The sequence below is a fragment of the Acidimicrobiales bacterium genome, from assembly GCA_040219515.1.
GTDB lineage: Bacteria > Actinomycetota > Acidimicrobiia > Acidimicrobiales > Aldehydirespiratoraceae > JAJRXC01.
On sequence record JAVJSI010000009.1, the window covers coordinates 284730 to 340470 of the forward strand.

Sequence of the window (55741 nt, forward strand, 5' to 3'; positions counted from 1 at the left end):
GACACGGAGACCGCTGCCGTAGAGCAGTTCGACCACCGCACGATCACGCAATTCGATTTCGGGTCGATCGTCGGAGCGGGGTCCACCGTCGACGAGCCCGTCGAGCTCGGCGGCGGTCAGCACCCGGGGCAGCGTGGCCGTTCCGCGTGGCGCGGACAGCGATGCGCTGGGGTCGTGCTCGATCCGTCCGCTGCGCTGGGCCCAGTGGAAGTAGCGGCGGAGAACTGAGGCCTTGCGAGCGATCGTGCGGCGGGCGTATCCCTCGCGGTCGAGTTGTGCGAGATAGCCGCGTAGGTCTCGTCGGGAAACCGACGCCGGATCGGCCCGTCCGAGATCGGCAAGCCATACCGCGGCGTCTCGCAGGTCCCGCCGATAGACCGCACGGGTCGACGTCGCGACGCGGGTGAGCGAACCCAACCACTCGTCGAGGTCCCAGCGTTCCATGGGATCGACCCTACCGACCGCGGCCGCCGGGCATCCACCGCCACCGATCACCGGCCCGCTCACGATCGCCGAACCCGTGCGCCGTCGTGCATGATCAACCCCGCCAACTCCAGTTCGGCCAACACGGCGAAGATCTCGCCGGCACCGACGCCGGCTCGAGACGCCAACTGGTCGATCGACGTGGGCCCGTCGTCGACGGCGCCGAGCACCGTCGCCGCGGCATCGCTCAGTGACGGGGCCGTTCGCGTGCCGGACCGCCGAATCGACGCCCCGCAACGGTCGAGCCCGAGCGCGTCGGTGACATCGTCGACATCGAGCACCGGCGCACATCCGTCGGACAGCAGACGGTTGGTGCCCGCCGCTGCGCCGTTGCGCAGCGAACCGGGCACCGCCATGACGTCGACCCCGCGCCGGATGGCCTGGTCGACCGTGAGCAATGATCCGCCGGCCGAACGCGACTCGACGACCACGACCAGATCGGCCATCGCCACGATGAGTCGGTTGCGGGCGGGAAACCGCCACGGCTCGGGCCGGGCGCCCATCGGTGCTTCGCTGAGCAGGGCACCCGAATGACCGACCTCGGCCCAGAGTTCGCGATTGGCCGGCGGGTACGGCACATCACATCCACTCCCGACGACCGCCACCGGCGCAACGCCGGCCGCCGCGAGCGCGCCCCGATGGGCCGCCCCGTCGATGCCCAACGCCAAGCCGGAAACGACCACCACTCCGGCGGTTGCGAGGCCGAAGCCCAGGTCACGGGCTATCTCCCGACCGATCGCCGACGCCCGTCGAGTGCCCACGATGGCCACGTGGGGCAATGCCGGATCAGGCAGCGCACCGCGCCGGAAGGCAATCGGTGCCGGGTCGATGTCGCGGGTGAACTGGGCGGGATGCTCGCCGTCGTGCCAGGTGGTGGCCATGACACCGGCCGACTGCAACGACGCCCGGACCGAGGCCAGGTCGACCGCGACCGCCGCGGCCCGCCACTCGGCCCGAACCGCAGCCGGCGCGATCTCGACCGGCACACGACCCGACTGCACCTTCGCCCATGCCGCCGATGCCGACGACGATTCGAGCAGGCGGCCGAGCCGCGCCGATCCGGCGCCGGGCAGCGATGCCAACGCCGCTGCGTGCTCACCGGCCGACGACATCGTCGCCTCCCATCGGCGGGCGAGCTCGCATGCCGATCGCACCGGCGATGTCGCAGGCACGGATCTCGGTGCCGCCGCCGTCGAGGTCGGCGATGGTGCGGGCGACGGCGCGCACTCGCATCGCGCCGCGACCGCTGAGCGCACCGCCCTTGATCGCCGCGTGCAGCATCTCGAGCGCCTGTGGGGCCAGCGGCGCACACTCGTCGAGCTGGTCCCGGCTGAGTTCGGCGTTGCACTCGGCCCCCCGCTCGTGGGCGAGGCGTCGCACCTCGGCAACCCGAGCGGCAACGGCGGCGGTCGACTCGCCGGGTTCGGCGTCGAGCAACGCGAACGGTGAGGGCCGATCGACGTGGACCATGATGTCGAGTCGATCGAGCAGCGGGCCCGAGACCCGCGAGGCGTAGCGGGAGCGCGATGCCGGATTGCAGCGGCAGTTGACGCTGCCTCCTTCGCCGCAAGGACACGGGTTCATGGCGGCGACCAGCAGGAGCCGGGCCGGGTGTTCGCGCGTGCCACCGGAACGAGCGATCCGGACGACTCCCTCCTCGAGGGGCTGGCGAAGCGCGTCGAGCACACTCGGCGCGAACTCGCCCAGCTCATCGAGGAACAGCACACCCTCGCTGGCCACGCTCACCTCCCCGGGTCGGGCGTGACCGGACCCGCCACCGACGAGGGCCGGCATCGATGCGGAGTGATGGGGTGCCCGAAACGGTGGCCGCCGGACCAGCCCTGACGGTGGCAACGGAAGACCGGCTGCGCTGTGGACCCGCGTGACCTGGCGGGCCGCACCGGCCCGCAGGTCGGGCAGGAGACCCGTGATACGACGGGCCAGCATGGTCTTGCCGGCGCCCGGCGGTCCCACCAGCAGGAGGTGGTGTCCCCCGGCGGCGGCCACCGTGAGCGCACGGCGAGCCGCGTCCTGACCGCGCACGTCGGCGAGATCGGGTTCGAGCGGCGGGAGGTCGAGATCGCAGGCCAGTTCGACGTGGGGCCACGGCAGCCCTTCGTTCAGTGCGTCGACCGCGTCGCGCAACCGACGAATGGGGCGGCATCGCTCGGCGAGTCCCAGCGCCGCTACCCGGGCATCGGCTGCCGCAACCACCACACGGGCCTCGTCGAGCACGTCGACCATCGGGAGCACACCCCGGACCGGCCGCACGCTGCCGTCGAGCCCGAGCTCGCCGACCGCGGCAAGGCCAGCCAGTTGCCCGATGGGAATCTGATCGGTGGCACCCAGGATGCCGAGCGCGATCGCGAGGTCGAGCCCGGCACCGACCTTCCGGAACCCGCCGGGCGCCAGATTGACCGTCACCCGCTGGAGCGGCCACGTGAGCTCGCTCGACTCGATGGCCGCGCGCACGCGGTCGCGTGCCTCGCGGCACGAGGTGTCGGGCAGACCCACGATCGTGAAGCCGGGCAGACCGTTGGCGACATGGACTTCGACCGAGACGCGTGCCCCATCGAGCCCATCGAGGGTCGATGACGGAATCGTGGCAAGCAAGGGGACCTCCGATGGATGAATCCGGAGATCGCCTTGGCGCAGACGATGAGCGTGAAACCGACCCTAGCGCCGGCGTGTGACACCGCTACTCCCGCACCCCTACTTCAAGACCTCGCGGGTGTAGCGAACAACGGCCTCGATCTCGGCCTCGGTGAGTGTCCCGCCGAAACTCGGCATGCCCTGCCGACCGTCGCGTACGACGGCGACCTGGTCCGCCGGATCCGGGAATTTCTCGACGACCTCGCCCGCGAGCCGCGCACCCGTACCCCCGCCACCCGACGAACCATGGCAACTGCTGCAACGCGACCCGAAGACGTCACGACCGAGGGCGAGGACGTCGTCGGGCTCGCCGTCGGGGCCCAGCGGCACGGCCGGCGGGTCTTCGGCACACCCGCCGAGGAACAGCACCAGGGTGAGACCGGCGGCGAGAAGTCCCCGGAGGGGGGTGGGGGTCCGCATGAGGCCGACGATACTGACCCGATGGGAATGGACCCCACCCGGCCGCATCGGCGCCGACCGAGCGATTATCTGTTCGTCGGTGCCGCGATCCTGGTCGCCGTGCTGCTCGTGCTCTGGGCGTTCCTCGGCTGATGGACGATCCAGAGGCCTACGGCGACGTCGACGTTCGATTCCTCCAGCCCTATCAGGCGACCAAGACCTACCTCTGCCCGAACTGCAATAGGGACATTCCGCCCGGGACGGGGCACTATGCGGTGGTCCCGAGCGAGGCCCCCGACCTTCGCCGTCACTGGCATCGGGGCTGCTGGGACGGACGCAAGACCCGCAAGAAACCGCGCTGACGAGGAGACGACGATGGCCAGCGAACAACTCGAGGCAACGATCGAGGTGCTCCGCACCCTGTCGATCACCAGCGGCGACATCGACGCCGACCGCGCGGCAATGGGCGCGTCCAGCGAGGTCCCGGCCGACCTCGTCCACGAGATGGTGGTGGTCGATGCCCGACCGGCGGCCTGGATCACCGAGGGAGCCACCGGCGACGGCGCCATCCTCTACCTCCACGGCGGCGGTTATGTGATGGGCGGGCTGAGCACCCACAGCGCCTTCGGTGCCCGACTCGGGGCCGAGACCGGTCTGCCCGTCCTCGTTCTCGACTATCGACTCGCGCCCGAACACGTCTACCCCGCCGCGCTCGACGATGCGCTCGCCGCCTTCGACTGGCTCGTCGACAAGGGCATCGACGCCGACCGCATCGTCGTTGCCGGCGATTCCGCCGGCGGTGGCCTGACCCTGACCGTGCTCACCCGCCTACGCGACCGCGGGACCCGATGCGCGGCCGGTGTGATGTTGTCGCCGTGGACCGATCTCACCGGCCGCAACGGCTCGCACCGGACCCAGGCCGATGCCGATCCGCTCGTGGATTCCGACGCGCTGGCCGTCTACGCCAGGGCGTACGCCGGCGACACGGCGCTCACCGACCCCGGGGTGTCACCCGGCCTGGGCGATGTGTCGGGACTGCCACCCGTGCTCATCCAGGTCGGCGGACGCGAAGTGCTGCTCGACGACAGTCTCGAGACCGCCGCCGCGATCCAACGCGCCGGCGGCGACGTGACCCTGCAACGCTGGGACGAGGCCATTCACGTGTTCCAGATACTCGGCGCGCCAGAGTCGGACGAGGCAATCAGCGCCATCGCCGAGTTCCTGGCCGCACACTGACCACCCTCAGAAGGCCGCCTCGACCACGTCGATCCGATTGCCGGTGACAGCCGCGACGTCGAAGCGCAGCCGACCCCGTCGGTCGTGGGCATCGAGCCACGACACCGCCGTGCGGCGCAGGAACTGTTGTTTGCGCACACCGACGGCTTCCACCCCGGCGCCGAACCGGTCCGACGATCGGGTCTTCACCTCGCAGAACACGATCTCGTCGTCGCGGCCGAGTACGAGGTCGAGTTCACCGCCGCGTACGCGCCAGTTCCGGTCGAGCACCTCGTAGCCGGCACGTTCGTAGTGCCGCGCCACTCTGGTCTCGCCCCACTGCCCCAGTGCCACTCGTGATCGGTCCATGGGGCCGACGCTACGAACGGGGTGTGACATCGACGGATGTCGGCGGCACCTGCGTCGGCGCCGCAGCGACTCACCAGTCGCGCTTTTCCTTGACCTTGGCAGCCTTGCCGATGCGATCGCGCAGGTAGTAGAGCTTCGCACGACGCACGTCGCCGCGGCTCACGCGCTCGATCGTCTCGACGATCGGCGAGTGCAGCGGGAACGTGCGCTCGACACCGACGCCGAAGCTGAGCTTGCGGACGGTGTAGGACTCGCGGATACCGGCGCCCTGTCGACGAATGACCACGCCTTCGAACACCTGGGTGCGCTGGCGGTTGCCTTCGATGACCTTCACGTGGACCTTGAGGGTGTCACCCGCAGCGAAGTCGGGAATGTCGTCCCGAAGGCTCAGGTTGTCGATGAGATCGGTGGGCTGCATCGCAGGCTCCGCATGAAGAGAGGGTGAGAGTGGTCGCGGCGGGTCGAGGGACCCGGGCCGACGGTCGAGTTTAGAGGCACCGATGGCAGACGCCACCCTGCCGACCCACACAGACGGTCGGACCTACAGATCGAATTCGTCGAGCAGCTTCTGGTCGGCCGGGCCGATGCCACCGCGCGCCTCGATCATGTCGGGACGTCGCGCCATCGTGCGGCGCAGGGCCTGGGCCCGCCGCCAACGCGCCACCTTCGCGTGATCGCCACTGCGCAGCACATCGGGAACCGACCAGCCCCGGAAGTCGGCCGGCCGTGTGTAGTGCGGGTATTCGAGCAGTCCGTCGGCGAACGACTCGTCGTCGGTCGACGTGGCGTTGCCGAGCACGCCGGGCACGAGTCGGCCCACGGCCTCGATGATCAGCAGCGCGCCGACCTCCCCGCCGGCCAGCACGACATCGCCGACCGAGACCTCGCCGTCGACGAGGTGTTCGCGCACTCGCTCGTCGATGCCCTCGTAGCGTCCGCACAGGAGCGAGAACCCACCCGATTCGGCCAGCTCGTGGGCCATCGGCTGGTCGAAGGTTCGTCCCGCGGGCGACAGATAGAACAACGGTCGTGGTGGCTCCACCGCCTCAACCGCACCGAAGAGTGGCTCGGGCATCATGACCATGCCGGCGCCACCCCCGAACGGCGCGTCGTCGACCGTGCCGTGTACATCGGTGGTCGTCGACCGCAGGTCGTGGACCCGCAGGTCGAGGTGACCGTCGCGTCGGCCCCGGCCGATGACGGACTCCCGGGCGCCGGCATCGACCATCTCGGGGAAGATCGTGAAGACGTCGATCCGCAGGCTCACGCCGGGGTCTCGTCAGGGTCGTCGTCGGGATCGTCGTCAGGGTCGTCGTCAGGGTCGTCGAGGGTGAACAGGCCCGCCGGTACGTCGACGTCGATGCGCACACCGGGGTCGAGCGACGTCACGAACTGCACCGGCACCAGCGCACCCGAATCGAGCTCGAGGATGTCGCTGGCCGGATTGTCGAGCACCTGCACGACGCGGCCCCGCTCGACGCCGCCCTCGTCGATCACCACGGCACCGATCAGCTCGTGGACCCACAACTCGTCGGGATCATCGATCGGCTCACCGAGCAGCACCGTGTCACGCAGCTGTTCGGCCCGCTCCCGGTCGCCGCACTCGGCGAACGTGACGATGTAGCCGGACTTGTGCGGGCGCGACGAACGGACGGTCAGCGGACCGTCCGTCGTGTGGAGCACGGCGCCCACCGCGACGCGCTCGGTTCGGTTTGAGGTGAGCAACACGTTCACATCGCCGCGCACGCCGTGCGGGCGGGTGATGCGTCCGACCTCGAGCATCGGACGGTGCTCGTGACTCAGTCGACGAACTCGACGTCGATGGAGATGTCGTCTTCGTGGCCGGCGGCTCGCACCACGGTGCGGATCGCGCTGGCGACCCGTCCGCGCTTGCCGATGACCCGGCCCATGTCGCCGTCGCCGACGGTGACGTCGAGACGGTAACCGCCGTCACGATCGGACAGCTCGACGCTCACCGCATCGGGATTGTCGACGATCTGCTTGACGACGTATTCACAAACGGCCTGTGCGGCTTCGCTCGACATCAGGAGTCCTTGTTCTCGCCGGCATCCGCCGGAGCGGCAGCGTCATCGGTATCCGCGGTATCCGCGGGATCCGCGTCAGCGGAGGCGGCGGCCTCGGCGGCCGGTGCCTCGTCCGCAGGAGCCTCTTCGGCAGGGGCCGCGGCAGCCTCGGCGGCCTCGGCTTCCTTCTCGACCTGCTTCTTGCTCTTCTTAGGAGCGGCCGTGGGCACGGCGGCGTCGACGGTCTCGCCGGTCGCCTCGGTCCATGCACCGGAGATCTTCAGGAGCTTCGCCACGCGCTCGGTGGGCTGCGCGCCATGGCTCAGCCAGTGCACGGCCCGCTCGTTGTCGATCTTGATGACCGAGGGATCCTGACGCGGCTCGTAGGTGCCGATGATCTCGATGAACCGCCCGTTGCGGGGCGAGCGGGAGTCGGCGGCGACGACGCGGTAGGTGGGCTGCTTCTTCTTGCCCATCCGCATGAGGCGGAGCTTGACGGCCATGTGTGGTGTTTCTTTCTGAAGAGAGGAGATCTGCGCGGCGAGTCGGGGCCGGGCAACCCGACAATTCAATCTGGGCACGGGTTTGTTCACAACCCGGCGGGTCTAGTTGAGCTTGGGAAACTCGCCGTCGTCGAGACCCTGGAGCGCATCCTCGAGGCCCGGAAGCGACAGCGGCGACTTGCCGACCTTGGCCGGGCCCTTCTCGGTCACCCGGCCGCCGCGCTTCTTCTTGCCCTTCTTGCCCTTGCCGCCGCGTGCCTTCGGGTTCGACTTCTTGGTGCCGAAGCCGGCGAACTGCTTCATCATCTTGCGCATCTGGCCGAACTGGTCGAGCAGGGCCTTGACCTCGTTCGGCTGCACACCCGAACCCTGGGCGATGCGCTGGCGCCGGGCGCCGTCGATCACGTCGGGATCGATTCGCTCGCCGGGCGTCATGGAGTGGATGATCCCTTCGATGCGGGCGATCTGGCGGTCGTCGATCTCGACGTCGCGCGCCTCCTTCGGCAGCCCGGGCATCATGCCCATGAGGTTGCCGAGCGGGCCCATCTTCTTGACCTGCTGCATCTGCTCGAGGAAGTCCTCGAGCGTGAAGGTTCCCTCGAGGAGCCGCGCGGCCGCCTCTTCGGCCTCCTCGGCCTCGAACGCTTCCTCGGCCTTCTCGATGAGCGTTTCCATGTCGCCCATGCCGAGGATGCGACTGGCGAGGCGGTCGGGGTGGAAGGTCTCGAAGTCCTCGAGCTTCTCGCCCGTTGACTGGAAGGCGATCGGCTTGCCGACGATCTCCTTGACCGAGAGGGCGGCGCCACCGCGGGCGTCGCCGTCGATCTTGGTGAGGATGACGCCGTCGAGGGCGAGTGTCTCGTTGAAGGCGCGAGCGACGGTGACGGCGTCCTGGCCGGTCATGGCGTCGACCACGAGGAACGTGTAGTCCGGGTTGACGGCGTCGGAGATCTGGCCGACCTGGGCCATGAGTTCGGCGTCGATGGCCAGACGGCCGGCGGTGTCGACGATCACCACGTCGCGACCGGTGCGGTTGGCTTCGGCGATGGCCTTGCTCGCCACGTCGACCGGGTCTGTGGCCTCGGAGAACACCGGCACACCGACCTGACCGCCGAGGGTGCGGAGCTGTTCGACCGCGGCCGGGCGCTGGAGGTCGGCGCCGACGAGCAAGGGGTTGCGCCCCTGCTTCTTGAACCACATCGCGAGCTTGCCGGTGTTCGTGGTCTTGCCTGCGCCCTGAAGACCGGCCATCAGCACGACCGTGGGCGGCTTCGATGCGTAGGTGAGCTTCATCGCCTCGCCGCCGAGGCTCTCGGTCAGCTCCTCGAGGACGATCTTGACGATCTGCTGCCCGGGATTGAGGGCCTTGGAGAGCTCTTCGCCCACGGCCCGGTCGCGGATGCGGCCGGTGAGGTTCTTGGCGACGTCGAGGTTGACATCGGCCTCGAGCAGGGCCCGGCGGATCTCCCGCAACGCCTCGTCGACGTCGTCGGCGGAGAGTTTGCCGCGGCCCCGCAGGCCTTTGAAGATGTTGTCGAATCGATCGGTGAGCGTCTCGAACATGAGCGGTCAGACTACCCACCGAGTCGCCGGTAGCGTGCGGGGCCATGACCCTCACGCCCCGACAGATGCTCATCCTGCTGGTTCTCGTGGTGGGTTTCGGTGTCACCGCGTTCCTCGTGAGTCGCGATGGCGGCGACGCGCCGACCATCGACGAGGCCGCCTGGTGCGAAGGGGCCCGCGGTCTCGTCGGAGTGGGGCCGATCCTCACCGGTGACGCCGCCGAGGTCGATGCCGCCGATCTCGACGCCGCGCTCGAGGCCTTCTACGCCGTCGAAACGATCGCCCCCTTCGAGCTGCGGCCCGAGATCGGGCGCATGGCCGACTTCACCCTCATCGCCGGCCAGGAACTCGAGCGGGCCCCCTGGCCCGAGGCGTACATCGCGGCGCGAGCGAACAAGGAAGCCGAGCTCGATGGCGCGATCGATGCACTCGAGACCGAGATGAACCTCTGCGGGCTCCAGTTGGGCTGAGCCGACGCTGCGACTCGGGCGGGGATTCGATGGAACCGGCCTGCTCAGGGGCGACTCGGACCCGTTCGCCGACCGGGTGATGGAGCGCGTCGACGAAGCGGAAGACGGCCGCCTCGTGCACGTCCTCCGGTGGCGGGAGGCCCTCGCCAAGATCGATGTCTTCACCGACGAGAGCCAGCTCAGCGAAGGCTTCTCGGTCTGGACATCCCAGCACTGCCGACTTGCGATCGAGGGCGTCAGCCTCGCGGCGCCCATCACGTTGACCGACTGCGGGCCCGACGAGTCGGACGACCCGCTGCAACGAGGGAGCAGAACTGGCTGCGACCGATCGTGAGATCTACGACGACTTCGTCGCCATCACCCAGCCGCTGGCCGTGGTGTCCGGTGGCCTGTCCCGAGGCGAGCTCGACCTGACCGTCCTCACCGTCGACGAGGCCACGACCGATGCCATCTGCGCGATGGGCTATGACACCACGCTCACCACGATCATGCGGCCGATCGGGTAGCCACTCGAACAGGCCCTACTCGCACCCTGCCTATTCGAAGAGCGCGTCGACGAACTCGGTGGCGTCGAAGTCGACGAGGTCGTTGATGCCCTCGCCGAGACCCACGAGTTTCACCGGCACACCGAGCTCGGAGTGGATCGCGATCACGATGCCGCCTTTGGCCGAGCCGTCGAGCTTGGTGAGCACCACACCGGTGACGTCGACCGCCTCGGCGAACGTGGCGGCCTGCGACATGCCGTTCTGGCCGGTGGTGGCGTCGATCACGAGCAAGGTCTCGGTGACGGTGCCGGCGCCCTTCTCGGCGACGCGGCGGACCTTGGTGAGCTCCTCCATCAGGTTCGTCTTGTTCTGGAGACGACCGGCGGTGTCGGCCATGACGATGTCGGCGCCGCGGGCGTTGGCTCGCTCGACGGCGTCGAAGACGACGCTGCTGGGGTCGGCGCCCTCGGCGCCGCGCACGATGTCGACCTCGCTGCGTTCGGCCCACATGGTGAGCTGCTCGGCGGCCGCGGCCCGGAACGTGTCGCCGGCCGCGAGTACGAGCTTCTTGCCCGCCGCCGACTCCCGCGACGCGAGCTTGCCGATGGTCGTGGTCTTGCCGACGCCGTTGACGCCGACGAACAGCCACACGGCCGGTCCGGGTTCGCCGCCGGCTGCCACCACATCGGTGGACAGGGTGCGGTCGAAGCCGCCGAGGCGTTCGACGATCTCGGCCTTGACCAGCGCCGGGAGCTCCGAGGTGTCCTCGATGTCGCCGGCCGCGACCTTCTCCCGCACTGCATCGATGATGGACGTGGATGTCGCAACACCGACATCGGCGCGGATCAGCGCCTCCTCCAGGTCGTCCCAGGTCTGGCCGCTGATCTTGCCGCCGGAGAAGACCGAGCCGAGATAGCCACCGAGGGCCGACCGGGCGGTGGCGAGCCGGTCACGGAAGCTCGGGCGGGGCGCATCCTCGACGAACGGCCGCTCGTCGACGAGCGGCTCATCGACCAGCGTGGTGCCATCGGCGCGCTCCACCTCGGTCGGTGGGCGGTCCTCGATGAGCAGACCGTCGTTGCGGTCACGGAGAAGAACGAACGCCGACGCACCAATGATGACGACGGCGGCGACGGCAATGAGAACGGCGAACAACATCGCCGCAAACCCTACCGTCCCCCTCCCCCGCTACTTCCCGACCACGCCAACACCGATGCTTCTGTGACCTGGCGTGGCGACCTGTTCGCCACGCCAGGTCACAGAACGAGGAATCGACGGATGCGGGCGGCGACCTCGTGGGGTCGGTCACGCAGGTCCGCCCAGACGAACCGGATCACGGTCCACCCCGTCTCCTGCAGGTCGTTCTGTCGAACTCGATCAGCATCGAACTTCTCGGGTCGAGTGTGCTCGCCGAACTCGTCGTACTCGACCGCAAGCCGCGCCTCGGGATAGGCGAAGTCGATCACATACCGACGACCGCGAGCGATCACCGGGTGTTGCCAGACGGGTGATGGCAGGCCGGCCTCCTGGCAGAGTCTCGCCATCTCGACTTCCGGCCCGGAATCGGCCTTCACCACCTCACCGGGTAGTCGTCGAAGCGCCCGGTCGAGCGCACCCACGCCATTGCGACCCTTGCGGCCCACCCGTTGGCGATACCGCCAGAGTTCCTCGACGGTCACAATCTCCTTCGCGACCGCATGGTGCACGAGCCGTTCGACTTCGTTCTCGGGAAAGACGAGCCCGGCGTCACACAACGTACGTGCAGGAATGGTGACCGGCACACCCTCGATGTAGGTGAATTCGTGCTGCGTCAGGTCTCGAATCCGCCGGATCTTGGCATCCGGGGCATTGATCCGCCCCGGGTATCGAATGCTCACATCGATGTCGTCATCGACAGACCGCATTCCCCAGAGGCGCAGCGCGCTTCGGTGGCTGGCGACCGCGAGACGGGGTGTGGCGAGGAGCACCGTCATCACATCCGCCTCCCAGCTCGGTGCGGAACCTGCCAGCTCGTAGACACCGAGCCTCCGACGTCGCACGACGCCGCCATCGACGAGCGCGCGGAGCCCATGACGAGTGCCGAGAAGTTGTTCGATCTGTCGTGAGGTGAGGAGGCCGTGTTGGCTCGCAGCCGTCCGAGCGAGGACCGAGACGTCCTGCATGCCCCCACTCTGTCGACCGGGTACGACAATCATCCCACCGACCCGCTTCTGTGACCTGGCGTGGCGACCAGGTCGCCATCTCAGGTCACAGAACGGAGAGAGGGTCAGCTGGCGCCGAGGGTGACCGCGGTTTCGAGGCGTTCGCCGTCGCGGATGAACTCGATGTTGACGACTTCCTCCGGGCGGAAGAGCTTCACGTCGGCGGAGAGCTCCTGCATCGAGCTGACGAGCTTCCCGTCGAGGGAGACGATGAGGTCGCCGGCGACCAGTCCGGCACGAGCCGCGGGAGCCCCCTCGACCACGGCGGTGACCAATGCCCCGACGGTGCCGTCGGCGGGGGTCTCGCCGCTCACACCGAGGTGCGCGAGTTCGAGCGACTCGCCGGCGACGATGCGCTCGGCGATCAACAGGATCGTGTCGGACGGGACCGCGAAGCCGACGCCGACGTTGCCGGTGCTGATGCCGTCGGTGCGGATCTGGGTGTTCATGCCGATGACCAGGCCGTTGCGGTCGACCAGCGCGCCGCCGGAGTTGCCGGGGTTGATCGGGGCATCGGTCTGGATCATCTCGACGTCGACGGGATCGGTGGGGTCCGAGCCGCCGTACTGGTTGATGCGGTTCACGGCCGACACGATGCCCGCAGTGACTGATTGGTCGAGTCCGAAGGGACTGCCGATCGCCACCGCGAGCTGGCCGACCTCGACCGAGGCCGTCGGCGCGAACTGGGCGGCGACGAGCGCCTCGTCTGACGGCTCGACCTGGACGACCGCGATGTCCCGAGCAGGGTCGCCGCCCACCACGGTGCCCGGAACTCGGTTGCCGTTGGCGAACTGCACCACCACAGAGGTGGCCCCGCCCGTCACGTGATCGTTGGTCACGATGTAGCCGTTGTCGGCATCCCACACGATGCCAGAGCCCTGGCCGACGTTGGTCTGGATCAGCACGACCGATGGGGCGACCGCGCGAGCGACGTCGGCGACCGGCTCGGTCGAGTCGTCGGGCACCAGCGGCACCACCGGCTGGGAGGGCGTGCCGTCGTCGGTGCCGGAGGTCGGCTGGCTGCCGTTGCCGACGGCCACCGGTACCGCGACCGTCTGGTCATCGGTCAGCGCCGAGCCGATCACGATGCCACCCGAGACGAGCGACAAGGGGACGAGCAGAGAGGCCAGCACACCTAACGCCACCCGCCAGCGTCGGCGCCGGGGACCGAGAGGCGTTGATCCTCCGGCGAACGCTGGGGGTGGCGAGTTCGGGGGCACGCCGTCGCCGGGCCGCGGCGGGTTGGCCGCGGTCGGGGGGTGCGTGAGTAGCGGCATCGGGGGCGAGGTCGGCGCCGGGGGACGAACCACCTGCGGCGACGGCCGGTTCGCGGGAGACGGGGGTGGAGGAGGCGGCGGCGGGGTCGAGGGCGTCGCGGCTTCGATCGGAGCGACGGTCGACGGCGGCGCAGCAACCGGGGGCATCGGCTCGGGCTCGAACCGCAGCGGGTTGGGCGCGACGTCGCCGGGGTGACGCGAAGGAGGTGGCGGCGGGACTTCGCCGCGTGTGGGGTCGACGGGGTTTCGATCCATGGGAAGAAGGTACGGGGTCGAGGTGAAAGGTTTCGTAAGGACGGCGAAGAATCAGGTGGGGAGTTCACTCATCGTCGGCCGGTTCAACCAAGACCATGACCTCTTTCATCCTCAACACCAGTTTCGAGTGCGACGACCCGCTGTCGCTCGGTCGGTTCCGGGGCCGAAGGCAACGAGTTCTGCGTCGGCTGACTCAGCGACGGGGAAGCCGCAGGGTGAAGCGGGAGCCCCCGCCGGCCGACGACTCGAGTTCGACGCGCCCCCCGTGCGCCTCCGCGATCTGTCGAACGATCGTGAGACCGAGACCGGACCGACCGGCGACACGGGCCGACGCCTCGTCACCGCGCCAGAAACGTTGGAAGACCCGCAGTTGGTCCTCGGCGTCGATGCCCGGGCCCTCGTCGGCGACGGCCAGCGTGACCCAACGACCCTCGTCGCACGCCACGACGGTGACCGTGGTGTCGGCCGGCGCCAGGCGAACCGCATTGGCCACCAGGTTCGTGGCGGCGCGATGAATGGCCTGCCCGTCGCCGAGCACCGTCAGCGCCTGCCCCGGTGTTTCGGCGACCAGCGTGAGGCCGTTGTTCTCTGCCGCCGCGGCGAACTCCTCGACGACGTCGCTCACCACGTCGACCACGTCCACGTCCTCGCGTCGCGTCGCTCGTGTGCCGTGGCGGGCGTAGAGGAGGAGATCGTCGACCAACGTCGACATCCGCTCGGCCGAGCGGCCCACGACCTCACCGACCGACCGCAGTTCCTCGGCGGTGGCATCGGGATCATCGAGGGCGACATCGATGTTGGTCCGGATGACCGCCAGCGGGTTGCGGAGCTCGTGGCTCGCCTCGTGGATGAACTCCCGCTGCGATTCGAACGCGTCGTCGATACGTCCGAGCATGCCGTCGAAGGTGTCCGCCAGCTCCTTGAGTTCGTCGTCCGGACCGTCGAGTTCGATGCGTCGCGAGAGGTCGGTCGCCTCGATCTCCTTCGCCACGCCCGTGATACGACCCACCGGGCGCAACACGAGGCCGGCGACGAACCAGCCGACGAAGAGACTGCCCACGAACAGCAGACCGAGCGCCGCGAATGCGTAGTTGCGCAACTGGTCGAGCGCCTGCTCGTTGACCGCCCGCTCGAAGAGCAACAGATAGTCCTGCACCTCCACCTCGACGGTGGCGACGCTGGGTTGACCCTGGCGGTCACGGAAGAACGTGAGCCACTCCTCGGTGCGAGACACCTCCTGGCGCTCGAGCCCCCGCGCCACACCGGCGTAGATACCGCCGACCACGACCGTGGCCAAGGCGAAGAGAAGCACGGAATACAGGACCGTGAGCCGAAACCGGATCGAGCCGGCCCACCCGTGGAGCCGCGGGCCGGCTTCGGTCATCCCGGCGCCTCGATCATGCGATAGCCCGAGCCGATCACCGTTTCGATCAGCTGGGGCTCGTCGCCCTCGGCGAGTTTGCGGCGCAGGGTGCCGACGGTGACCCGCACCGTGTTCGTGAACGGGTCGGCGTGTTCGTCCCACACGTGCTCGAGCAGCCGTTCCTGCGACAGGACCACGTCGACATGGGACATGAAGTAGCGAAGCAGCGCGAACTCCTTCGCGGTCAGCTCCAGATCGCGCTCGCCACGGCGGACGCGGTGGCGGCTGTCGTCGAGTTCCACATCGGCCACGGTCAGGAGCGAACCAGTCGTGGCCGCATCTCGCCGGAGCAGTGATCGCACCCGTGCCGTCAGCTCGCCGAACGCGAACGGCTTGACGAGATAGTCGTCGGCACCGTGGTCGAGCCCGTCGATGCGGTCCTCGACCGAGTCGCGGGCGGTCAGCATGAGGACCCGGGGGGCGACGCCCTCGGGGGGATCGTCGCGAAGCCGACGGCAGACCTCGAGCCCGTCGATGCCGGGCATCGTGAGGTCGAGACAGACCAGGTCGTAGGGGACGAGCTCGGCTTTTTCGAGGGCGGTGACGCCATCGTTGGCCACGTCGACGGCATACCCTTCGCGGCGCAGCCCGCGGGCAACGGCGTCGGCCAGCTCGGTTTCGTCATCGACCACCAGAATCCGCATCCCGGGCACGCTAGCTGTGGGCGGCTTTCGGTCGCGCTTATCGTGCGCCTGGTTCACTGCCGCGTCTGTCACGCTCTCTACCGCACCACAATCGGGTGAAAGCCTGTGTGAAGGAGTCCCCTTGTCCGAGAATCCCGGAGCGCTCGAACGCACCCTCGTCGAACTGCGCCGTGTCATCGTCGGCCAGGAACGGCTCATGGAACGGCTTCTCGTCGCGCTGGTGGCGGGCGGTCACTGCCTGCTCGAGGGCCCACCCGGCCTCGCCAAGACGCTGGCGGTCCGCACACTCGCCGACACCACCGGCGGGTCGTTCGCCCGGGTGCAGTTCACGCCCGACCTGCTCCCTGCCGACATCGTCGGCACCCGGATCTATCGCTCGTCGTCGGAGACGTTCGACGTCGAACTCGGCCCCGTCTTCGCCAACTTCGTCCTGGCCGACGAGATCAATCGGGCCCCGGCGAAAGTGCAGTCCGCTCTGCTCGAGGTGATGGCGGAGCACCAGGTGACGATCGGCGGCCAGACCCACAAGGTGCCCACGCCGTTCCTCGTGCTGGCCACCCAGAACCCGATCGAGAACGAGGGTGTCTACGCGCTCCCCGAGGCGCAACGCGACCGGTTCCTGATGAAGGTCGTCATCGACTACCCCACTCCGCAGGAGGAACTCGAGATCGTCCGTCGGATGGGAGTCAACCCGCCGACAGCGTCGCAGGTGCTGACCCCGGAGCGAATCCTCGAGCTCCAGCGCGAGAGCGACGAGATCCTCATCGACCAGGGCACCCTCGACTACGCCGTGAACCTCGTCATCGCCACCCGCGACCCGGGCAACCACGGACTGCCCGATCTCGTCGGGATGATCGAGTACGGGGCCAGCCCGCGTGCCACACTCGGCCTGGTCGCCGCCGGGCGGGCGATGGCGCTGCTGCGGGGCCGCGACTATGTCGTGCCCCAGGACATCTTCGACATCGCCCCCGATGTGCTCCGGCACCGTCTGGTGCTGTCCTACGAAGCACTGGCTGCCGAGCTGAGCATCGACCAGGTGCTGATTCGGTTGTTGTCGACCATTCCGGCGCCGATGGTGTCCCCGACCACCCAGGACCCGGGGCGCACCGGCGACGCCGACTACCGGCCGGCATGAGCACGCTGCGCCGATCGGGCCCCTCCCCCACGACGACCGACACCGACGCGGCGCGCACCCGGGCGATTCTGCGCCGCCTCGAACTCGACGTCACCCGACGGCTCGACGGCCTCCTACAGGGCGACTATCGCGGCCTCGTGCCCGGACTCGGGTCCGAACCCGGCGAGACGCGGGCCTACTCGGCCGGCGATGACGTGCGGCGAATGGACTGGAACGTCACCGCCCGCATGAACGAGCCCCACGTGCGCGAGTCGATCGCCGATCGGGAGCTCGAGACGACCGTGCTCGTGGACCTCTCGCCCAGCCTCGACTTCGGCACCGTCCGTCAGACCAAGGCCGAGCTGGCGACCGCCGCAGTCGCGGCCATCGGGCTACTCACCGACCGTGCCGGCAACCGGCTCGGCGCAATCGTCAACGACGGGGCCCGTCTCCACGACATCCGACCCGGTTCAGGGCGACGCCACCTCATGTCGGTGCTGCACCGCCTGGCGACCACCGTTCCCCAACCGGGCGACTCGGCGCTGGTCGAGGGACTCCATCGGCTGGCCGGGCCCGGTCATCGTGGCGGCCTCGCTGTCGTCGTGTCCGATCTCCTGCGTCCCGGCTGGAGCAGCGCGCTCCGTACCGTGACGCTGCGCCACGAGACGCTGGTCATCGAGATCGTGGACCCACGCGAGCTCGAACTCCCCGACGTGGGGCTGGTCGACCTCGTCGATGCCCGCACCGGACGGCTGGTCGAGGTCGACACCCGCAGCGCGAAGGTCCGCGCCCGGTTCGCCGAGGCCGGTCGAGCGAGGCTCGACGAGCATGCCCACGACGTCCGCGCCGCTCGCGCCGACCATCTCGTGTTGCGCACGGACCGGGACTGGGTGCTCGACCTGGCGAAGTTCGTCGACCGGCGCCGTCGTCGCCGACACCTCATCGCGGGGGCCGTCGCATGAGCTGGTTCGGCGAGATCGAGTTCGATTCGGCGTCGCGCCTCTGGCTTCTCACGGTGGTCGGCGTCCTGCTCATCGCCTACGTCGTCGTCCAACGCCGGCGCGGCACCTACGCCCTGCGGTTCTCCGACACCTCGCTCCTGGACAACATCGCGCCGAAGCGGCCCGGGTGGCGTCGCCATGTCGTGGCGGTGCTCTTCCTGGCCTCCGCGTCGATGATGGTCGTGTCGTTCGCCGGCCCGTACCGCTTCGAGGTGCCGTTCCGGGCCACGGTGGTGCTCACGATCGACACCTCGTTGTCGATGGGCGCCACCGATGTCGCACCCACCCGCTTCGATGCAGCGAAGCAGGCGGCCAAGGACTTCCTCACCGACGTGCCCGACTCGGTCGACGTCGCTCTCATCTCCTTCGACGAGTTCCCCGTCGTGCAGGTGGCACCCACCGACAACCGCGCCGCGGTCGCCGCCGCGGTCGATGCCCTCGAGCTCGGACCCTTCACCGGCACGGGCGATGCCATCGTCGCATCGGTCGGCACGATCGTCGACACGGGTCGCGCCGTGCGAGACGAGAACGGCGATCCCACGGCGGTCGTGGTCCTGCTGTCCGACGGTGAGCCCACCATCGGCCGATCCATCGACGAAGCGATCGCCGCCGCGGTCGATGCCGACATCGAGATCAGCACGGTGGCGCTCGGCACCCCTTTCGGTGAGGTCGAGATCGAGGACCCCGAGGTGCCGGGCACGTTCTTCAGCCAGCCGGTTCCGGTCGACGAGGTCACCATGGAGACCGTGGCGCTGGGGACCGGCGGCGAGTTCTTCACCACCGACTCGTTCACCGATCTCGCCGAGGTCTATCGCGACATCGGGACGGCGTTGGGCGAGGAGCCGGTCCGCAAGGACGAGGACGACTGGTTCGTCGGGTTCGCCCTGGCGGGCGTGGCGGTCACGGCATTGTTGAGTCTCACCTGGTTCCAGCGCCTGCCCTGAGTGTCCGCTGTCGTCTCAGGAACTGCCGATAGCGCAGTTTCGGTGCGATGAAGTCTGCCGAATCTGCCCTGGAACTGCGGATGTTGCCGGAGCATGATCTCTCCATGGCTGCGACCCTCACCCCCGACAGCAATCACCATGTCCCCGCGACGACCACCACGCCGGCCGTCACTCGGCCGACGTCACACCATGTGTTGATCATCCTCCACGCCGAATTCGACAGCGACGACACCCTCGTCGAGTTCGCACAGCGTCTTGGGCCGGACGATCGCGTCACCCTGGCCAACATCCGCCCGGCCGGTGCCGCACCGATCCCCCCGAGCGGCGTCATGAGTGATCTCGGCATGATGATCTACCTCGACACTCGCGACACGTACAACGAAGAGAGTTCGCTCTTGGACATGCGGGTGTCGGCCCGGTCCCGACTCCTGCGCGAGCTCGGCGTCGACCACGAGGTCGTCACCGAGATCTACCACCGGTCGGTGCTCGACCGAGTCACGCAACGCGGGCTCCGCAAGGCGATCGGCCGGGCCGCACGTCATGCCCGGGCCGACGAGATCATGGTCGGCCCGGGCGCCATTCTCCAGTCGCAGAAGCTCGGCTGACGCCTCAGCGAACTCGGGGCCGGTGACGGCCGAGATCCCCTCCAGGAAAGCCGCCCGCGGCAGTTGCCGGCCCCGAAGACCTCCCACACACCCCCCGTCGGCGGGGTCGACTCACCCGCCGGGGTCGACCAGCGGACGGCAGCGCAACGCCAGCTCGAGGGTGAGCCGACCGTCCGGGTCGCGAAGCGAGTAGCCGGTGAGTTCGGCGATGCGGTCGAGGCGATAGGCCACTGACCGGGAGCCGAGCGACAGGTCCCGGGCGACGGCGGCCATGTTGCCACCGTGAGCCACGAACGATGCGAGCGTCTCGAGGAGGTCCCCGCGCCGGGACTGCACCAGCGGCGACAGGACCGAATCGACGAGGGCCGCCGCGACCACCGGGTCGGCGGCGAGCATGCGATGAGCCAGCAGCGAATCGAAGACGGCGAACTCGTCGAGTCCGAAGATGCGGCTCAGGCGCAGCGCCTCACGGGCGTCGTCGTATGACCGGTGGATCTCGGCCAGACTCGTGCTGGGACGTCCGACACCACACCGCCACGCCCCGGTGTCGAGGGCGGCGAGCGACAGTTCCACGACTCGTAGCTCCGCCGGCGACGCCGTGGGGGCGATGACCACCAGCTGTCCGGCGGTGACGAACGTGGTCATCTCCCGGCCCGGGGCCCGAGACCGGATCTCGACCTGCACTCGCTCGTGGACCGGCCCCAGTTCGGACAGGGCCGTGGCGCTCTCGGCGACGAGCACGAGCTGCACCGGCTCGGCCGGAATGGCGGCCAGCCGGGCCCGCTCCTCGAGGTGCGTCACGTCGCCGCGCCCGGTCAGCAGCTCGTGGATGACCTCCCGGCGCAGCGCCTCCTCCGCCTGGATCGAACGGCGTTGGGCGGCCTCGAAGCCGGAGGCGAGCCCGGCCACGGCGTTCTCCGACACCCGCCGCAGGGTGCGGCCGACCTCGACCGCCATGCCCGGCTCGGTTGCTCCGAAGACGTTCTCCCACAGTTCGGCCGCGCCGGCGAGATAGGCCTCGATCAGCTGACTGAGCGAACCGCCGGTCCCGTGGGCCGCTTCGCCGGTCGCGAAGATCTCCTCACGCTCCCCGATGGTGAGATCGCGTTGATCGTCCGCCGCGTCGAGCACGAGCTCGAATACCTGCGCCAGTCCCGGCGCAATCCACTCCGAACGCGTCGTCACAGTGGTTCACGACGCATGCGGATCTCGTCCTTGCACGGGTCCGACGGCGGTGGCTGGAAGTCGCCTGTCGTCACGAAGCCGCATCGTTCGTAGAGCCGAACGGCGGCGTCGTTGCCCTGCGTCACCCACAGCTCGACCCGCGCATCGCCCGCCCAGGCGACAACCGCGCCGACCAGTGCCGCGCCGACGCCTCGCCCCCGAGCAGAAGCGTCGGTCCACATCGACACGAGCTCGATGGTCGCGTCGTCGGTCCGGTGACCGCCGACGAGTCCGACCACATCGCGGCCATCAGTGGCGAAGAAGGTCGCGTGATCCGGCCCTTCCGACCGCTCGACGGCCCATTCGTCCCACCGCCTCGACGGCAGTTCGGCCTCGGCGGCATGGGTGCTGCCGAATGCCGTCGGTTCATCGGCCAGCGCGCCCAGCCGGACCTCGCGCAAGAGCGCACCCTCGTCGGGCCGAACCCGTCGCGTCGTCACCGTCATCGCCCCATGCTTGCGCACCCACCGCCGCCCTGCCGGGCTTTCACCGTTGCATCCGGGAGTTCGGCCCCAGCCGAACTCCGAGCAACGCGCCGCGTTGCCGGGGTCAGACCCCCGTTGCAGTTCACGTCGGACCAACGGCTCCGGTGCCCGGATCGTCAGAAGAGAATCGGAATCTGGTCCCTTGGCGAGTAGCCCTCGTCGTTGGGCCGCATCATCTCGACATAGGTCGACGGGCTGAGGAGCCATGTCTCGATCGCGTGGCGATCCTCGGTCATCTCCGGATCGATCGCGGTGCGGTGCAGGTTCATCTGATCGAAGAAGAGCGCGTCACCCGGCTCGAAGATCGGCCGTACCAGCGCCCCCTCTGCCACCTTCTCGGCTTCGGCCGGACTGGTGGCCCAGGGCGAGAACGCGCCGTCGCCCGTCGGCACGATGTAGTCGAGCCGCTTTGCGACCAGGTCCATGCCCGGCGCCGTATCGCCGCAGTGGGTCAACGGAATCCAGATGTTGAGCGAACGGATGCCCGAACCCATGAACGCGCCGTCCTGATGCCATCCTCCGGTGTTGCCACCGTGGGCGATGCGGCGAAGCGTTCCCTTTCTCCCGAGCAGTAGTGGCTCTTCGCCGAAGTACTCGCAGACGAGTCGATCGAGCCCCGTTTCCCGAAAGGTCTCGACGAGGTCGAACATGGTGGCGGGCGACTCGACCGTCAGGATCGACCCCCGGGAACGCTTTCGTTCGCGGTCACTGGCCTTGTCGCGGGAGAACGGCGTGTACCAGCGCCGGGTATCCGCATCCTCATCGCCGGAGGCCACCACGTCGAACGACGAGAGCGCCCGGTCGATGTCATCGCGGAGCTCAGCGACGCGGCTCGAGCCGACGACGCCCCGAACGTGCAGCGAACCCTGATGGGTCATCGCGCTGCGAAGGACATCGAGATCGAGATCGCTCGCGTCGATTTCGGGAAATGGCGTGCCCTCGAATCGGTTCGGCACGTGCTCGGGCCAGGGCGGCCGGGACTCGGGCCAGACGAACGCTTCGGCCGCCGCCGACCGCAACTCGATCAGGCGTCGCTCCAGACGGTCGTCACGGGCCGCCCGGTTCGCAGCCGTCAAGGTGTCGATCGCGCCGCGGAAGTCGCCATCCTCGGCCATTCGGTTCGCGTCACGAAGGATCGACTGCGCATCGCCCGTGCTCTCAGGCTTCTGATCGGGTCGTTGTCGACGCCACAAGCGCATGGGTCCCTCCACGTCGGACAACGGCGAGGGTACCGAACACCACCGGTGCCGTCGACAGGTCGACCTGCCCGAACTGCAACGGGGGTCTGACCCCGGCAACGCTCCGCGTTGCTTGGAGTTCGGCTGCGCCGAACTCCCCGAATGCAATGGTTACTTGGTGGCGCCGACGATCCACATGGCGAAGTACTGGGCGCCGCCGCCGTAGGCGTGGCCGAAGGCGGTGCGGCAGCCGTCGACCTGATGCTCGCCGGCCTCGCCCATCACCTGCATGGCCGACTCGGCGAAGCGGACCATGCCCGACGCGCCGATGGCATTGGTCGACAGCACCCCGCCCGAGGTGTTGACCGGCAGGTCCCCGCCCTCGAGATTGGTGGAGCCGTCCTCGACCATCCGCCAACCCTGGCCCTTCTCGGCGAAGCCGAGCGACTCGAGCCACATGGGCTCGTACCAGGAGAACGGCACGTACATCTCGACCGCGTCGATCTCCTTGCGGCGGTCGTGGATGCCGGCCTGGGCGAACACGTCGTCGGCGCACTGCTCCGACGCAGCGGGCGACACCATGTTGCGACCGCCGTAGGAGTTCGACTCCGAACGCATCGCGGTGCCCTTGATCCAGGCGACCGGACCATCGTGGGCGTCGCCCCCGGCCTCGTTCGTGAAGACCATCGCGCACGCACCGTCGGACGACGGGCAGGTCTCGGAGTAGCGGATCGGGTCCCACAGCATCGGCGACTCGACGACCTGCTCGAAGGTCAGGTCGTGCTGCTGGAGATGGGCGTACGGGTTCTTCAGCGCATGCTGACGGTCCTTGAACGCCACCATGCAACCGATCAGATCCGGCGCGCCGGACATCGCCATGTAGCGACGCATGATCGGCGAGAAGTAGCCGCCGGCACCGGCGTTGACCGAGGTCGTGAACGGCTGCGGGAGCGACAGCGCCCACATCGCATTGGATTCCGACTGCTTCTCCCAGGCGATCGTGAGGACGGTCTCGTGAACCCGACTCTGCACCATCGACGCGGCCACGTTGGCGGTCGACCCGCCGACCGAGCCGGCCGTATGGACACGCATGATCGGCTTGCCGACGCACCCGAGCGCCTCGGCCAGGTAGATCTCGGGCATCATCACGCCCTCGAAGAAGTCGGGCGCCTTGCCCATCACGACGGCGTCGATCTCGTCCCAGGTCTTCCCGGCCATCTCGAGGGCCCGATAGGCGGCCTCACGCAGGAGCCCGGCCATCGAGACATCGCCCCGGGTCGAGGCGTACTTGGTCTGTCCGACCCCGATGACGGCAGTTCTCTCTTTCCCCATCACTCCCCCTCCAGCACGGCGACCATGTTCTGTTGCAACACCGGTCCGGCCGTGGCGTGGACGACGGCACGATCGCCGTCGCCACGGGCGATGCGTTCGAAGGCCTCGCCGAATCGGATGTGACCGGCGGCCATCATCGTGTGGGCGGCCAGCGGGCCGCCCGACGGATTGATGTTCACCTCTTCACCCAGGCCCAACGCGTCGGTGAGTACGGCGTGGCTGGTCGTGAACGGCGCGTGGATCTCGGCGAAGTCGATCTTGTCGTCGTTGACGCCGACCTTGTCGGCCGCGATCGACGCCGACATCGCGGTCGTGAGATCCCGGGCGCCGAGAGTGTGGGCGTCGATGCGGTGATCGATGCCCCGGATCCACACGGGGCGGTCGCAGAGCTCGCGGGCCCGATCGCCGGCCGCCAGGACCATGGCGCAGCCGCCATCGGCGGAGGCCGGGATGTCGGACGGCCGTAGCGGGTCGGCCAGGTACTCCTCGGCCAGGATCTCGTCGACCGTCTTCAGTTCGCTGCGCACCGCGTGGGGGTTCGACACCGCGTTGGCCCGCGAGCGTGACGCGATCTCGGCGAGCTGACGCTCGGAGACCTTGCCCGACTCGAGCAGCATGCGGGCGGCGATGCCCTCGATGGCGAAGGCATCGGGCCACAGCGGTGCCACGTAGTACGGGTCCATCTGGGTGGCGAGCACATCGCGCAGCGAGCCGGGCGACGACTTGCCGTAGGAGTAGATGAACGCCGTGTCGACGTCGCCGCACTGGAGCTTCACCCACGCCTCGTAGAGCGCCCAGGCACCGTCCTGTTCGACGTGCGACTCGCTGATCGGCGGAACCGGCCCGGTGCCGTCGATCGTGGCGACGAACGAGAACGCCTGGCCGGCGAGGAAGTCCGACGAGCCGGAGCACGTGAACCCCATGTCCTGCTGGGTGAGTCCGACGGCGTCCTTGGCCGCCGCCATCAGCGGCACCATGAACTCGACCTCGGACTCGGTGGGAATCGCCGCTTGCTGACGTTGGGCGAAGGAGACGATGGCGATGTCTCTCATACCGTTGTCGCTCATTCGAGATCTCCCTTCTGCCCGATGGTCTCGATGTCGACGATGTCGACATCGGGCTCGCCGGTCGGCTCCCAACCGAGGATGTTCGTGGCCGCCATCTCGAGCTCGTCGTCGGGTTTCCAGACGGCCCGCACCCGCGTGCCGAGCTTCACGTCCTCGGGTTGGCAGTTGATGACGAGGCCCATGAGGCCGACGGACGCACCGTCGAGCAGGACCCAGGCCGAGACGTAGGGCGGCTCGAGTTCGGGCCGGCTCGCGATCGGCACCCGGGTGATGTTGAACGACTCGACATAGCCGGTGTCGGGCAACTCCACCGGACCCTCGGTGAGGATTCCGGCGACGGGGCTGACCCCGCGGGGCGGCACGAAGACCTGACCCGTCTTCGGGCAGCGCTCGGCCAGGATCTTCTTGTCCTTCATGCCGCGCAGATAGGCCGACAGAGCCTCGCCCGGCGTGTACGTGTATTCGATGCGGATCGGGGTGCGCACGCTCTGCACCCGCTCCACGCCGGCGATCGAGTCGGGCACCGTCACCTCGACGTCGAGGCCGGCGGGGCGACTCGAGGGGTCCTGGCTCTTCGAGTAGGTCATCAGGACTCCTCGGACGGGACGAAGCCGGCGATGTCGGCGATGTGGCCGTGTCGCTCGTCTCGCCACTGGACGGTGACCCGCATGCCGGAGGACATGTCGGCGGGGCCATCGACGAACACCGCGTGCAACATCGGCGTGTCGGCGCCGTCGAGGGTGATCAGCGCCCATGCGACATCGCGGTCGAACGGCTGTTGGGGCCGAGGCGGACCGCCCCAGCTCCAGGACACGACAGTGCCGGTCTGGCCGACCTCGACCATCTCACCGAGCGGCGAGGCGTCGAGAGGGTCGTACTCGAGGGGCGGACACATCACCGTGCCGTCGGTTCTCTTGACCCCGAGCACCACGCCCTCACGTAGCCCGGTGAGGAACGCCCCCACGACAGGCCCGGTGGTGCGGGTGAAGGGGTACTCGAGCACGAGAGGTGCTTGCAGTACGTCATCGGCCATGGCCGCCGAACCTAGTGGTGCCCGGCCGCCGTCCCCCAACCCGGAGAAGGGACGCTGGGGTCAGACCCCCGCTGCAACTTTGCGCCCGCCGCAGTTGGGACGGGGGTCTGACCCCAGCGCTGCAACTAGTGGGAGAAGGAGCGGAGGACGCGGCCGGGGCGGGTGCCGGTGTGGGTGCCGTCCTCGGCGATGACCTGGCCGTTGACGAGCGTTGCCGCGTAGCCCTCGGACTGCACGATGAACCGGCCCTTCTCACCGGGAAAGTCGTGGACGTAGTCGGGGTAGCAGGCGGCGAGCCGGTCGTAGTCGAACACGTTGACGTCGGCGAACCATCCCGGTTGCAGGCGACCGCGCTCCTTCAGCCGAATCACCGAGGCCGGCAACGACGTGAGCCGGCGAATGGCCTCGGGAAGGGTGAACGCCTTGCGTTCGCGGGCCCAGTGGGTGAGGAAGAACGTGGACGTGTCGGCGTCGCAGATCTGTCCGACGTGGGCACCGGCATCGCCGAGACCCGGTGTCACATGGTCGAGTTGGAGGTAGTCGGCGAGGCTGTCGGCGGCCCGGTTGAAGAACCAGACGTTGTAGAGCTCGCGTCCCTCGCTCTCGAGCAGCCGATCGACGACGAGCTCGACCGGATGGACCCCGGCCGCGGCCGCCAGGGCGGCGAGCGAACCCTCCGCGCTCCCCTCGACCTGATAGTCGGGGTATTCGCCCAACCCGAGCGGATGGATGTGGGCCGGGTCGTACCAGGTGCCGGCGGCCACCCCTTCCTCCAACAGCAACGCCCGTTCGTCGGCGTCCTTCAACACCGCGAGCCGTGCCTCCATCGTCGGCAACTCCGACAGCCGCTTCCACGCCGGCGTGGCCACCGGCATCATCTGGCGAAGGCCGACGAGCACGCCGCCGGGCCGGGTCTGGCTGAGCGCCGACACCCGACGACCCCTCGCGGCCTGATCCTGGAAGTAGGCGTCCTGGCGCGGCACGACCTTGGGCGGCGCATCGCCCACGCCGCCGCTGAAGAGCACGTCGGTGCCGGTGTCGGCCACCGCATCGAGCAGCCGGTACTCCTCGTCGCGACGCGTCGCCATGTCGAGTACGGCTTGGAACAACCCGCCACCGGCAGCCTGCATGGCCTCACCCACGGCCACGTACTCCTCGATCGGCGCCCAGGTGCCGGGCACGTGGCGGCCATCGGGCACCTTGTGCAAGAGGATGCGTGACGTCGAGAAGCCGACCGCACCATCGGCCACGGCCTGACCCGCGATCTCGCCCAGTTCCGCGAGCTCCGCCGCCGTCGGTGTCTCGTCCGACAGCGAGCGCTCGCCCATGACGTGGTAGCGAGCCGCGCAGTGGCCGACGAGCCCGACCACGTTGAGCGCCGGCGACAGCCCCTCGACCGCGTCCAGGTACTCGCCGTAGGTCGACCAGTTCCAGGGAAGACCCCCGAGGATGGCGTCCTTGGGGATGTCCTCGACCGACTCCATCATCTCGGCCAGGTACTCGCGGTTCTCCGGCTTCACCGGCGCGAACGTCACACCACAATTGCCGATCATGGCCGTGGTGACACCGTGCCAACTGGCCGAGGTCATCATCGGGTCCCAGCCGATCTGGGCGTCGAGATGGGTGTGGAGATCGACGAATCCCGGACTCACGATCTTGCCGGTGGCATCGATCTCACGCGCCGCAGCGGTGTCGGCGAGATCGCCGACCGCCGAGATGCGGTCACCATCGATCGCCACGTCGGCCCGGAGCGGTTCGGCACCGGTGCCATCGACGACCGTGCCGCCACGGATGATCAGTTCATGCGACATGAAACCCTCCCGGACCAGACGTTAGGCCCGGAAGGGTTCCACGATCGAATGTGGATCAGCCGAGTTCGATCCCGCAGCCGGCGACCTCACCCATCAGGGCGAAGATGCCGGCGCCGGCTTCGTCGTCACCGGTGAGGGAGCTGACGAAGAAGCCCTTCAACACGTCCTCGGTGAAGATGCCACGAATGCAGGCCTCCTGCTCGGAGTCGAGCTCGCCGAAGTCCATGTCGTCGACGAAGGACTCACCCATGTCGATACAGGAGAACATGCCGTCGACGATGGTCTCGGCCTCACTCTGGGTCCATGCGACGCCGTCGATGTCACCGACGTCGGCCGCGGTCACGCCCAGTTCGTTGAGGCGATCCTCGCCCACCGTGCCGACAACATTGCTGGCGAAGCACTCGGCTTCGCTTCGATCGGCGGTGAGGGAGCCTTCGTCGTCCATCATGTCGTCGGCGATGGCCTGCACCAATGGACTGTCGGATGGCGCGGCGTTGCCGCCGCCGCCGTCGTCGTCGCCGCACGCGCCGGCAAGGAGGACCACGCTCAGCAGCGCGGTTGCGATCTTCAAGAGATTTGTCATTTCAGGGGTGTTCCTTTTCGCCGTGGATCCCGGATGACCGGGTGGATACGTCAACCGTCGGCATCGAGGAGAAAAAGTTCAGCCGCGTCCTCGAGCTCACGGGCTCCCTGATCGTAGGGGTTCCACCCGTTCTTCCAGGCGATCAGCTCGGAGAACCAGATGTGTTCGAGTGAGCGGATGATCTTCTCGCGCCGCTCGGCCGGGTAATCCGCGGTGAACGCGCTGCGCAACATGGCGCTGAACATCACGTGGAGCGTCTCCTGACTCGGCGCGCCGTGGGGACCCTCGGCGATGAGACCGCCGATCACCGCCGCGGACACCTTGGGATTCTCGGCCATCGCGCGCGTGGTGCGGCCCAGGATGTCGAGCACCCGTTCGAGGGTGGTGGCACCGCCGGCCGGGCGGCGAGCGACCGACGCTTCGAGGCCCGACAGCCACTCGGTCATGGATGCGGCCAGCAGGTGATCCTTGGACGAGAAGTAGTGGTACACCGTGCCGAGGGCGACGTCGGCCCGTTCGGCGACGGCTCGCATCTGCACTCCGTCGTAGCCGCCCTCTGCCGCGAGCTCGATGGCTGCCAGCAGGACCCGCCGTCGACGTTGCTCCTGTTTTTCCGTGAGCGACCGCTGCTCTGCCATCCTTCGATGGTAGTTGTACGTGCCCCCGAGGAAGACAGGCCGAGAATGACCGACCACCGAATGAGAATCGATGCAGGGCTCATGGGTGACCTCACGGTCGCGCCGGAACGAGCCCGGGAACTCGCGGCCACCGGCCTCGACGGACTCTTCACCTTCGAGGGGAACAGCGATGTCTTCTTTCCCCTCGTCCACGCCACCGGCCTCGACGTGGATCTGTACACCAACGTCGCCATCGCCTTCCCGCGTTCGCCCATGCACCTCGCCTACCAGGCGTGGGATCTCCACCGGGCCAGCGGCGGGCGGTTCACCCTGGGCCTCGGCACCCAGATCAAGCCCCACATCGAGCGCCGGTACTCCGCCACCTGGGGCAAGCCCGTTGCCCGGATGGTCGAACTCATCGAAGTACTGCGGGAGATCTGGGGAAACTGGATCGACGGCAGTCCGCTCCGACACGACGGCGAGTTCTACCGGGTCGACCTGATGACGCCGATGTTCGTTCCGAAGGAACTCGGACACCCTCGACCGCAGATCTGGGCCGGCGCGCTCGGACCCCGGATGACCGAGGCGATGGCACAACACGCCGATGGCATCGTCATCCACCCGTTCAACACCGGCGCCTTCCTGGCCGAGCGAACCGTGCCGATGATCGACGCGGGACTCGAGGCCGGTGGCCGACGCCGGGAGGACTTCACGCTCAACGTGGGCTGCATCGCCAATCCCTGTCTGACCGACGAGGAGTACGAGCGCGCCTCGACGGCGATGCGGTTCAACCTGGCGTTCTACGGTTCGACCCCCGCGTACCGGGTGACACTCGACCACCACGGCCTCGGCGATCTCCAGCCGAAGCTGCGCGAGGTCACGAAGTCGGGCGACTGGTCGACCCTCGGCGATCTCATCGACGACGACGTGCTCGACCTGCTGGCCGTGCGTGGCACCCCCCAGGACTGTGCGGCCCGCCTCACCGAGGAGTACGGGGGCGTCGCCGACCGCCTGTCGCTGACGGTGTCGACCGCGACCGACGAAGCCCTCCGCCAGATGATCGCGGCGATGGAACCGGATCGGTCAGCGGCGCATCGCTAGGGTGAATGTCATGAAAACACGATTGGTGGCAACGGCAGTCCTGATGCTCACACTGGTGGCCGCAGGGTGTGGTGACGACAGCGGACCGAGTGGCGCGTTCGGACCCGGCGCGGTCGGCAATGACGCATCTCCGAGCGGCGGCGTCGACGGCCCCGAGGACCTGGGCGAGCTCGGCGACCTCGGGGCGGCCGGCGACATCCTCGAGGACCTCTCCGACGGCTCGTTCGATCCGGGCGATCTCGAGGACCTCATGGAGAACGCCGAGGACATGGCCGAGAGCTTCGGCGGCTCCGGCTCGGGGACCGTGTCCATCAACGACGAAACGATCTCGTTCGCATCGGAGATCTGCTTCGCCGGCCAGGGCGACTTCACCATCGAGGGGGCGGGCGAGACCGCCGACGGCACGCCGGTGTGGGTGTCGATCGATCAGTCGACCGATTCCCGCGAGGACATGGAGGACTTCATGAGCGAGGAGATGCTCGACACCATGTTCGGTGATGCCGACACCATGACGAACGCCAGCTTCGACGTCGAGTACGGCCGCGCTGAGTTGTTCGGGAGCGGAGACGACACCATGCCGAATTTCAGTGCCTTCAGCGGGGTCGGCAGCGAGGATCAACTCACCATGGAATTGAGCGGCAACGGCGCGTCGGGTTCGGGCGAGGCCACCGACTTCAACTTCGTCTCCGGCGACTTCGAGGAGAGGTACCCCTTCACGTTCGAGGCGAGCTGCTCCTGATCCGCACCCCGGAATCGACGCCGGTGAGGCGGTCGAGGTTGCGATGCAGGTTGATGATCCGGCACTCCTCGCCTGACAAGGTGAGGTGGGTGAGCCCGGGCGAGTGGAGCCCGCGGTGGGAGCGTTCGACGTTCGCGATGTCCTGGTCGACGACCAGACCCATCGAATAGGACCCGGCCTCGATCTCGGCGGTGATCGGGTCACGACGGGGCGCGTCGGGGTCGACCCGATCGAATGCCATCACGTCGAGATACCCGTCATCGGCCGTGTCCCCGGGCCGGGCCCGGACGACCTGGAGCATGTCGCCGAAGACGAGCACGGTGATGTTGGGGAACAGGTTGTACTGCTCCATCGTCATGATCTGCGTGGTGTCGAACCGGGCGAGGTCGACGCCCTCCTTGGCGAGGAAGTGGGCACGGACCATTCCGGCCAGCACGTCGCGCAGGGTGGAGCCCTCGGGAATCGGCGGGCACGCGCCGGCATCGTTGCCCTCGCCGATGCCGATACGGCCACCCATCACCTCGACGAAACCCTCCCAGATCTCCTGGTCGGTGGCACCGCCTCGAAGACGCGGCGACGCCACGCCGTAGGGCTGGGTGAGGCGTCCGTGCCGTTCCCAGATCACCTGGGGGCTGTTGACGTCGTCCACCATGCGCAACATCTCGGGGTGGATCCCCTGAACGTGGTAGGTCTCGCTGAAACCGTCGATGATCGTCTTCCAGTTGGCCTTCACCGGGATCGACAGCAACGCCTTGCAACGGAAATCGTCGAGGTCGGCCCAGGCCACCTCGGCCGGCACCGGCGCGAGGAACGCGTCGAGCGGTTCGGCATCGGCGGACGGGTTGACGAACACCATCGGTCCCCAGGTGCCCACCGAGCCGGCGATGAGAGGGAGGGCGTCGTTGCGCAGCGCGCCGAAGCCCTTGCGGGACGGCACCTCGCGGAGCTGTCCCTCGAGGTTCCACGACCAGCGATGGAACGGGCACCGCAGCTCGGCCAGTCCCTGCTCGTGCCGTTCGCACAGCTCGCTCCCCCGGTGCAGGCAGACGTTCTGGAACGCCCGCAGCTCGTCGTCGTTGCCGCGCACGATCAGCATCGACACCGCGCCGACCTGGTAGACGAAGACGTCGCCGGGGTTCTTCACATGGTCGATCGAGCAGGCCAGCTGCCAGGTCGAGGACCACACCTTGTCGGCCTCGACCGCCGCCCACGCGGGGTCGGTGTAGCGCGAGGCGTCGACCTTCACCGGCGCGTCGACCTTGCCGACCGAGACGATCGTCTCGCCCACCGGTGCGTCATCAGTGAGCACGCTGTCGGTCACGACTCGCCCGTCACGAGGCGAAGATCTCCGCGAGTCGGTCCTTGGCCTTCTTGCCGTCGAGTGGGCGCCCGACGATGGCCTTCTTCGGACCGACGACCACCGGTCGTTCGAGCAGACGGTGGTAGCGATCGAGCACGTCGACCACCGCATCGGCGTCGCCGACATAGTCGTCCTCGTTCAGCTCCAGCTTCTTGAACTGGCTGTCCTTGCGGACCAGCCGTTCGACCGGGTCCTCGAGCTTCTCGATGATCGACCGCAGGGTCTTCTCGTCGGGAAAGTCCTTCATGTAGCGGACTTCTTCGAACTCGACGCCCATCTCCGTGGCGACCGCCACGGCATTCGACGAAGAGTTTCAATGAGGGTTGTGGTAGATGGTGAAAGTCATGAGTACTTCTCCCTGAGTTCGTACTTGAGGATCTTCATCGTGGCGTTGCGGGGCAACGGTCCGTCGTGGATCTCGAGGCGTTCCGGCGTCTTCTGTCTCATCAGGCCCGCCGCCGTACACGCCTCGACCATCTGGTCGAAGGTGAGGTCGGCGTGGCCTTCCGCGGTCTCGATCACCGCACACACCATCTCGCCTCGATCCTTGTCGGGCAAGCCGATCACCGCGGCGTTGCCGACCTGGGGCAGCGCGTAGAGCACGTCCTCCACTTCCTGCGCCGAGATGTTCTCGCCCTTGCGGATGATGATGTCCTTGACCCGGCCGGTGAGCGACACGTGGCCATCCTCGCGGCGCACGCCGAGATCGCCGGTCTTGAACCGTCCCTGTTCGTCGAAGGCCTCGGCCTCCAGCGACGCATCGGTGTAGCCCTTGAACAGCATCGGGCCGCTCACCCGCACCTCACCCACCTCGCCGGGGGCGGCGGGGGAACCGTCGGCAGTCACGATGTCGACCTGACAGTCGCGAATCGGTGCACCCTCGGTGTGGGCGAGCTGGTCGTCGGTGTCGGACGGCGACCCCTGGCAGATCATCGGGCACTCGGTCATGCCGTAGCCGTGGGCGATGGGGATGCCCATCTTCTCCTTGACCTCGAAGTAGATCTCGGGCGGCATCGGCGCGCCGCCGCCGGCCATGGCCCGCAGCCGGGGCATGGCCGGCCCGACGACCTTCTGATCCTCGGCCAGGAACATCTGGTAGAACGCGGTGGACCCGCCGGCCAACGTCGCCCCGTTGGCGGCATAGGCCTCGACGGCGCCGGCGGGGCTGAACCGCTCGATGAGCACGGCGGGGAAGCCGTTGACGAGCATCATCACGATGTAGTCGGGGCCTCCGATGTGGGCGTAGGGGAACGCAATCGACCCGACATCGCTCTCGTCCGCCTCGAGCGCGATGGCCAGCCCGGTGCCCGCAGCGAGCAGCGTGCCGTCGGTGTGCTTCACGCCCTTCGGATCGGAGGTGGTTCCCGAGGTGTAGTAGAGCCATCGCACCGCATCACCGTCGGTCGGCGCCGGTGGCAGCGTCGACGGGTCGCCGTGAGGGAGCTCGTCGTAGGCGGTGAGCACGGTGGGCGGATCGGTCAGGCCCGCGCTCACCTCGGTGGCCATCGCCGCGTAGTCGAACCCACCCCACTCCCCGGGCGTGAACACGAACTCCGCCGACGTCTGCTGGATGCAGAAGCCCACCTCCCGGTGCCGGTAGATGTGGATGATCGGGTTCTGGACCGCACCGAGCCGCGACAACGCGAAACTCAGGAGCACGGTCTCGATGCGAGTCGGCAGCACCCAGGTGACCGCAGTACCGGCCCCGATGCCGAGATCCTGGAGACCGGCAGCGACCCGGTCGACCTCGTCGGCCACCTCGCGACAGGTCATCGTGCGCCCGCCGTCGTCGATCAGCAGCGGCAGATCGGGTGACAGTTCGGCCCGGCGCTGCAGGAGCTCGGGGAACGTGGTGGCGTCGAGGATCTTCTCCGTCATGACCGGGAGACTACAGAACGAAGCCGAGCCACTGAAGTTCGCCGCTACCGTCCCTCCATGGGCATCTACAGAGACCAGATTCTCCCCCGTGTCATCGACAAGTCGTTGGGTGGCGAGGAGATCATGCGTCTGCGACGAGAGGTTGCCACCGGCCTCGCCGGCGAAGTGGTGGAGATCGGTTTCGGATCAGGGCTCAACATGGGCGAGTACCCGGTCGCCGTCACCAGGGTCCACGCCGTCGAACCCGCCGCCGTCGGCCGCAAGCTCGCCGCCGACCGGGTCGCCGCTTCCCCGATCGAGGTCGACTACATCGGGCTCGACGGCCGCGCCCTTCCGCTGGACGACGATTCGGTCGACGGTGCGCTGTCGACGTTCACGTTGTGCACGATCCCCGACGAGGACGCCGCCCTCGCCGAACTCGTCCGCGTCGTGCGGCCCGGTGGGTCCGTGCACCTGCTCGAGCATGGCCGGGCGCGCGACGAGAACATCCACAGGTGGCAGCGTCGACTCAACCCGATCCAGCGCCGAGTGGGCGACGGGTGCCACCTCGACCGCGATCACCTCGCGCACGTCGAGGCCGCCGGACTCGAGATCGAAGAGTCCCGCGAATGGTACGCCAAAGGACCGAAACCGATGGTCGCGTTCTACCTCATCCGGGCGCGGGTACCGGCGTAGATCGGGTCAGTGGTCCGAGAGCGTGCCCGACGTGCGGGCATGGAGACGCTCCGCATGGCGATTGAGACCGATGAGCTCCGCGTCGATACCCCGGTCGGCGAACTTGGCGACGACGGCGTCGAGCGCCGCGACCGCGGAGGTGTCCCAGATCCGCGCGGCGCTGAGGTCGATCTCCACGCGTGACACCTCGACCGAGTCGTAGTCGAAGGCGTGGACGAGATCGTTGGTCGACGCGAAGAAGAGCTCGCCACTGACGGCGTAGAGCCGCTCGACATTGTCGGGATCGACGACGCTGGTCACCTTGACCACGCTCGACACATGACGGGCGAAGAACACTGCCGACAGCACCACGCCGACACCCACCCCGTAGGCCAGGTTGTGGGTGAGCACGACGATGGCCACGGTGGTGACCATCACCGCCGTCTCGGTGCGCGGCGCCCGCCTGAGCACCATAGGGGCGACGCTGCGCCAGTTGAACGTGCCGACCGACACCATGATCATCACCGCAACGAGGGCGGCCATGGGAATCTGCGCGACGAGGTCGCCGAGACCGAGGATCAGGATCAGCAGGAACACGCCGGAGGCCAGCGTCGACAGCCGACTGCGTCCACCGGAGCGATGGTTGATCATCGACTGACCGATCATGGCGCAGCCCGCCATGCCGCCGAGGAACCCGGTGGCGACGTTGGCGATGCCCTGGCCACGGGACTCGACGTTCTTGTCGGACTGCGTATCGGTCATGTCGTCGAGCAGCTGCGCGGTGAGCAGCGACTCGAGCAGCCCGACGAGCGCCAGCGTGACGGCGAACGGCAGGATGATCGTGAACGACTCCATCGTGAAGGGCACGTCGGGAAGGGACAGCACCGGCAACGCCGACGGAAGCTCGCCCATGTCGCCGACGGTCGGCAGGTCGACATCGAGCACGGTCACGGAACCGGCGAGCACCACGATGGCCACGAGCGGTGAAGGGATGGCCGTCGTGATCCGGGGCAGCCCGTAGATGATCGCGAGGCCGACGGCGATGACGAGGAGGTTCATGCCCAGTTGGCTGCGGTCGTCCTCGTCGGACAGCAGGATGTGCGGCACCTGGGCCAGGAAGATGAGAATCGCCAGCGCGTTGACGAAGCCGACCATGACGGTGCGGGGCACGAAGCGCATGAGGGCACCCACCCCCAGGTAGCCGAAGGCGATCTGGAGAATGCCGGCGAGCACCGTCGCGGCGAAGAGGTAGGCGACACCGTGTTCCTCGACCAGCGGCACGACGATCAGGGCCATCGCGCCCGTTGCCGCCGAGATCATGCCGGATCGTCCGCCGGCGATCGAGATGATGATCGCGATCGAGAACGACGCGTAGAGGCCGACCTTGGGGTCGACGCCGGCGATGATCGAGAAAGAGATGGCCTCGGGGATCAGCGCGAGCGCCACCACCAGGCCCGACAACAACTCGACCCGCGGGTTGCGAAGCCAGGTGTCACGAAATGCGAGAGAAGACAAGCGGTCGAGGGTACGGGCCGATGGGCGCCGCCAAGCGGTCATCCGTCACAGGCGCTCACGGAACCGTCTGCACCCCGCCGCCGGACCCCCACTTCTGAACGACGAGGGGCGGTACCGCCCGGCGCATCTCGTCGGCGAGCCGAGCGAGCCCGGGAACCAGATCGGGGGTGACCTGCACGGTGTGCAGGAGCAACCACCCACCCAGGAACTCGAAGGTGATCTTTCCCTCGGTCGACACCATGTAGTCGATCATCTGCGCGTCGAGGATCTCCCGGGCGAACCGGCGATCCTCGCCGATCACGTGATAGTTCCGGTTGAAGAACTCGGACTCGACATCCAGGTCGATCCGCGTCGCGGTCGCGAAGGCCTTCGAGACGAGCCGCTCCCGCCCGATCACCAATCGCGGGGCGTGGATCGGCAGCGGCGCCATGGCCGCCGATCGCGTCGCCCCCTGGTGTTTGCGGGTGATGCGGTCGCCGGCCCGTCGATTGCCGACACGCGCCCTCGCCATCGTCCGGTCGCCGTTGGCCTTGGTGTTCACCGCGAACTCGGTCCACGCGCGCACGTCGAACGTGTGCACCTTCGCCCCGTCCCTGCCCGTGAGCGTGACCACATGGCTCGCAGTCCAGCCGCGGCCGTCGCCGCTCGCCATGTGGTGGAAGCCCACTCGCGACAAGCCGAAGCCGTCCTGCTCGCGATAGTCCATGCCCGCGTCGGCGGCCGCGGCGCTGATCTGCCGGCCCCGCCCCCGGTGGTGCGCGATCGAGCGGAGGATCCAGAGGCCGACGACGAGGGAGATGACGAGGAAGACCCACACGGTCCACCACTGCTCCGACAACCAGACGAGCGCATCGCCGTCGTCAGGGTCCTCGAAGGGTTGGGCGGCCGGCCAAAACGACTTCATGGACTCCCAATCGGCGGGAGCCCATGAAGCATTGAGGTTGGTGGTGGTGAAGCAACCCGGATCGCGGTGATCCAGGGGCGTTGCTCAGACGGCTTCGGCGCCGCGCTCGCCGGTGCGGATGCGGGCGAGCGTCTCGACCGGGGTGACCCAGACCTTGCCGTCACCGATCTTCTCGGTCTTGGCCGAGGCGATGATGGCATCGACCACGGCGTCGGCCTGTGCGTCATCGGCCAGGACCTCGATACGAGTCTTCGGCGTGAAGGTGACGCGGTACTCGGTGCCTCGGTAGGTCTCGCTGTGGCCTCCCTGACGGCCGAAACCCTGGACCTCGGACACGGTCATGCCCTGGACACCCACTTCAGCGAGGGCGGACTTCACGTCCTCCAGCTTGAAGGGCTTGATGACAGCGGTGATCAACTTCACTTTTCGATGCTCCTGGCTCGATTCCTACGCGGACTTGCGTTGACACAAACCATACTCTGTATCAATCGCTTGGCAAGAGAATCCGCATGTTTCTCCAGCTTCTGTTCAGATTGGCGGTGTATTGTATCAATACACTACACGGGGTATCCTGGCGCAATGGCCGCTTCCGGAATCGTCACCTACCTCGATCAGTACGACATCGAACGACGCCTGACCGTCCGCCTCACCGACGACACGACGATCCCGCGCTTCGAGCAGCTGCGAGCCCAACTCTCGGTGATGGTGGCCGTCGGACGACTCGAGCCCGGCATTCGCCTCCCCACCGTGCGCGACATGGCCGAACAGCTCGAACTGGCACCGGGCACCGTGGCGCGGGCGTACCGGGAGCTCGAGAACGCCGGCATCGCCGAGGGACGCGGCCGCAGCGGCACCTTCGTGGCCGACGAGCCACCGCACTCGGAGCCGTTGCGCGAACGCCGGGAACGCACGGCGGCTGCGGCGGAACGGTTCGTCTTCGAGATCTCGCAGCTCGGCGCCGATGCCGACGCCGCGCATGCCGCGGTCGACGAGGCGATCGCTCAGCTCGGGATGTCGCGGAAGGGCACGCCCTTGTCGGGGCGGGGTTCCTGAGGCAACCCGAGCACGTTCTCGCCCATGATGTTGCGCTGCACCTGGTCGGTGCCGCCGCCGATGCGGCTCATCCACTGGCCCAGGAACGAGTAGTTCTGCCAGAAGCCACCCATCTCGGCGTCGTCGCCGTAAAGCGTGGCCTTGGCGCCCATGATCGCCATGCTCAGGTCGCCCATCATCTCGATACGACGACTGTTGGCCAGCTTGAGCACCGAGCTCTCGGGACCCGGCATCTCGCCCCGGGAGGCCGCGGTTCGTACCCGATAGCCGAGGAACTTGATGGTCTCGGCGACGGTGTGGAGGCGGGCCAGCTCCTGGCGCACGACGGGGTCGTCGGCCACGCCGAAGGTGCGGGCCAGAGCGATGAGCTCCGGGATCATCGCCGTCTGGCCGGCGATGCCGGTGCGCTCGTTGGTGAGCGTGGTGAGGATCGGACCCCAACCGGCGTTCACTTCGCCGATCACGTTGGCCATCGGCACCCGGACGTCGTCGAGGAACACCTCGTTGAACTCGGAACGGCCGGTCGGCTGCTTCAGCGGCCGGATGTCGATACCCGGGGAGGCCATGTCGACGACGAGGTACGTGATGCCCCGGTGTTTGGGCTGGTCGACATCGGTACGAACGAGCAGCATGCCGTAGGCCGACTCCACCGCGTTCGAGGTCCACACCTTCTGCCCGTTGACGATCATCTCCTCGCCGTCGACCACCCCCGAGGTGCGCAGACCGGCGAGATCCGAGCCGGCGCCGGGCTCGGAGAACAGCTGACACCAGGTCTCCTCGCCCGTCAGCATCGGGGTGAGGTAGCGGGCCTTCTGGGCGTCGGTGCCGTGGGCGATGATCGTCGGACCGGCCATGCCGATCGACTGGGCGAACTGGCCCTGGGGCAGGTCGTAGCGGGCCTCCTCCTGGGCGAAGATGCCGGCGAAGTGGCTCGAGAGTCCACGACCGCCGAACTCGACCGGCCAGGTCAGCCCGGCCCATCCCTGGTCAAACTTCGTGCGCTGCCACGCCCGACACTTCCGGTCGTAGGCGGCCTCCTCCTCGGACGAGCGGGTACGGGCCCAGTAACTCTGACCCAGATCGGACTTCTCCGGCTTCAGCTCGGCATGGGCGGCGAGGAAGACGTTGCACTCGTTGCGCCAGCTCGCTTCCTCTGGCGTGTCGTCGAAGTCCATGTCGTTTCCGCGACCGCCGTCAGGCCTGCGCGCCGTGGACCGGCTGCGGCGGCCGCTCGCCGGCGATCGAGCGGTGCGCCAGTTCACCCGCCTCGACCACGGTCATGCGGCGATCGCCGACCGACTCGATCGGCCCCTTCTGCCACCCGTCGCACACGTTGAGCTGGCCGGCGGTGTTCTCGAAGGTGCGCCCGGTGATGTCGCAGTCGGCGCTGCCCAACCAGACGACGAGCGGCGACACGTTCTCCGGTGCCTTCTCGTCGAATCCGTCGGGGATGTCGGCGCTGTAGAACACGCCCTCGGTCATGCGGGTGCGGGCATCCGGTGCGATCGCGTTGCAGTTCACCCCATAGCGCCCCCACTCGGCGGCCTGCTGGATGGTCAGGAGGGCGATGCCCGCCTTCGCCGTCGCGTAGTTGCCCTGTCCGATCGAACCGGCGAGCCCGGCGCCCGACGAGGTGTTGACCACGCGCGCGTCGATCTGGTTTCCGGCCTTCGACTGGTCGCGCCAGTACTCGATGGCGTGCCGGGCCGGGGCGAAATGCCCCTTGAGGTGAACGCGGGTGACCGAGTCCCATTCGTCTTCGGACATGCCTGCGAGCATCCGGTCGCGAAGGAAGCCGGCGTTGCACACCAGGGTGTCGAGACGACCGAATGCGTCGATGGCCTGCTGGACCATCGTCTGGGCCTGGCCCCAGTCGGCGACGTCGGCCGCGTTGGCGACCGCCTCGCCGCCGGCCGCGACGATCTCCTCGACGACCTCGTTGGCTGCGTCGCTGGTGCCGGCGCTGCCATCACGCTCGACGCCGAGATCGTTGACGACGACCTTGGCACCCTCGGCGGCGAAGGCCAGTGCGTGGGCGCGGCCGAGCCCTCGCGCCGCACCGGTGACGATGACGACACGGCCGTCTACTGAACCCATGGATGTCCCCTACGAGAAGTCAGGTTGCAGTTCCGACGACACGATCCACATGGCGAAGTACTGCGCGGCCCCGCCGTAGGCGTGACCGAGCGCGACCTTCGCGCCATCGACTTGATAGTCGCCAGCGGTGCCGCGTACCTGATTGGCCGCCTCGAGACAGCGAATCATTCCCGACGCACCGATGGGGTTCGACGACAACACGCCGCCGGACGCATTCACCGGGAAGTCGCCGTCGAGCGCCGTGGCGCCTTCGTCGGTCATCTTCCAGCCGTCGCCCTCTTCGGCGATCAGATGACCCTCGAGCCACATCGGCTCGTACCAGCTGAAGGGCACGTAGAACTCGGCCACGTCGATCTGCTTGCGCGGATTGGTGATGCCGGCCTTCTTGTAGAGCTCCGTGGCACAATCGAGACCGGCCTGGATACGGACGGTGTCTCGGCCCGGGAAGGCCGAGAACTCGGTGCGCTTGGCGTGGGCCAGCACCCATGCCGGCTTGTTGGGCGACCGGGACACCTTGTCCTCGCTCGTGAGCACCATTGCCGCGGCACCGTCGGAGGACGGGCACGACTCGAGGAAGTGCAGCGGATCCCACAGCATGGGCGACTCGCGCACCTTCTCGATCGAGATGTCCTCGAGGTGGAGATGGGCGTAGGGGTTCTTCAGTGCATTGAGCCGGTCCTTGACCGCCACTGTCCATCCGATGTGCTCGGGGGCCTTCGAGCGGCGGATGTACTCCCGGATCCACGGGGCGAACGTGCCGCCGGCACCCTGGCCGCCGGACTTGCCGCCCGAGAGCGCCCAGGTGGCGTTGCCCTCGGACTGCTTCTCGTAGGTGACCGTCAACACGGTGTCGTAGCGACCGCTCTCGACCAGTACGGCGGCGGAGATGGCGGTGGACGCGCCGACCGAACCGGCCGTGTGGACGCGATGGATGGGCTTGCCGACGGCGCCGAGGGCATCGGCGAGCGACAGCTCGGGCATGACCACGCCCTCGAGCGCGTCGGGCGCCTTGCCGAGCACGACGGCATCGATGTCGGCGAACGTCAGGTTCGCGTCGTCGAGGGCACGGAGTGCGGCCTCACGGACGAGCCCGTCGAGCGAAAGCTCGTCGCGACGTCGCTTGTACTTCGTCTGGCCGATTCCGACCACTGCGCACGGACGGGACATGTCACGCACCTCCCTGGAGGACACACACAAGATTTTGTTGGAGTGCGGCGCCCGACGCCGCGTGAGCGACACCGCGGGTCGCATCACCCTCGGCGATGCGGCGGGCAACCTCGATGATCCGGGTGAGGCCGGTGGCCATGACCGGATCACCGGCGAGCGGACCGCCCGACGGGTTCACCACGGTGGAGTCGTCGAGACCCAGCGCAGCCCGCAGGATCAACTCCTCGTGGGAGTGGGTGATGTGGAGCTCGGCGACGTCGACGGGACCGTCGGCCACCCCGGCACCGGCGGCGGCGAGTCGGGTCGACTCGCTGTCGGTGAGATCTCGCAAGCCGGCGTGGTGCGACTCGATCCGGTGGTCGAGCCCGGTGATCCACACCGGGTTGTCGCACAACTCACGAGCCCGGTCACGGCGGGCGATCAGGATCGCGGCCGCGCCATCGGCCTTCGGCGAGACGTCGTGGGCCCGCAACGGGGCCATGTCGTAGGGGGCCGCCAACAGATCGTCGGCGCTGACGGCGTCGGAGATCTGGGCACGGGGATTCGACGCGGCGGCCGCGCGGCTGCGAACCACGACATCGGCGATGTCGGCTTCGGTGGCCTTGCCCGAATCGATCAGCGCCCGGGCCTGGATACCGGCCATGGCATCGGGGTCGAGACCGAGCGGGGCGACCACGTAGGGGTCGGCCTGGAGGTGGAAGACCTCACGGGCGTTGCACGGTGAGGACTTCCCGGAGCCGACCACCATGGCGACGTCGATGTCGCCCATCTGGAGCCGGAGCCACGCCTCGAACAGCGCCCAGGCACCGTCCATCTCGACATGGGACTCGTAGACGGGCGGCCAGGCGCCCATGCCGTCGACGTTGGAGACGAAGGCGAAGGGCATACCCGACAGATAGTCGCAACTGCCGGCGATGGTGAATCCGACGTCGGGACGTTCGATCCCGGCGTCGGCGAGCAGCTTGTTGACACACTCCATGATCATGACGACCTCGGGGCCGTCGAATCGGACATGCGCCTCGGTCTGGGCCAGACCGATGATCGCGATGTCGTTTTCCTGTGGTTCGAACGGCATCAGAACGTGTGCTCCTTCAGGAGATCGGGGTCGACATCGGGTTCGCCGGTGCGCTCCCAGCGTTCGTAGACCTCTTCGCCGAGACCGAAGCCCCGGTTGTCCGGGTCGTCGAAGGTGATCTCGTCGCGCCACACCATCTGGAGGCGCAGACCGACACGGAACTCGTCGATCGGGATGTCACGGATGTCGACGCCGCCGATGGTCGTGTCGGCCCCGTCGAGCAGCACCGAGCATCGGATGTAGGGCTCGGTCTCCGTCTGGCCGTGGTACTGCACCGGGGTGATCTCGGTGAACGAGCTGACGGTGCCACGATCGGCGACCTCGACGAACTCGGCGTCGAGCATCGGTACACGGTTGATGGCGTCGTAGCCGCGGGACGGCACATGGACCTTGCCGTCGGCCGGGCTGCGCTGGCCGAGGATCTTGTGGTCCATCAGCCCTTCGAGGAACGCGACACGGTGGGGCTGCAGCGGCTCGCGGATGCGCACACCGATGACGTGTTCCATGATGCCGACCGGGTCGGCGTCGGGATCGACGGTCGGTGCCTCGGGCGCGTCCTCGCCGGGAACGAAGTGCACGTCGGTGACCGAGCCGAGGCGTTCGTCGTTGTAGCGGACGACCACGCGCATGCCCGTCGACATCGCGTCGATCGAGCCTGCGTCGACCGCATGGAGCATCGTGGTGTCGGCGCCATCGAGCTTGATCTGGGCGAACGCGAACGGACGATCGAAGGGATGCTTCGAGGTGGGCTCGGCCACCCACGTCCATCCCTCGACGGTGCCGGCGGGGCCGACCTCGACGAGGTTCTCGGGGCCGACGGTCGAGCCGTCGGCGGGGTCGTACTCGACCGGAGGACACAGCACTCGGTCCCCGACCCGCGTCCCCAGGATGCGCCCGTCGCGCAGTCCGGTGAGGAAGGGACCGATGATCGGCCCCGTCGTGCGGGTGTAGGGGAACTCGAGCGTGAAGTCGATGTCCGGAAGTTGAGGATGTGTGAGCTCGGCCATACGCGGCTGAGTTCACCACAGATGGGTCGGAATGCTCAAAACGCCTGTCGAAGGTCGTCGTCGGCCGGGCGTCGAAGGGGCTCAGATCGAAGGTCGAAGGGCGGCGGCGCGGCCGGCGATCTCGGCACCGTCGAGCTCGATCGCGCCCTCGACCGCCTCGGCCGGCCAGCAGACCTCGAGCCGAAGCGGACCGTCGATCGGCAGCGGCCACGCCCACCACTCGGTTGTCTCGACGTGGCGCACCGGCAGGCGGCGGTCGTTGCGATCCTCGACGACGCGCCGGGTACCGAGACGCACGAGCGCGCCGGGCATGGGCACGTCGCCCCGCCACCGCGGAGTGCCGTGGCGGTTCGAGACATGGGTTCCGTCGGCGTAGTCGAGATCGATGGTGATGACCTCCGGAACGAGCCGGTGCTCGGCCCCCACGCCCGGGTTCAGGTACTCGATCGACTCCCACACGGGCGGAAGGATCCAGTTGTCGAGCGAGGCGACCGTGAGCGTCATCCCGAATCCGTCGGGACCGGCCACGACGGCGTCGAGCGTCAGCTCGGCGGTCTGGCTGCGGGCGATCAGCCGAGAGCGCGTCGGGGGCAGACCGATCCTCGCCACGCTCGCGTCGGTGTCCGGCCCCCACCACGACGAGTGGGCGACATGGCGGCGATCGAGCGCCGCGATCAGATTCTCGATCTCGTGGCGTTCGAGCCGGGCAGCGCCGAGCTCCACCAGACGGCGGATCTCGCCCAACCGCACGCCGAGGTGACGCAGGACGGTGGCCGCGCCCGAGCGCGGATCCTCGAGACAGGAGAGCAACACGTCGAACGACGACCGTCGGCTGTCACCCGACAGGGAGCGGCCGTGAAGCGCCATCTCGGCCCGGGGACTCAGCGGTGGATCGACATGACCCTCGTCGAGTGGCTCGAAGCGATGGCCGCGCAGAGCGACGATGCCGCGCTCGAGTCGCACGGTGTCGAGGGCGAAGAGCTCGCAAAGCTCCGACATGTCGCCGGACGCGGTCGCGACGGCTCCGAAGAGCAGATATTCAGTTCCACATCGTTCGTCGCCCATGGCGCCCGCGGTTCCCAACGCCACGTCGAGCGCCATGCGAGCACCGGCGTCCAGTTGGAGCCCGGTCACGTCAATGACGCTATGGGGCCGAAGCGGCGAACTGCCTGAGTCGTTCGGATCAACCGTGCGCCACGAACGCCGCGATTCGGGCGTTCGCCGCCTCTTGGAGCACGCCGGGAGCGATCGGGAAGCAGGTGTCCGGTGTGCCCGCCGCCGCGTAGACCACGTCGTGATCCATCAACGACGGGTCGAGATAGGTGGGCAGCGGTGCCGGGTGACCGAACGGCGGCGTACCGCCGATGGCGAAACCAGTGGCCTCCCGGGCTGAATCCGCACTCGACATCGCGACGGGTCCGCCCACCACCTCGGCCAGCCGGTCGAGATCGATTCGATGATGACCGGCAGTGAGGGCGAGGACGGGGCCGTCCGGACCGATCACCACCAGCGACTTGACGATCTGGCTCACGTCACAACCGACCGCCGCGGCCGCGTCGGCCGCCGTGCGGGTGCCGTCCGGGTAACGCACGGGTTCGACGAGAACACCCTCGGCCTCGGCCGCGGCGACGAATCGTTCGGTGGCATCCGTCCTCGCCATCAGGTCGCCGACTCGTCGACCTCGGTCGGATCGCCTGACAGCCACGTGCCGTGGAACCCGAACGGCACTCGTTGGGGAAGCTCGATGGTGGCGACGGGTCCCGCGCCCACATCGGTGGCGTCGAGCACCGCGAGCAGCGAAGCATCCTCGGCCTTGTCCCACACGAAGGTGAGCAGCCAGCCCTCGCCCTCGCCACTCGTCGGCGAGTCGGCGACGAACGTCACCTCGTTGGGTTGCTGCGCGGGTCCCGGCCGCCAGCTCGAGATCGCGCCCGACGCAACATCGAACGCGGCGACGCCGTTGAACTCCAGGTCGCCCTCGCTCGTGTCCTCCGGCTCCACGAGCCAGGCGACGGAGTGCCTCCGCCCGGTGAAACGATCGTCGATCTCGGGCAGGTCGAGCGGGGTGTCGCTGAGCGTCGTCGTCGACCACGACAGGTCCGCTCCCGAGGTGTCGATCTCCCAGCGGGTCAGCCGGCTGCCCTCGTCGTTCAGGTCGCTGCCGTCGTCGAACATCGAGTTCATGCGGGACACGTCGACCACGATCCGTTCGCCGTCGCGGTGGGCGTTGGTGCCGTGGAAGACGTAGCAGTTGTCGATCTCCACCCACCGCATGTCGGCGTCGCGTCCGCCGAGCGGCATGACACCGACACGCGACCCGTGGTCGGGGGTCCACGAGAACGGATTGAGCGCCCCGTTCGCCGCCGCCTCGAGGTCGAACAACACCGGTAGCTCCCAGAAGATGACGTCGGACTCGGTGATCGCGAAGTCATGGATCATCGCGGCGGCGCCCACGGAGATCTCTTCGCGGTGAAGGAGCGTGCGACCGTCGGCCGACGCCACGTAGTAGGTGAGGTACGGCGGCGTGAACCCGTAGCCGAAGAAGTGCAGCAGCCCCGTCGCCGGATCGCGTTTGGGATGCGCAGTGACGTTCCCGCCCACCCCGGTGCCGCCAACGGTCCCGAAGTCGAGCGGGCCGCTCGACGAGAGGTCGGTGGCCGAGATCTCGACGGGCCACCCCACCTCGCCGAGCGCGAGCAGCCGACCCCCATGGGCGAAGACGCTGACGTTCGCCTGGGTTTCCGAGAATCCCGGAATGCCGTCGAAGTCCCCGAACTCCCGACCGTCTCGGTACAGCGCGGTGTCGACGTAGCGGTTCCCGTACCACGCCGCCTTCCCTTGCTCGAAGCGCACGCCGTGGATCATTCCGTCCCCGAAGAACCAATGGGGCGACCGACCGCTCGACGGGTTGGAGCCGTTGCGGGCGTAGAGCCCGTGCAGCGACGATGGCAGGGCTCCGTGGACCACGAGCTCGTCGACCTCGATCTCCTCGGTCACCGGCGCGAACCCACCCTGGAGCCAATAGGGCGTGGACGGGTCGAACGATGGAGGAAGTGTCGTCGTGGAGGTGGAGGTCACCGCGGTCGTCGTGGAGGTGGAGGAAACGGCGGCCGTCGTGGACTCGCCGTCGGCGCTACAGGCCCCCAGGAGGAGTCCACCGCCCACCACCGCGCCGCCGGCGAGAAAGCTCCGCCGATCCACTAACGGCGGCCCCTGACGAGGCGACCGGGGCGGGCGCCGGTATCGACGCCCTCGCGACGGGTGACCTGGCCGGCGACGATGGTGGCGACGTAGCCCTCGGCCGTCTGGATGAGGCGGCGACCGCCGGCCGGAAGGTCGTGGACCAGTTCGGGGGTCCGCAGGTTGAGTCGGTCGTGGTCGATCAGGTTGATGTCGGCCCGCTTGCCGACCTCGAGTGTGCCCCGGTCGGTCATGCCGAACAGCGCGGCGGTGTCCTTGGTCTGCTTGCGCACGACCCACTCCAGCGGGAGCTGTTCGCCCCGAGCCCGGTCACGTGTCCAGTGGGCGATCATCGTGGTCGGCAACGAGGCGTCACAGATCAGTCCACAGTGGGCGCCGCCGTCGCCGAGCCCGACCACCGCCTGCGGGTGGGTGAGTTGCTCGCGGATGACGTCGTGGTTGCCGTCGACATAGTTGTAGAGCGGCAGCATCAGCAGCGCCTTGCCGTCCTGCGCACAGAACGCGTCGTAGGCGGCTTCCTCCGGCGAGACACCGGCTGCATCGGCCAGGCCGGCCACCGATCGGTCGGGGGTCGGCTCGTAGTCGGGCGGATCACCGAGGATGTACAGCGACTCGAGCATGCCGGCGGCGAGCATGGCGATGCCCTCGTTGAGCGCACCGGTGCCCTCGCCGTTGTCCTCGCCGAGAATCGCCGCCTTCACCTCGGGCTTGCGCAGCTCGATGATGCGCTCCTCGACCGGCAGGTCGGCGAGGGTCTGATAAGTCGGCCGAAGCATGAACGGATGACCGGTGTCGAAGCCGATCAGCACGCCGAAGGGCCGACCGGCCACCTGGGGATGCAGGTTGGCGCCCTCCGCCGTGGCCGCCAGCGAGGCGTCCATCTGCTCGCGCCACAGATCCGGCGCGGCCGGCACCTGCAACATGGCGAAGGTCACGGGCTGGCCGGTCTCCGCCGAGAGTCGCCGCATCCAATCGATCTCCTTCATCGGTGCGACGAGATCGAGTCCGGCCGATCCGGCCGGCGCGAGTTCGAAGACACCACCACCGCCGTCGCGCAAGGCGCGACCCATGGCGAAGAGCTCGTCCTCGGCGGCAAAGGTGCCGGGCACGGGCTCACCGTCCATGGCCCGATGACCGATGGTGCGCGAGGTGGACACGCCCAGAGCCCCGGCCACGATCGCATCCTTGACGATCTCGGCCATCGCCTCGATCTCGTCGGGCGACGCCGGCTCGTTCTTGGCGCCGCGCTCCCCCATCACGTAGGCCCGCACCGACCCGTGGGGAATCTGGGTGCCGACATCGACGGACCATTCGAGCCGGTCGAGCGCGTCGAGATACTCGGGGAACGTCTCCCAGCTCCAGGTGATGCCCTCGCTGAGCGCGGCACCGGGAATGTCCTCGACCCCTTCCATCAACTGGATCAACCAGTCCTCGGTACCCGGCCGCACCGGCGCGAAACCCACACCACAGTTGCCCATGACGAGGGTGGTGACCCCGTGCAACGAGGTGGGTTCGAGGGTCTGGTCCCAGGTGACCTGTCCGTCGTAGTGCGTGTGCACGTCGACGAAGCCGGGCGTCACGAGCAGACCGGTGGCGTCGATCACCTCGGTCGCGTCGTTCCCGAGATCGGGGCCGACGGCCACGATGATGCCGTCGGTGATGGCCACGTCGACGACTCGGCGATCGGCGCCGGTTCCGTCGACGACCGTGCCGTTGCGGATCAAGAGGTCGTACATGGTTCTCCTAGATTCTTTCGGGTGAGGGGGCGCGGCCGGCACGAACGAGGCGGCCCGGTCGGGCGCCGGTGTCGACGTCGTCACGGCGGGTGACCACGCCGTTCACGATCGTCGCCTTGTAGCCGGTCGCGAACTGCACGAACCGCTTGCCGCCGGCCGGAAGGTCGCGGGCGACCTCGGGCGGGCGAAGCGTGAGATTGTCGAGATCGACGACGTTGATGTCGGCCTTGGCCCCGACCTCGAGCGTGCCGCGATCGTGGAAGCCGAACAGTCGGGCGGTGTCGTGGGTCTGCTTCTTCACGATGAACTCGAGCGGGAGCTTCTCGCCGCGGGTGCGGTCGCGGGCCCAGTGGGTCAGCAGCCAGGTGGGTTGGGAGGCATCGCAGATCACGCCGCAATGCGCGCCGCCGTCGGACAGGCCGATGACGCCCGCCGGATGGGTGAGCATCTCGCGCAGCGCATCACCGTTGCCGTCGGCGTAGTTCAGGAACGGGAACAGCAGCAGCGCCCGTCCCTCGTCCTCGAGCAACATGTCGTAGAGCAGGTCGTCGACCTCGCGGTCCATGCCCTCGGCAATGGCCTTGATCGTGCGCTCCGGGCCCGGCTCGTAGTCGGGGGGATCACCGAGCACGTAGATGCGGTGCATCGAGCCGAGGATGAACTGCGAGAACGGATTGTCGGTCTCGGGCGTCTCGGACAGGATCGCGGCCCGCCGTTCGGGGGTGCGCAACTCGGCCACCAGCTCGTCGAGGGGCAGTTCCTTGATCGATTCCCAACTCGGACGTTCGCGCCAGGGGCTGAGGCCCTCGAGGCCGAGCAGGATGCCGTTGAGTCGACCGGCCACCTGGGGGTGGATCGATGCACCCTCGGCCGCCGCCTCGGCCGAACGATCCATGAGCTCCTTCCACAGCCGGGGTTCGTCGTTGATCTGGACCAGCACGAACGACACCGGCACACCGGTGTCCTTCGAGATCTTGACCATCCAGTCGACCTCCTTGTGCGGCGCGACGGTGTCCTCACCCGCCGAACCCATCGGCGCGAGTTCGAGCAGCCCGTGCCCGGCGTCGGCGCAACCGCGGGCCAGACCGTAGAGCTCGTCCTCGGCGGCGAACGTGCCGGGCACCGGTTCACCGTCCATGGCCGTGTGGGCGAGCGTGCGCGAGGTGGAGACGCCCAACCCGCCGGCTGCCACCGCCTCGGCGACGATCCTGCGCATCTCCTCGATCTCGTCGGCCGTGGCCGGCTCGTTCCTGGCGCCCCGCTCACCCATCACGTAGGCACGCACCGCGCCGTGGGCCACCAGGCACCCGACATCCATGCCCCATTCGCGCTGGGCGAGGTTGTCGAGATATTCGGGGAAGGTCTCCCAGGTCCAGTCGATTCCCTCGCTGAGCGCGGCACCGGGAATGTCCTCGACCCCTTCCATCAGCTGGATCAACCAGTCTTCGGTACCCGGCCGCACGGGGGCGAATCCGACACCGCAGTTGCCGGTGACGATCGTGGTGACCCCGTGGCTCGCGGAGGGTTCGAGGATCGGATCCCAGGTGACCTGGCCGTCGTAGTGCGTGTGCACGTCGACGAACCCGGGGGTGACGATGCAGCCGCCGGCATCGATGATCTCGTCGGCCGTCCCTTCGAGCGCAGGCCCGACCGCGACGATCCTGCCTTCTCGGACACCCACGTCGGCCAGGAACCGGTCGGCGCCGGTGCCGTCGACCACGGTGCCATTGCGGATGATCAGATCGAAGTCGGCCATGGGCGCGACTCTAGGGCGCCCCGGCCGACCGTTCGAACTCACTCGACGGGCATGACCTGCGTGGCGGCGACCGTGGTGTCGAACGTGTCGTCGCAGAGGGTCGGATCACCGGTGTCGACGCCGAGCGTGAACCGAGGCCTCGCGTTGTTCGGCTGAACCGTGCGTCCACGTGTGTGGGCTCGACCTGCTGCCCCGCCGATGCCTGGATGCGGTCGTCATTCGCCCAGGATCCAGGCAGGCAGTCGGCCTGGAGTTCGAGCCGAATCGTGAGCGCGTTGACCTCTTCCTGTGATCCAGCCCGGCTCTGCGCAGCACGGACGTCGTCGGAGACACCGGTGATCGTCTGGACGTGGTGGGCGACCACGTGGGCCTGGGCGAAATCGCCGCCCGCGCCGGCGTCTCCCTCGTCCCGATCCTGAGGACCCGAACCCTAGGCCGCGAGCAACCTCGCGAGCGCGGTGAGTTCGCGATCGAGCCGGGCGGCGGTCGAGCGGTACACCTCGATCGGTTCCCCGGCCGGGTCGGCGATCTCCTCGGATGCTCGCCCGATCGTCGGTCCGCGCCGTTCGCCGCCGAGACGCCGGATCGTGCTGAGCACATCACCCTCGAGCGGCTGGGGACCGAGCAGGCGCAACAACTCCGACGGAAGGAAGACCCCGGAGCGAATCGTCTCGCGTCGGGCGATGGCCGCGCCCGCGTGGTCCCGGGTCATCGCGAGCACCAGATCGACGTCGAGGTGACCTGGTTCGATCCGGCGGCTCCGATGGGCGCCGAGGTCGAGCCCCATCTCCTCCATCACCGCAACCGCATTGGGGGTGGCCGCCCGGTCGCCCCACCCCAGGGTGCCGGCGGAGGCGACGGTCGCCTCGACGCCGAGGTCGGCCAGACGCGCGGCGAGGATCACCTCGGCCATCGGTGATCGGCAGGTGTTGCCGGTGCAGAGCGTGAGAACCCGAATTCCGTTCACCCGGCCACGATGCCATGAACGAAGAACGAATAGGGTGCTGCCGTCGACGTACGGGGACGAAGGGGAGAATGACATGGCTGGTCCACTCGAAGGCGTGAAGGTCGTCGAACTCGGTGTGTGGGTGGCTGGGCCGGCCGCCGGCGGCATCCTCGCCGACTGGGGTGCGGACGTCATCAAGATCGAGCCGCTGGCGGGCGACCCGGCCCGCACCTTCCAACGGATGCTCGGGTCGGACATGCCCACGAACCCGGTCTTCGACATGGACAACCGGTCGAAGAAGTCGATTGCCCTCGACCTCTCGACCGATGACGGCCTCGCCATCGCGAAAGCGCTGATCGCCGAAGCCGACGTGTTCCTCACCAACGTGCGCCTCGCCGGCCTCGACCGGCTCGGCCTCGATCCCGACACGCTCACCGCCGAGCACCCCCGGCTCGTCTATGCCGCGATCACGGGCTATGGCCTCGAGGGCCCCGACAAGGACAAGGCCGCCTACGACATCGCCGGGTTCTGGGCCCGCTCGGGCATCGCCCACATGCTCACGCCCGACGGCAGCAACCCGCCGTTCCAGCGCGGCGGCATGGGCGACCACAATGCGGGTCTCGCCGGCGCCGCCGCGATCAGCGCGGGGCTCTACAACCGGGAGAAGACCGGAAAGGGCCAACTCGTCTCCACCTCGCTGTTCCGCGAGGGCATCTACACGCTGAGCTTCGACCTCTCGGTCACCGTCGGCTGGGGCCTGACCCTCGCGGTCGGACAGCGCGAAACGATGCACAACGCGTCGATGAACAACTACGTCACCGGCGATGGCAAGCGCTTCTGGATCGTCGGGCTGGAAGCCGAACGTCATTGGCCGCCGCTGGCCCGCGTCGTCGGTCACCCCGAATGGATCGACGACCCGCGTTGGGCCACCGCCATGGATCGGGCGATGAACGGTCAGGAACTCATCGCCGAGCTCGACAAGATCTTCGTCACCAAGTCACTCCCGGAGTGGATCGAGCGTTTCGACACCGAGCCCGACTTCTTCTGGGCCCCCGTCAACTCGCCTGACGACCTCCTCGCCGATCCACAGTTCGTGGCCTCGGGTGCCCTCATCGAGGTGCCCGACGGTGCCACCACGACCTCGATGGTCGCCACCCCGTGCGACTTCCACGGCACACCGTGGGCGGCACGGAGCCTCGCCCCCGAACTCGGCGAGCACACGGTCGAGATCCTCGAATCGCTGGGCCGCGCCGGCGACGCCGATCGCCTCGCCGCGGCCGGTGCCATCGGTCTGCCGCCGGGGAATAGCCTGTCCGGGTGAGGTGGATCGACTTCCGGGGCATCATCGTCGTCGCCGTGGCGCTGGGCGCGATCGCGTTCGCCTGGAACCGCATCGAGAACCACTCCGGTCGCGATGACGCAGCCGGTTCGGCGTCCACCACCTCGACGACCACCACCACGGTGCCGCCCACCACGACCCTGAGCCAGGAGGCGGCCAACGAGCTGATCTGCGAACGGGCCCGGACACTGGCCGACAACGTGGCCGAGATCCCGGATCTCGCCGGCACCGGACCGGTCGCGGTGCTCGCCTACGCCTTCTGGGAGGACATTTACCCGCTGACCAGCGTCGGTGCCCGGGCCGAGATCGACGGCGTCATCAACTACTACGCCGACTATCTCGAGACGGCCGGGCCCTACGACTACGACTTCGCCCGCATCATCGTCGAAGGCGACAAGGAGAAGCTCGAGCAGCTGGTCACGCGCCCGGCACCCGGGTTCGAGGGAGCCCGAGCACTGATCGGTTTCGGCTGCGGCGTCGGGATGCCCGAGCAGCCACTCATGGACGCCGAGGACTTCGCCGACCTCGAAGACCGACTGCTCGACGACGCATGAGTTATCCGCCCGCCGTCCACGTGTTGCGCGACCTCGGATTCGTCGCCCACGACGACCACACCCGGATGCCCGTCACGGCCGGACTCTGCGATGCCCATGGTCTGCGCCTGGGCGCACTCGCCACGCTGGTCGACGTGAGTGGCGCCGGCATCGCGCTGCGATCGGTCGCGCCCGACTGGATCGCAACCGCCGATCTCCACATCCACGTCATCCGACCGGTGGCCGGCGGTGACGTGACGATCAGATGCCGGCCGCTGCGCCTCGGCGCTCGCAGTGTGGTCGTCGATGCCGTGATCCACGACGACGACGGCGCAGTCTGTGCCACGGGACGAATGGCCTTCGCCCGCATTCCCGGCTCGGCGACGAGAGTCGCGGTCGACGACGACGGCACCCCCCGGCCGACCGGACCGATGATGGACGGCGGCCGACCGATCCTCGATCCGGTCGTCGAGATGTGCGGCATGATTCCCGTCGGTCCCGGCCAACTCCGGGTCGACAAGACCCCCTACATCGAGAACAGCTTCGGCACGGTCAATGGCGGCGTCCTCGCCCTCGCCGCCGAGGCCGCCGCGGTCTCCGCGGCCGGCGACGGGTGGGCCCGCGACCTCCACATCCACTATCTCGAACAGATCGGCGAGGGGCCGGTGGGTGTCACCGCCGAAGTGATCCGCGACGACGTCGACAGCAAGCTGTGCGCGGTCCGGATCGAGGATCGCTCGACGAATCGTCTCGTCGCGATCGCCGATGTCGTCACTTCAGCGCGTCGACCATCCCACTGACCCGCTCGAACTCATCGGCGGGTAGCGGCTCTTGGAACAGAAACCCCTGCATGAGGTCGATCCCGAGGTCGATGACCATGGACCGCTGCTCGATCGTCTCGACCCCTTCCGCGATCACCTCGATGTCGAGTGCCCGCGACATCGAGACGGTCGCCTCGACGACGGCTCGCGACACGTCGTCCTTGCCCAGTCCGGCGATGATCGAGCGATCGACCTTCACCCCGCGGACCAGATCGAGGTCGCGGATTCGCGACAATGAGCCGTGGGTAGTGCCGAAGTCGTCGATCACGATGCGGCACCCGAGGTCGGCCACACGATGCAGCACCCGACTCGAGTCGTCGATACGGCGGAGCAACAACTCCTCGCCGATCTCGAGATCGAGTTGATCGGCACCGACGCCGGCCCAGGCCAGGATCTCCGCGACCCGGTCGGCGAAGGCAGGGTCGACCAGTTGACGCTCGGCGACGTTCACGCCGACCCGGGTGCGATGGTCCGGACCGTAGAGGTGGTTCCACACGGACGTCTGGGCGACGGCTTCGCGCATCACCACTTCGCCGAGCCGGGCGATCAGGCCGGCCGCCTCGGCGACCTCGAGGAACCGTTCGGGACTGAGGGTGCCGTGCACGGGATGCTGCCAGCGCACGAGTCCTTCGACCGCCACCGTTCGCGCTTCCGCCGCCGAGATGATCGGCTGGTAGTACACATGGAACTGACCATCGGCGAGGGCCGGGACCAGCGACTGTTCCACCTCACGGCGACCGAGCACCTCGCGCCGCTGGTGGTCGTCGAACACGTCGATACCGAGCCGGTGCCGCTTGGCGCGATACATCGCCTGGTCCGCGTTGGCCACGAGATCGTCGGGGCGGGCCGGGTTGAGCCGGGAGCCGACCGCGATGCCGATGCTGGGCGTCATCAGGATGTGGCCGTCGGCGATCTCGACGGGCGCCTCGAAAGCCCGGCGCACGTTCTCGGCCACTTCGCGAACGGCCGGTTCCCGCTCGAGGCCGAGGGTGACGACCACGAACTCGTCGCCACCGAAGCGGGCGACGAGGTCCTCGGACCGCACCGACGCCCGCAAGCGCTCGCCGAATCGCTGCAGGAGTTCGTCGCCGGCCTCGTGACCCATGCTGTCATTGATCGCCTTGAAGCCGTCGAGATCGAGGAACAGCACGCCGACGACACTGTCGTGGCGGTACGCGCTGCGCAGGGCGACGTCGAGCCGGGCCCGGAGCTCGTCACGGGCCAGAAGTCCCGTCAGCTCGTCGTGCGATGCCCGATGCTCCATCTCGCGCAGTCGAGCGTGGGTCTCCCCGCTCATCGCGCGTTGGGCCAGGAGGGTGGCGGTCATCAGTGCGGTGACGAGCGCCCCCGTCACGAGGGTCACGCTGCCGCCGTCGAGCGCGAAATCGCGACGGTGGCCGATCCACAGGGAGACCCCGACGGTCGCCAGGAGACCGAGCGCGCTCGGAAGACACACCGAGAGTGCGATCTTCTGGACAAGTGGACGGCCGGCGTCGCGCCGGTTCTGCGAAGTCACGACGGTGGTATCGGTCCGGCCGCGACCGCAAGTGAAGCACCTCACGAAGGTGGGGCCGATCGACCCATGATCTGCCCTCCAAAACCAGACTGAACGGCCCATCAGTTCGCCTTCTCCGGGTTCGACCTGCCAGATTGCGGCCATGGAACGATTCATCGACAAGGTGGCAGTGGTGACCGGCGCCGGGTCAGGCATCGGCCGCGCCACCGCGATTCGGCTCGCCTCAGAAGGTGCTTCGGTCGTCGCGGCCGACATCAACGAGGCGGTCGCCGGTGTCGCCGACGAGATCAGGGCGGCCGGCGGGACCGCGGTATCGGTGTGTGCCGATGTCAGCCGACGCGACGGGGCCGAGACGCCGATCGACCTCGCGCTCGACACCTACGGGC

General features: G+C 68.3%; 60 protein-coding genes and 1 pseudogene (2 of these 61 only partly in view). 17 read left to right on the plus strand and 44 right to left on the minus strand.

Features of this window, described 5'->3' with window-relative positions:
- From RIB98_08065 to RIB98_08080, 4 genes are all read right to left on the minus strand, one after another.
- A protein-coding gene (locus RIB98_08065) for a tyrosine-type recombinase/integrase (protein ID MEQ8840921.1) crosses the window boundary here: on the minus strand, nt 1-444 show its 5' portion. The gene continues 435 nt to the left of window position 1, outside the view; 444 of the gene's 879 nt are visible here — the first part of the coding sequence; the start codon lies at nt 442-444; the stop codon falls past the left edge of the window.
- 59 nt (nt 445-503) lie between these two features.
- The gene (locus RIB98_08070) at nt 504-1595 is read right to left on the minus strand and encodes a DNA-processing protein DprA (GenBank protein MEQ8840922.1); all 1092 of its coding nucleotides are present in this window, start codon (nt 1593-1595) and stop codon (nt 504-506) included.
- Complete coding sequence (locus RIB98_08075; GenBank protein MEQ8840923.1) at nt 1579-3096, minus strand: YifB family Mg chelatase-like AAA ATPase; 1518 nt, start codon at nt 3094-3096, stop codon at nt 1579-1581. Before RIB98_08075 ends, RIB98_08070 begins: the two co-directional genes overlap by 17 nt.
- Nucleotides 3097-3195: 99 nt before the next feature.
- Nucleotides 3196-3555, minus strand: a complete 360-nt coding sequence (locus tag RIB98_08080; GenBank protein MEQ8840924.1) for a cytochrome c — start codon at nt 3553-3555, stop codon at nt 3196-3198.
- A gap of 131 nt (nt 3556-3686) precedes the next feature.
- On the opposite strand from RIB98_08080, the gene RIB98_08085 reads away from it, so the two are divergent.
- Complete coding sequence (locus tag RIB98_08085; protein MEQ8840925.1) at nt 3687-3896, plus strand: hypothetical protein; 210 nt, start codon at nt 3687-3689, stop codon at nt 3894-3896.
- A gap of 13 nt (nt 3897-3909) precedes the next feature.
- A complete protein-coding gene (locus RIB98_08090; protein MEQ8840926.1) occupies nt 3910-4770 on the plus strand; it encodes an alpha/beta hydrolase in 861 nt (286 codons plus the stop codon).
- 6 nt (nt 4771-4776) lie between these two features.
- Here RIB98_08090 and RIB98_08095 read toward each other — a convergent pair whose 3' ends face one another.
- From RIB98_08095 to ffh, 7 genes are all read right to left on the minus strand, one after another.
- Nucleotides 4777-5118 carry a YraN family protein gene (locus RIB98_08095; GenBank protein MEQ8840927.1) on the minus strand — a complete coding sequence of 114 codons (342 nt, stop codon included), beginning with the start codon at nt 5116-5118 and terminating at the stop codon, nt 4777-4779.
- 70 nt (nt 5119-5188) lie between these two features.
- Nucleotides 5189-5536, minus strand: a complete 348-nt coding sequence (rplS, locus tag RIB98_08100; protein MEQ8840928.1) for a 50S ribosomal protein L19 — start codon at nt 5534-5536, stop codon at nt 5189-5191.
- A 123-nt stretch (nt 5537-5659) separates the two neighbouring features.
- Nucleotides 5660-6385 (minus strand): tRNA (guanosine(37)-N1)-methyltransferase TrmD, encoded by a 726-nt coding sequence (gene trmD / locus RIB98_08105; protein ID MEQ8840929.1) that lies wholly within the window; start codon nt 6383-6385, stop codon nt 5660-5662.
- A complete protein-coding gene (gene rimM, locus RIB98_08110; protein MEQ8840930.1) occupies nt 6382-6900 on the minus strand; it encodes a ribosome maturation factor RimM in 519 nt (172 codons plus the stop codon). Before rimM ends, trmD begins: the two co-directional genes overlap by 4 nt.
- Before the next feature lie 17 nt (nt 6901-6917).
- On the minus strand, nt 6918-7163 hold the full coding sequence (locus RIB98_08115; GenBank protein MEQ8840931.1) for a KH domain-containing protein: 246 nt from the start codon (nt 7161-7163) through the stop codon (nt 6918-6920).
- Nucleotides 7163-7645 (minus strand): 30S ribosomal protein S16, encoded by a 483-nt coding sequence (rpsP, locus tag RIB98_08120; GenBank protein ID MEQ8840932.1) that lies wholly within the window; start codon nt 7643-7645, stop codon nt 7163-7165. Before rpsP ends, RIB98_08115 begins: the two co-directional genes overlap by 1 nt.
- Nucleotides 7646-7747: 102 nt before the next feature.
- A complete protein-coding gene (gene ffh / locus RIB98_08125; protein MEQ8840933.1) occupies nt 7748-9208 on the minus strand; it encodes a signal recognition particle protein in 1461 nt (486 codons plus the stop codon).
- A gap of 44 nt (nt 9209-9252) precedes the next feature.
- On the opposite strand from ffh, the gene RIB98_08130 reads away from it, so the two are divergent.
- From RIB98_08130 to RIB98_08140, 3 genes are all read left to right on the plus strand, one after another.
- The gene (locus RIB98_08130) at nt 9253-9678 is read left to right on the plus strand and encodes a hypothetical protein (GenBank protein MEQ8840934.1); all 426 of its coding nucleotides are present in this window, start codon (nt 9253-9255) and stop codon (nt 9676-9678) included.
- Nucleotides 9679-9757: 79 nt separating this feature from the next.
- Complete coding sequence (locus tag RIB98_08135; GenBank protein MEQ8840935.1) at nt 9758-10012, plus strand: hypothetical protein; 255 nt, start codon at nt 9758-9760, stop codon at nt 10010-10012.
- A gap of 40 nt (nt 10013-10052) precedes the next feature.
- Nucleotides 10053-10184 carry a hypothetical protein gene (locus RIB98_08140; protein MEQ8840936.1) on the plus strand — a complete coding sequence of 44 codons (132 nt, stop codon included), beginning with the start codon at nt 10053-10055 and terminating at the stop codon, nt 10182-10184.
- 30 nt (nt 10185-10214) lie between these two features.
- Here RIB98_08140 and ftsY read toward each other — a convergent pair whose 3' ends face one another.
- The 5 genes from ftsY to RIB98_08165 all read right to left on the minus strand — a co-directional run bounded on the left by ftsY (nt 10215) and on the right by RIB98_08165 (nt 15963).
- On the minus strand, nt 10215-11321 hold the full coding sequence (gene ftsY / locus RIB98_08145) for a signal recognition particle-docking protein FtsY (GenBank protein ID MEQ8840937.1): 1107 nt from the start codon (nt 11319-11321) through the stop codon (nt 10215-10217).
- Nucleotides 11322-11419: 98 nt separating this feature from the next.
- Nucleotides 11420-12325, minus strand: a complete 906-nt coding sequence (locus tag RIB98_08150; GenBank protein MEQ8840938.1) for a DUF559 domain-containing protein — start codon at nt 12323-12325, stop codon at nt 11420-11422.
- Between the two features lie 104 nt (nt 12326-12429).
- On the minus strand, nt 12430-13509 hold the full coding sequence (locus tag RIB98_08155; GenBank protein MEQ8840939.1) for a trypsin-like peptidase domain-containing protein: 1080 nt from the start codon (nt 13507-13509) through the stop codon (nt 12430-12432).
- Between the two features lie 580 nt (nt 13510-14089).
- Nucleotides 14090-15280, minus strand: coding sequence for an ATP-binding protein (locus tag RIB98_08160; protein ID MEQ8840940.1), 1191 nt, complete (start codon nt 15278-15280; stop codon nt 14090-14092).
- On the minus strand, nt 15277-15963 hold the full coding sequence (locus RIB98_08165) for a response regulator transcription factor (GenBank protein MEQ8840941.1): 687 nt from the start codon (nt 15961-15963) through the stop codon (nt 15277-15279). Before RIB98_08165 ends, RIB98_08160 begins: the two co-directional genes overlap by 4 nt.
- 121 nt (nt 15964-16084) lie before the next feature.
- On the opposite strand from RIB98_08165, the gene RIB98_08170 reads away from it, so the two are divergent.
- From RIB98_08170 to RIB98_08185, 4 genes are all read left to right on the plus strand, one after another.
- Nucleotides 16085-17098 carry a MoxR family ATPase gene (locus tag RIB98_08170; protein ID MEQ8840942.1) on the plus strand — a complete coding sequence of 338 codons (1014 nt, stop codon included), beginning with the start codon at nt 16085-16087 and terminating at the stop codon, nt 17096-17098.
- Complete coding sequence (locus tag RIB98_08175) at nt 17095-18039, plus strand: DUF58 domain-containing protein (GenBank protein MEQ8840943.1); 945 nt, start codon at nt 17095-17097, stop codon at nt 18037-18039. The genes RIB98_08170 and RIB98_08175 overlap by 4 nt, the downstream gene beginning before the upstream one ends.
- A complete protein-coding gene (locus RIB98_08180; protein ID MEQ8840944.1) occupies nt 18036-19022 on the plus strand; it encodes a VWA domain-containing protein in 987 nt (328 codons plus the stop codon). The genes RIB98_08175 and RIB98_08180 overlap by 4 nt, the downstream gene beginning before the upstream one ends.
- 104 nt (nt 19023-19126) lie before the next feature.
- Entirely contained in the window at nt 19127-19627 is a 501-nt protein-coding gene (locus RIB98_08185) for a hypothetical protein (GenBank protein MEQ8840945.1), read from the plus strand.
- A gap of 111 nt (nt 19628-19738) precedes the next feature.
- Here the strand turns inward: RIB98_08185 and RIB98_08190 are convergent, their stop codons facing one another.
- From RIB98_08190 to RIB98_08235, 10 genes are all read right to left on the minus strand, one after another.
- A complete protein-coding gene (locus RIB98_08190; GenBank protein ID MEQ8840946.1) occupies nt 19739-20812 on the minus strand; it encodes a helix-turn-helix domain-containing protein in 1074 nt (357 codons plus the stop codon).
- A complete protein-coding gene (locus tag RIB98_08195; GenBank protein MEQ8840947.1) occupies nt 20809-21297 on the minus strand; it encodes a GNAT family N-acetyltransferase in 489 nt (162 codons plus the stop codon). The genes RIB98_08190 and RIB98_08195 overlap by 4 nt, the downstream gene beginning before the upstream one ends.
- 155 nt (nt 21298-21452) lie before the next feature.
- The gene (locus RIB98_08200; GenBank protein MEQ8840948.1) at nt 21453-22451 is read right to left on the minus strand and encodes a phytanoyl-CoA dioxygenase family protein; all 999 of its coding nucleotides are present in this window, start codon (nt 22449-22451) and stop codon (nt 21453-21455) included.
- A 234-nt stretch (nt 22452-22685) separates the two neighbouring features.
- Nucleotides 22686-23846 carry a thiolase domain-containing protein gene (locus RIB98_08205; protein ID MEQ8840949.1) on the minus strand — a complete coding sequence of 387 codons (1161 nt, stop codon included), beginning with the start codon at nt 23844-23846 and terminating at the stop codon, nt 22686-22688.
- Complete coding sequence (locus RIB98_08210; GenBank protein MEQ8840950.1) at nt 23846-24913, minus strand: lipid-transfer protein; 1068 nt, start codon at nt 24911-24913, stop codon at nt 23846-23848. Before RIB98_08210 ends, RIB98_08205 begins: the two co-directional genes overlap by 1 nt.
- Complete coding sequence (locus RIB98_08215) at nt 24910-25500, minus strand: Zn-ribbon domain-containing OB-fold protein (protein MEQ8840951.1); 591 nt, start codon at nt 25498-25500, stop codon at nt 24910-24912. Before RIB98_08215 ends, RIB98_08210 begins: the two co-directional genes overlap by 4 nt.
- Nucleotides 25500-25946 (minus strand): OB-fold domain-containing protein, encoded by a 447-nt coding sequence (locus tag RIB98_08220; GenBank protein ID MEQ8840952.1) that lies wholly within the window; start codon nt 25944-25946, stop codon nt 25500-25502. Before RIB98_08220 ends, RIB98_08215 begins: the two co-directional genes overlap by 1 nt.
- A 125-nt stretch (nt 25947-26071) precedes the next feature.
- A complete protein-coding gene (locus tag RIB98_08225; protein ID MEQ8840953.1) occupies nt 26072-27757 on the minus strand; it encodes an amidohydrolase family protein in 1686 nt (561 codons plus the stop codon).
- A 55-nt stretch (nt 27758-27812) separates the two neighbouring features.
- Nucleotides 27813-28340, minus strand: a complete 528-nt coding sequence (locus RIB98_08230) for a hypothetical protein (protein ID MEQ8840954.1) — start codon at nt 28338-28340, stop codon at nt 27813-27815.
- A 50-nt stretch (nt 28341-28390) separates the two neighbouring features.
- Nucleotides 28391-28978, minus strand: coding sequence for a TetR/AcrR family transcriptional regulator (locus RIB98_08235; GenBank protein MEQ8840955.1), 588 nt, complete (start codon nt 28976-28978; stop codon nt 28391-28393).
- A gap of 45 nt (nt 28979-29023) precedes the next feature.
- Here RIB98_08235 and RIB98_08240 point away from each other — a divergent pair, with 45 nt between their 5' ends.
- Both RIB98_08240 and RIB98_08245 read left to right on the plus strand, forming a co-directional pair.
- Nucleotides 29024-30058 (plus strand): TIGR03617 family F420-dependent LLM class oxidoreductase, encoded by a 1035-nt coding sequence (locus tag RIB98_08240; protein ID MEQ8840956.1) that lies wholly within the window; start codon nt 29024-29026, stop codon nt 30056-30058.
- Nucleotides 30059-30068: 10 nt separating this feature from the next.
- Nucleotides 30069-30797 (plus strand): hypothetical protein, encoded by a 729-nt coding sequence (locus RIB98_08245; protein ID MEQ8840957.1) that lies wholly within the window; start codon nt 30069-30071, stop codon nt 30795-30797.
- Here RIB98_08245 and RIB98_08250 read toward each other — a convergent pair.
- Genes RIB98_08250 through RIB98_08260 form a run of 3 tightly spaced genes read right to left on the minus strand, consistent with a single transcriptional unit; the run spans nt 30772 to nt 34035 of the window.
- On the minus strand, nt 30772-32118 hold the full coding sequence (locus tag RIB98_08250; GenBank protein MEQ8840958.1) for an aromatic ring-hydroxylating dioxygenase subunit alpha: 1347 nt from the start codon (nt 32116-32118) through the stop codon (nt 30772-30774). The two genes, RIB98_08245 and RIB98_08250, sit on opposite strands and share 26 nt — an antisense overlap.
- Nucleotides 32119-32128: 10 nt before the next feature.
- Nucleotides 32129-32452 (minus strand): ArsC/Spx/MgsR family protein, encoded by a 324-nt coding sequence (locus RIB98_08255; protein ID MEQ8840959.1) that lies wholly within the window; start codon nt 32450-32452, stop codon nt 32129-32131.
- 47 nt (nt 32453-32499) lie between these two features.
- A complete protein-coding gene (locus RIB98_08260) occupies nt 32500-34035 on the minus strand; it encodes an AMP-binding protein (protein ID MEQ8840960.1) in 1536 nt (511 codons plus the stop codon).
- Between the two features lie 57 nt (nt 34036-34092).
- On the opposite strand from RIB98_08260, the gene RIB98_08265 reads away from it, so the two are divergent.
- On the plus strand, nt 34093-34710 hold the full coding sequence (locus RIB98_08265; GenBank protein MEQ8840961.1) for a class I SAM-dependent methyltransferase: 618 nt from the start codon (nt 34093-34095) through the stop codon (nt 34708-34710).
- A gap of 6 nt (nt 34711-34716) precedes the next feature.
- Here RIB98_08265 and RIB98_08270 read toward each other — a convergent pair whose 3' ends face one another.
- From RIB98_08270 to RIB98_08280, 3 genes are all read right to left on the minus strand, one after another.
- On the minus strand, nt 34717-36204 hold the full coding sequence (locus RIB98_08270; GenBank protein MEQ8840962.1) for a SulP family inorganic anion transporter: 1488 nt from the start codon (nt 36202-36204) through the stop codon (nt 34717-34719).
- 55 nt (nt 36205-36259) lie between these two features.
- Complete coding sequence (locus RIB98_08275) at nt 36260-37108, minus strand: hypothetical protein (GenBank protein MEQ8840963.1); 849 nt, start codon at nt 37106-37108, stop codon at nt 36260-36262.
- Between the two features lie 84 nt (nt 37109-37192).
- A complete protein-coding gene (locus RIB98_08280) occupies nt 37193-37531 on the minus strand; it encodes a P-II family nitrogen regulator (GenBank protein ID MEQ8840964.1) in 339 nt (112 codons plus the stop codon).
- 156 nt (nt 37532-37687) lie between these two features.
- Here RIB98_08280 and RIB98_08285 point away from each other — a divergent pair.
- Nucleotides 37688-37972 (plus strand): annotated as a pseudogene (locus RIB98_08285) (GntR family transcriptional regulator).
- Between the two features lie 137 nt (nt 37973-38109).
- Here the strand turns inward: RIB98_08285 and RIB98_08290 are convergent.
- From RIB98_08290 to RIB98_08340, 11 genes are all read right to left on the minus strand, one after another.
- The gene (locus RIB98_08290) at nt 38110-39336 is read right to left on the minus strand and encodes an acyl-CoA dehydrogenase family protein (protein MEQ8840965.1); all 1227 of its coding nucleotides are present in this window, start codon (nt 39334-39336) and stop codon (nt 38110-38112) included.
- A gap of 19 nt (nt 39337-39355) precedes the next feature.
- Nucleotides 39356-40258 carry an SDR family oxidoreductase gene (locus tag RIB98_08295; GenBank protein MEQ8840966.1) on the minus strand — a complete coding sequence of 301 codons (903 nt, stop codon included), beginning with the start codon at nt 40256-40258 and terminating at the stop codon, nt 39356-39358.
- 9 nt (nt 40259-40267) lie between these two features.
- Nucleotides 40268-41425 (minus strand): thiolase domain-containing protein, encoded by a 1158-nt coding sequence (locus RIB98_08300; protein MEQ8840967.1) that lies wholly within the window; start codon nt 41423-41425, stop codon nt 40268-40270.
- 1 nt (nt 41426) lies between these two features.
- Complete coding sequence (locus RIB98_08305) at nt 41427-42500, minus strand: lipid-transfer protein (protein MEQ8840968.1); 1074 nt, start codon at nt 42498-42500, stop codon at nt 41427-41429.
- A complete protein-coding gene (locus RIB98_08310) occupies nt 42500-43507 on the minus strand; it encodes an OB-fold domain-containing protein (GenBank protein ID MEQ8840969.1) in 1008 nt (335 codons plus the stop codon). Before RIB98_08310 ends, RIB98_08305 begins: the two co-directional genes overlap by 1 nt.
- An 81-nt stretch (nt 43508-43588) precedes the next feature.
- The gene (locus RIB98_08315; GenBank protein MEQ8840970.1) at nt 43589-44641 is read right to left on the minus strand and encodes a hypothetical protein; all 1053 of its coding nucleotides are present in this window, start codon (nt 44639-44641) and stop codon (nt 43589-43591) included.
- A gap of 49 nt (nt 44642-44690) precedes the next feature.
- Complete coding sequence (locus RIB98_08320) at nt 44691-45167, minus strand: YbaK/EbsC family protein (GenBank protein MEQ8840971.1); 477 nt, start codon at nt 45165-45167, stop codon at nt 44691-44693.
- A complete protein-coding gene (locus RIB98_08325; GenBank protein ID MEQ8840972.1) occupies nt 45167-46708 on the minus strand; it encodes a carotenoid oxygenase family protein in 1542 nt (513 codons plus the stop codon). The genes RIB98_08320 and RIB98_08325 overlap by 1 nt, the downstream gene beginning before the upstream one ends.
- Nucleotides 46708-48444, minus strand: coding sequence for an amidohydrolase family protein (locus RIB98_08330; protein ID MEQ8840973.1), 1737 nt, complete (start codon nt 48442-48444; stop codon nt 46708-46710). Before RIB98_08330 ends, RIB98_08325 begins: the two co-directional genes overlap by 1 nt.
- Before the next feature lie 7 nt (nt 48445-48451).
- Nucleotides 48452-50200, minus strand: coding sequence for an amidohydrolase family protein (locus RIB98_08335; protein ID MEQ8840974.1), 1749 nt, complete (start codon nt 50198-50200; stop codon nt 48452-48454).
- 430 nt (nt 50201-50630) lie between these two features.
- Complete coding sequence (locus tag RIB98_08340) at nt 50631-51167, minus strand: hypothetical protein (protein ID MEQ8840975.1); 537 nt, start codon at nt 51165-51167, stop codon at nt 50631-50633.
- Between the two features lie 73 nt (nt 51168-51240).
- Here RIB98_08340 and RIB98_08345 point away from each other — a divergent pair, with 73 nt between their 5' ends.
- From RIB98_08345 to RIB98_08355, 3 genes are read left to right on the plus strand one after another with little or no spacing between them, the layout of a single operon-like run.
- Nucleotides 51241-52467 (plus strand): CoA transferase, encoded by a 1227-nt coding sequence (locus tag RIB98_08345; GenBank protein MEQ8840976.1) that lies wholly within the window; start codon nt 51241-51243, stop codon nt 52465-52467.
- Complete coding sequence (locus tag RIB98_08350) at nt 52464-53039, plus strand: hypothetical protein (GenBank protein MEQ8840977.1); 576 nt, start codon at nt 52464-52466, stop codon at nt 53037-53039. Before RIB98_08345 ends, RIB98_08350 begins: the two co-directional genes overlap by 4 nt.
- Entirely contained in the window at nt 53036-53818 is a 783-nt protein-coding gene (locus tag RIB98_08355) for a PaaI family thioesterase (protein MEQ8840978.1), read from the plus strand. Before RIB98_08350 ends, RIB98_08355 begins: the two co-directional genes overlap by 4 nt.
- Here RIB98_08355 and RIB98_08360 read toward each other — a convergent pair.
- Entirely contained in the window at nt 53790-55355 is a 1566-nt protein-coding gene (locus tag RIB98_08360) for an EAL domain-containing protein (GenBank protein ID MEQ8840979.1), read from the minus strand. The genes RIB98_08355 and RIB98_08360 overlap by 29 nt on opposite strands.
- Nucleotides 55356-55497: 142 nt before the next feature.
- Here RIB98_08360 and RIB98_08365 point away from each other — a divergent pair, with 142 nt between their 5' ends.
- Nucleotides 55498-55741, plus strand: the beginning of a protein-coding gene (locus RIB98_08365; protein ID MEQ8840980.1) for an SDR family NAD(P)-dependent oxidoreductase. It continues 503 nt past the right edge of the window; 244 of the gene's 747 nt are visible here — the first part of the coding sequence; the start codon lies at nt 55498-55500; its stop codon lies beyond the right edge, outside the window.

Excerpts from the sequence above, each read along its gene's own strand:
- RIB98_08070 (MEQ8840922.1), bottom strand. The coding sequence starts at position 1,595 with ATGTCGTCGGCCGGTGAGCACGCAGCGGCGTTGGCATCGCTGCCCGGC.
- RIB98_08080 (MEQ8840924.1), bottom strand. The coding sequence starts at position 3,555 with ATGCGGACCCCCACCCCCCTCCGGGGACTTCTCGCCGCCGGTCTCACC.
- RIB98_08085 (MEQ8840925.1), top strand. The coding sequence starts at position 3,687 with ATGGACGATCCAGAGGCCTACGGCGACGTCGACGTTCGATTCCTCCAG.
- RIB98_08090 (MEQ8840926.1), top strand. The coding sequence starts at position 3,910 with ATGGCCAGCGAACAACTCGAGGCAACGATCGAGGTGCTCCGCACCCTG.
- RIB98_08095 (MEQ8840927.1), bottom strand. The coding sequence starts at position 5,118 with ATGGACCGATCACGAGTGGCACTGGGGCAGTGGGGCGAGACCAGAGTG.
- rplS (MEQ8840928.1), bottom strand. The coding sequence starts at position 5,536 with ATGCAGCCCACCGATCTCATCGACAACCTGAGCCTTCGGGACGACATT.
- rimM (MEQ8840930.1), bottom strand. The coding sequence starts at position 6,900 with ATGCTCGAGGTCGGACGCATCACCCGCCCGCACGGCGTGCGCGGCGAT.
- RIB98_08115 (MEQ8840931.1), bottom strand. The coding sequence starts at position 7,163 with ATGTCGAGCGAAGCCGCACAGGCCGTTTGTGAATACGTCGTCAAGCAG.
- rpsP (MEQ8840932.1), bottom strand. The coding sequence starts at position 7,645 with ATGGCCGTCAAGCTCCGCCTCATGCGGATGGGCAAGAAGAAGCAGCCC.
- ffh (MEQ8840933.1), bottom strand. The coding sequence starts at position 9,208 with ATGTTCGAGACGCTCACCGATCGATTCGACAACATCTTCAAAGGCCTG.
- RIB98_08130 (MEQ8840934.1), top strand. The coding sequence starts at position 9,253 with ATGACCCTCACGCCCCGACAGATGCTCATCCTGCTGGTTCTCGTGGTG.
- RIB98_08135 (MEQ8840935.1), top strand. The coding sequence starts at position 9,758 with ATGGAGCGCGTCGACGAAGCGGAAGACGGCCGCCTCGTGCACGTCCTC.
- ftsY (MEQ8840937.1), bottom strand. The coding sequence starts at position 11,321 with ATGTTGTTCGCCGTTCTCATTGCCGTCGCCGCCGTCGTCATCATTGGT.
- RIB98_08150 (MEQ8840938.1), bottom strand. The coding sequence starts at position 12,325 with ATGCAGGACGTCTCGGTCCTCGCTCGGACGGCTGCGAGCCAACACGGC.
- RIB98_08160 (MEQ8840940.1), bottom strand. The coding sequence starts at position 15,280 with ATGACCGAAGCCGGCCCGCGGCTCCACGGGTGGGCCGGCTCGATCCGG.
- RIB98_08165 (MEQ8840941.1), bottom strand. The coding sequence starts at position 15,963 with ATGCGGATTCTGGTGGTCGATGACGAAACCGAGCTGGCCGACGCCGTT.
- RIB98_08175 (MEQ8840943.1), top strand. The coding sequence starts at position 17,095 with ATGAGCACGCTGCGCCGATCGGGCCCCTCCCCCACGACGACCGACACC.
- RIB98_08180 (MEQ8840944.1), top strand. The coding sequence starts at position 18,036 with ATGAGCTGGTTCGGCGAGATCGAGTTCGATTCGGCGTCGCGCCTCTGG.
- RIB98_08185 (MEQ8840945.1), top strand. The coding sequence starts at position 19,127 with ATGGCTGCGACCCTCACCCCCGACAGCAATCACCATGTCCCCGCGACG.
- RIB98_08195 (MEQ8840947.1), bottom strand. The coding sequence starts at position 21,297 with ATGACGGTGACGACGCGACGGGTTCGGCCCGACGAGGGTGCGCTCTTG.
- RIB98_08200 (MEQ8840948.1), bottom strand. The coding sequence starts at position 22,451 with ATGGCCGAGGATGGCGACTTCCGCGGCGCGATCGACACCTTGACGGCT.
- RIB98_08205 (MEQ8840949.1), bottom strand. The coding sequence starts at position 23,846 with ATGGGGAAAGAGAGAACTGCCGTCATCGGGGTCGGACAGACCAAGTAC.
- RIB98_08210 (MEQ8840950.1), bottom strand. The coding sequence starts at position 24,913 with ATGAGCGACAACGGTATGAGAGACATCGCCATCGTCTCCTTCGCCCAA.
- RIB98_08215 (MEQ8840951.1), bottom strand. The coding sequence starts at position 25,500 with ATGACCTACTCGAAGAGCCAGGACCCCTCGAGTCGCCCCGCCGGCCTC.
- RIB98_08220 (MEQ8840952.1), bottom strand. The coding sequence starts at position 25,946 with ATGGCCGATGACGTACTGCAAGCACCTCTCGTGCTCGAGTACCCCTTC.
- RIB98_08225 (MEQ8840953.1), bottom strand. The coding sequence starts at position 27,757 with ATGTCGCATGAACTGATCATCCGTGGCGGCACGGTCGTCGATGGCACC.
- RIB98_08230 (MEQ8840954.1), bottom strand. The coding sequence starts at position 28,340 with ATGACAAATCTCTTGAAGATCGCAACCGCGCTGCTGAGCGTGGTCCTC.
- RIB98_08235 (MEQ8840955.1), bottom strand. The coding sequence starts at position 28,978 with ATGGCAGAGCAGCGGTCGCTCACGGAAAAACAGGAGCAACGTCGACGG.
- RIB98_08240 (MEQ8840956.1), top strand. The coding sequence starts at position 29,024 with ATGACCGACCACCGAATGAGAATCGATGCAGGGCTCATGGGTGACCTC.
- RIB98_08245 (MEQ8840957.1), top strand. The coding sequence starts at position 30,069 with ATGAAAACACGATTGGTGGCAACGGCAGTCCTGATGCTCACACTGGTG.
- RIB98_08260 (MEQ8840960.1), bottom strand. The coding sequence starts at position 34,035 with ATGACGGAGAAGATCCTCGACGCCACCACGTTCCCCGAGCTCCTGCAG.
- RIB98_08265 (MEQ8840961.1), top strand. The coding sequence starts at position 34,093 with ATGGGCATCTACAGAGACCAGATTCTCCCCCGTGTCATCGACAAGTCG.
- RIB98_08275 (MEQ8840963.1), bottom strand. The coding sequence starts at position 37,108 with ATGAAGTCGTTTTGGCCGGCCGCCCAACCCTTCGAGGACCCTGACGAC.
- RIB98_08290 (MEQ8840965.1), bottom strand. The coding sequence starts at position 39,336 with ATGGACTTCGACGACACGCCAGAGGAAGCGAGCTGGCGCAACGAGTGC.
- RIB98_08295 (MEQ8840966.1), bottom strand. The coding sequence starts at position 40,258 with ATGGGTTCAGTAGACGGCCGTGTCGTCATCGTCACCGGTGCGGCGCGA.
- RIB98_08300 (MEQ8840967.1), bottom strand. The coding sequence starts at position 41,425 with ATGTCCCGTCCGTGCGCAGTGGTCGGAATCGGCCAGACGAAGTACAAG.
- RIB98_08305 (MEQ8840968.1), bottom strand. The coding sequence starts at position 42,500 with ATGCCGTTCGAACCACAGGAAAACGACATCGCGATCATCGGTCTGGCC.
- RIB98_08310 (MEQ8840969.1), bottom strand. The coding sequence starts at position 43,507 with ATGGCCGAGCTCACACATCCTCAACTTCCGGACATCGACTTCACGCTC.
- RIB98_08320 (MEQ8840971.1), bottom strand. The coding sequence starts at position 45,167 with ATGGCGAGGACGGATGCCACCGAACGATTCGTCGCCGCGGCCGAGGCC.
- RIB98_08330 (MEQ8840973.1), bottom strand. The coding sequence starts at position 48,444 with ATGTACGACCTCTTGATCCGCAACGGCACGGTCGTCGACGGAACCGGC.
- RIB98_08335 (MEQ8840974.1), bottom strand. The coding sequence starts at position 50,200 with ATGGCCGACTTCGATCTGATCATCCGCAATGGCACCGTGGTCGACGGC.
- RIB98_08345 (MEQ8840976.1), top strand. The coding sequence starts at position 51,241 with ATGGCTGGTCCACTCGAAGGCGTGAAGGTCGTCGAACTCGGTGTGTGG.
- RIB98_08355 (MEQ8840978.1), top strand. The coding sequence starts at position 53,036 with ATGAGTTATCCGCCCGCCGTCCACGTGTTGCGCGACCTCGGATTCGTC.